This is a genomic window from Mesonia algae (assembly GCF_003253545.1).
Taxonomy (GTDB): domain Bacteria; phylum Bacteroidota; class Bacteroidia; order Flavobacteriales; family Flavobacteriaceae; genus Mesonia; species Mesonia algae.
This window is the reverse complement of sequence record NZ_QKYV01000001.1, coordinates 499,260-556,930: the sequence shown is the minus strand read 5'-3', so window position 1 is coordinate 556,930 and position 57,671 is coordinate 499,260. Positions and strand designations below refer to the sequence as shown.

Genomic DNA, 57,671 nt, shown 5'->3' with positions numbered 1-57,671 from the left:
CTTATTTTTATATTTTTCAGATAATAAACTTACATAAAAAGAATCAAACCAAAGTGGATGAATTGATTTTTGAACAAAATTATATTTAGTAAATAAACTTTTAATTCCTTGTTTTGAAAAATGCCATAAATGTCTTGGTACATCATAGGCTGCCCAATACTCCTTATAGTATTTTGCATCGTAGCTTTCAAAATTAGGAACAGCAATTACTAAAACTCCGTTTGGCTTTAATAAATGATGAAACTGTTCAATTTGTTCTTTTAGATTTGGAATATGTTCTAATACATGCCAAAGTGTAATGACATCAAACTTTTCATTATTGAAACTTGATAGATCTCTTAATAAATTTAGATTTTTGCTTTTGGCTAAGTTTCTTGCTTTTTCGTTTGGTTCTACTCCACTTACCTTCCAATTATGCTTAGAAATATATTGTAAAAAATCTCCTGTCCCTGCACCAATATCTAAGATTGTTTTTTCTTCTGTAGCAAATGAATTGATCAATTTTAGCTTCTGCGCAAGCATCATTTTTTTTACAGATTGATACGCTTTATCAAATAGACTTTTTGAAGAATCTGTATGCGAAATATAATCTTCACTTTTATAATATGAAGGAAGTTCTTCTAAAGAAGGTTGCGGATGAGTTATTAAAATATCCTTTTCCGCATTCCAAACTAATTGAAACTCTTGTTGAGAAACAGTATAATCTTTACAAGATAGATAAACCTCAGTCGTTTTTTCCATGGATTAATTTAGATAATTTTTATAACGAAGAAGTTTATTAATAATAGCTTTACTTTTCATAGAAGGAGGTGATAAAACATCTTTACCATTATCATCGGTTACTTGAACGTGAAGATAATTGTAATACGTGGTATCTGGATGAGGGTCTTCGTTTTTCCTATTCAAATTTTCATCATCGCTTTTTAAAGATTCTTTTATTATAAACCCAAGCAAATTAACCATGACATCTTTATCTCTACTACTGTAAATAAAAACGTTTAAATTCTCATCAGGAAAAAGCTGATCTGTCGTAAAATATTGAGGCATGTAAGAGGTCTTAATTTTGAAAAAAGACTTAGATTTTTTTTCAAAATTTGTTCTATTTCCTGTGTATTCAAAAACAAATATCGAACTATTTTCGTTTTTTATTTGGTCTAATTCATAAACTTCTATATCTCTTGCTTTATGAATATAAAAACAAGATTGAAACAAAAATGAAATTAAAATTAAAACGAAAATTTTTCTCATCAATTGAAATGTTCCACGTGGAACATTTAAAATTTATCTTCCTAAATACACCAATAAAACTGAAATATCTGCCGGACTTACTCCACTTACACGAGAAGCTTGTGAAACCGTAGTAGGCTGTATTTTATTTAATTTTTCCCTAGCTTCTAAAGACATCGATTGGATAGGAGAATAATCAAAATTTGCAGGAATTTTTAAATTTTCTAAACGTTGAAGTTTATCAGCGTTATTTTTTTCCTTATCAATATAACCCGAATATTTAACTTGTATTTCAGCTTGTTCTAAAACCTCTTCATCTAATTGATGCTTTTGCACGTAATTTTCTACAGCAACAAATTTTCTAACATCTTGCATAGCTATATTAGGTCTTGCAAAAAGTTTAAACATTTTGCCGCTTTGTTTTACTGAAGCAGAATTGTTTTCTTCTAAAACAGGGTTTGCTTCTTCGGGAGAAACGCTTGTTTCTTTAAAGAAGTTCACGAAATTTTGTGAGGCCTCTTTTTTCTCATGCATTCTTTTTAATCTTTTCTCTGAGGCTAAACCAATATTATAGCTTTTCTCCGTTAAACGGAAATCTGCATTATCTTGTCTTAACAACGTACGATACTCTGCACGAGAGGTAAACATTCTATATGGCTCTTCTGTACCTTTTGTAATTAGATCGTCTATAAGAACCCCTATATATGCTTCATCTCTTTTTAATATAAATTCTTCTCTTTCTTGAACTTTTAAAGCGGCGTTTATTCCTGCCATTAACCCTTGAGAAGCCGCTTCTTCATAACCAGTAGTTCCGTTAATTTGACCCGCAAAATAAAGCCCTTTAACCAATTTGGTTTCTAAGGTATGTTTGAGCTGTGTTGGTGGAAAATAATCATATTCTATCGCATAGCCAGGTCTAAAGAATTTAACGTTTTCAAAACCTGCTACAGATTTTAGAGCTTTGTATTGAACATCTTCTGGTAAACTAGTAGAAAAACCATTAACATAATATTCTACGGTATTCCATCCTTCTGGCTCTACAAACAATTGATGACGATCTTTATCTGCAAATCGGTTAATTTTATCTTCTATACTCGGACAATATCTTGGCCCGACACTTTCAATTCTACCATTAAACATTGGAGAACGGTCAAAGCCTTCACGTAAAAGATCATGCACTTGAGTAGAAGTGTATGTCATATGACAAGAACGTTGATTCTTTAAAGGCTGTGTGATATCTAAATAAGAAAATTTAGCCGGTACTTCATCTCCTGGTTGTTCAATCATTTTAGAGAAATCTAAAGAACGACCATCAACTCTTGGAGGTGTACCCGTTTTCATTCTACCAGATTCAAAACCTAGTTCAACAAGATCTGCAGTAATTCCTGTTGCAGCTCTTTCACCTGCTCTACCTCCACCAAAATTTTTATCCCCAATGTGAATTAATCCGTTAAGGAAAGTTCCATTAGTAAGAATTACAGATTTGGCTTTAATTTCAATTCCTAAAGAAGTTTTCACCCCCTTAATTTCTTCACCTTCTATAATTAATCCTGAAACCATTTCTTGATAAAAATCAAGATTTTTAGTTTTTTCCAGCATCAACCTCCAGTCTTCTGCAAAACGCATTCGATCACTCTGCACTCTAGGACTCCACATAGCAGGTCCCTTACTTTTATTAAGCATTTTGAATTGTATAGCACTGGTATCGCTAACGATACCGCTATAACCTCCTAATGCATCAATTTCGCGAACGATTTGTCCTTTTGCGATACCTCCCATTGCAGGATTACAAGACATTTGTGCAATATTTTGAAGGCTCATAGTAATCAATAAAGTCTTACTACCCATATTTGCAGCAGAAGCAGCTGCTTCACTACCGGCGTGACCACCACCAACAACTATTACGTCATATTCATCTAAAAACATAAAATCACCTTCTATTGTTCCACGTGGAACATTTTCATTTTTTCATTTTCTTTCTCTGTCATTAGCGCTTGTTCTTCGTCGGTTTTATCATTAAAACCACAAAGATGTAAAACACCATGACACATTACCCGTCGAAGTTCAGTTTCAAAACTTACATCAAAATCTTGAGCATTATCTCTCACTCTTTCAGTAGATATATAAATATCACTATTTACCTGTTTACCCATATTGTAATTGAATGTTATAATATCGGTTAACGTATCGTGATTTAAAAAATCATTATTTAAGTTAAGCAAATAATCATCATCACAAAAAATATAATTAATCTCACCTTCAGAATGACCTTCTGAATTTATAATAGAAGAAATCCACTCTTCATAGGTGGATTTATTCTCTAAAGTAAAATCATTTTCACTAAAAAATTGAATCATTATTCTTGTGTAAAATATTCTTTAACTATCTCCTGATAATTTTTTTGCAAAGGTAAGGCTTGTCTATTTAATATTTCAGTAGTATTAAAATAATCTTTAGCCTTTGTTTTTAAACGGTTAGCTTCATTAGAATATTTTTTTTCATTGCTTTGAGAAGTTCTCTTTTGTTCTTCTCCTTGTTGTATTAAAGCTTTTTCCATTTCTAATAGGCGGTGCTCAATATTCTTCATTTTACTACCAGTATTTTGGGTAACACCTTTGGTTAGCAATTCATCTTCTATCTGTTCCATCGCACGGGACAATTGCTGAGCTTTTTTTCCTAAACCTTGTTGTTGGATAATATCATTTAATTGCATCCTCAAAGATTGTTGCTCTTTAAATATTTCAAAAAGCTCTTTACTCATTTTTTCTGAATCACCATCTCCTCCACTCTCTCCATTATTACCTTGACTACCAGGTTTACCTTCCCCAGACTTTTGTCCCTTATCACCATCTTTTCCTTCTTGGCCATCCCCAGGTTTTTTACCGTTTGGTGAATCACCCTTCTTTTGTCCCTCTCTAGGTTTTTTTCCTTTTTCTCCAGCTTTCTCTCCTAGCTCTCCTTGTTTCTTAATAATATCTTTTAATTGAAAACCTGATCCTTGTCCTTCTCCTTCTTTACCCTTTCCGCTAGAACCTTGTCCTTTTCCTTTTGCATTCATTTGCATCTGCATTTGGTCTAAACTTTCATTCAGCATATTGGCTAAATCATTTGCACCCTTAAAAACGTATTGTTGACTGGCGACTCCTCTTAATAATTGATTTTCTGCAAAACGTTCTAAGGATTTATCAATATTAAAATTAATATCTGTAATTACTGATGTTATATTTTCAGATATCATAGGGTTTCTAGAAGCCAAAGCAAACAAACTATCATCTACGTGCTTAAAGTTTTCTTTTAAGCTTTGCTGTTGTTTGAGATTTTGTACATAACGCGGACTATTATCATTTAGCCTTTCAAATTGGAGCATAAGATCTTCTTGTTCGAAAGAAAAAGTGATTAGGTTATCTAAAATCTGACGTAACATTTCGGCGTCTTCTTGCATTTGATCAGCTCCTGATTGAGCCATCATAGATTGCATTTTTTTTGACATCTGCTGCATCTTTTCAGCGGCAGACTGTTGCTTTTGTTGTGCAGATTTTTTTTGTGGTGATGAAGAAGAATTCTCTTCACTCTCATTATTTTCTAAGTCTTCTTTCGCTCCTTTCTGATCTTTTTTTATGGCATCTTCTTGAGATTCTTCCCTTGGCATATCCATAGGCTCTTTAAGCTGCTCATTTTCCTTTTCAAGCTCATCCATTTCTTTTTGAATATCTTCAAAATCTTTGTTCAATTCTTCTTGAGCTTTAGCGGTATTTTCTTCTTCCTGCAAACTTAATTTCTCTTGTTCTTTGGCTAATTCTTCTAAATCTGACGCTATCTTCTCTGCTTTTTGTTCTACATAATAACGTTTCGTTAACTCCAACAATTGCTCTAAAGATTTTTGCTGAGTTGTATTTCGTTTAGATAATTCTTCCATTTGCTTGTGCAAATTTTCTTTATCTAACTTTTCTTGATATTTTTCTAACTCTTCCAACAGCTTATTGTCCTTTTCAATTTCTTGCTGACTTTTTTCTATGCGTTGTTCGAGTTCCTTTTTAAATGGATCGTTGGTTTTTAATTCTTGTAGATTTTGCTTCATCTTTTCGGTGTAAGATTTCATCAACTCATCTTGTCGACGTTGTCTTTCCGTAAAGTTTTTTAGCTTTTCTTTGTCTTGATAATTCAGTTGTTTCTTCTCACGTTGAGATTGGTCTAACTGTTTTATTTGTTCATTACTCTCTTTCATTTCTTTAAGAGATTCACTCATACCTTCAATTGCATTTTCTTGATTGTTTAAGTTTTTTTCTTTTTCTTCTTTATCGGTAAGTAACTGATAACCAAAAACTTCACTTTTTTTAGATTTATAGTTATGAACTGCATCATTATCAGTTACTTGAAAATAAAACTCATAAGGAATACCTTTTTCCAATTCTAAATCATTAGGAAATTGATAGTAAAATTCGGCGTAATCTTTTCCGTTAAACGGAAGTTTTTTTGTTTCTATATTTTCACGATCACGAATAGGATAATACACAATTTGTAAATTGGTAATGGCATGATCATCGGTTATTGTTCCCTTAAAATAATGAATATCGATGTTAGTAGAATCTTCCTTCTTCTTTACTTCTATGGTTGGGAATTCATCTTTAATCACCTTTAATGAATAGTACAATTTTTCGTAATCTTTTAATGCTTTATTACTAGTCACTACCGCGTAATCTAGAGAATTGTAAATACTTTTTTTTAATGAAAATTCGTTTTTTTGTTTAGTAAACTTATACAAACTATCGGCTAAATTTAGTTGAACCTCATCGGTAGCATTGGTCATTAATTGCCATCTCACTTTTGTTCCTTCAGGAATAGTTGCATTTCCAGTTCCCTCGATTACTTCATCAGTTTGATTGATGTACGAAGGATAATCTAAATACATTTTAAAATCTACAAGCGTTGGGACTTGAGTAACCTCAATTTCATAAGGTCGAGAGGTAACTTTATTAGAACTCAAATAAAATTGAGTATTCTTTTTAATCCGTGTAAACGTATATTCAAAAACGCCATGAGTTATTTGTTTTAATATAAATTCTTTATCGTTGATATGAATTTTCGCCGTTTCCGGAATTAGTTTTCCTTCCGTAGAGATTTTTAGCGTCACTTCATCATTCTCCTTTACTTGAAGTTTACTTTCATCTATCTTAAAATAAAATGGCGCTGGTGGTTCATATTCTGTTTCATAATTTACCACTCGCGCATAACTATCTGTAAATAATTGTTCGTTCCCAGAAATATAAATAGCCAAGAAAATGGCTAATGGAATTACGGCATACTTTAAATAACTTAAGTTGTGCTTAAAGTTAATTGCCGTAGAAAAAGGAACAGGTTGTAATTCTTTAGATTTTTGCTCAATACTTGCCAATAAAAGATCTGAGTCTTGAGCTTGTTTCCCTTTTTGTAATTGCAATACATTTAAAAGCTTATCATCTACTTGGGGAAAATGTTTCCCAATCATATAAGATGCTTCTTCGTGACTTATTCCTCCTGAAAGTTTAAAAAGTTTGGTAATAGGAATGATAATAAATTTTACAAATAGACCAACTTCTACCCCAACGAAAATCCAAAATAGAATACTTCTCCCCAGAGAACTAAACCATAAAAAATATTCTAAAAAAACAATGATGAGAAAGTATAAGAAACCGATCGCAAAAAATAAAATGGCACCTTTTAAAAGTTCATTGATATAAAACTTTTTAATAAAACCTTCTAGCTTGTGATGTATTTCTTGGTAATTGCTCATAAAGTTGCTCCTCTTCTTCTCTAACCTATAAAAGTACATAATTTACTCGATAATTGAGATTTAAATATTTAAACGCTTATATCATATATTAAATAGTCATTATCCCAATGTTAGATTAGTAACTAACACAAATGCTTAAATACGATCTATACTCTATTCGTTTACTTCTTAAGAACATGGTATATTTGCCAAAAAATAATTTCATGGCACAAAAAATAAGAGTACGATTTGCTCCTAGTCCTACAGGACCTTTACATATTGGTGGTGTTAGAACTGCCCTTTTCAACTATTTATTTGCAAAAAAACATGATGGTGATTTTGTCTTACGTATAGAAGATACAGATCAAACTCGTTATGTAGAAGGCGCAGAAGATTATATTAAAGAAGCTTTAAACTGGTGCAATATTCCTTACGATGAAGGACCAGGAAAAGAGAAAGACTGCGGACCTTATCGCCAAAGTGAACGTAAAGATTTGTATCACCAATATGCTCAACAGCTTATAGATAATGGACACGCTTACTATGCGTTTGATACTGCAGAAGAGTTAGGCGCACATAGAAAAGATCACGAAGCCAATGGAAAAACATTTATTTACAATTGGCACAATAGATTAAAACTAAATAATTCTCTTTCGCTTAGCGCGGAAGAAGTTCAGCAAAAGATTGATGCAGGAGAAGCCTACGTAATTCGTTTTAAATCACCTCAAGATGAAAGCTTACACATGTATGATGAAATTAGAGGTGACATTCAAATAGATACGAATGTTTTAGACGATAAGGTGCTTTTTAAAAGTGACGGCATGCCTACGTATCACTTAGCGAATATTGTAGATGACCATTTGATGGAAATATCTCACGTAATTCGTGGAGAAGAATGGTTGCCTTCTATGCCTTTACACGTATTATTATATAAAGCATTTGGTTGGGAAGCTCCAAAATTTGCTCATCTACCCTTAATTTTAAAACCTACCGGAAAAGGAAAATTAAGTAAGCGTGATGGCGATAAATTAGGGTTCCCTGTATTTCCATTACAATGGAAAGATCCTAAGACAGGAGAGATCGCTTCAGGGTATAGAGAAGATGGTTATTTGCCAGAAACGGTAGTTAATATGCTTGCATTTTTAGGTTGGAATGAAGGAGAAGGTTCAGAAAAAGAAATGTATTCTTTAGCAGAATTGGTAGATGCTTTTAGTTTGGGACACGTGTCAAAATCGGGCGCTAAATTTGATCCAGAGAAAACTAAATGGTTTCAACATCAATATTTACAATTAGAAAATAATGATGCTCTAGCTACTGAATATAATGAAATTCTTAAAGAAAAAGGGTTTGCACCTTCTCAAGAATATGTAAAAGAAGTGGTAGCTACCATTAAAGAAAGAGCAACATTTATAAGCGATTTTTGGGATTTGAGTAGTTTTTATTTTGAAGCTCCAGCAGAATTAGATGCTAAAGGCTTTAAAAAAGCTTGGAAAGACGATACATCTAGTATTATGAGGCAGGTGATTGAAGAGATTCAAAAAATTGAAGATTTTTCTCAAGAAAATACTCAGGATCAAATAAAATCGTGGATTACTTCACAAGAAATAGGGTTTGGTAAGGTCATGCAACCTTTAAGACTTTCTATCGTAGGTGCGATGAAAGGACCAGATTTATTTCATATTATTTCTTCTATAGGAAAAGAAGAAACTATTAAAAGAATGGAGTCTGCTATAGCACAAGCATAAAATTTCTACAATATTCCTTTCGTGAATGGAGTTATCATTTAAAAATCTCGTCATGAAAGGAATATTTTTTTATCTCTTATTATTTGTTTCTGCTTCAAGCTTTTCGCAGTCCTCCTCTAAAGCGCAACAACTGTCTAATTCCGCTTTAGCGCTTACAAAACAAAACGTTACTTACGATCCTAGTTATTTTTCTATAAATTATCCTAACGGAGATGTACCTTCAAATAAAGGAGTTTGCACCGATGTAGTGATAAGAACCTACCGAAAATTGGACATTGATTTACAAGAGTTGGTTCATCACGATATGAAAGCTCATTTTGATAAGTATCCAAATTTTTGGGGACTCAAAACTACCGATACCAACATAGATCACAGAAGAGTACCCAATTTAATGGTGTTTTTCAAACGAAAGGGAACAGAAAAACCTATTACACAAAACCCTAATGACTATTTACCTGGAGATATTGTCTGTTGGAGTTTGGGAGGCGGTAAGACACATATTGGGATGGTCACACATAAGAAATCTATCGATGGTAAAAGATATAAAATTGTGCATAACATTGGTGCGGGCCAAGTATTAGAAGATTGCCTTTTCAACTTTAAAATAATTGGTCACTATAGCTATTAAAAATAGATCGTTAAACCAGCTTCTAACATACTTATATTTCCTTTAAATTCTTCTTCATTATTTTCTAAAGTTTCATCATTTAAAGGTTTAAAAAAATTATTAACTCCGTATTGATAGCGAGCAAATACTCTAAAATGTTCAAAACCAGCTGTAGCACCAGCGATTACATTAAAATTGATGGTAGAAACTTCTTCAATGTCTTTTATTTGTAAGGTGTTGTAACCATCTATAATATAATTTTCATTTCTATCATCATAATTCAATTTACTGTTTAATTGAAGTGCTGGTCCTAATTCTAAACTCAAATGTTTGTGGATTAAAACCAAACTTCCTAAAAGTTTTACTTGTACGGCAAGCATACTCATATCTACTTCGCTTGTATTGGATAGAATGGTCTCTCTCGCATCTATCCCAAATTTTTGACTATAGAAATCAATTCCGTAAACCATATCAAAACTATTCATAATTCCTCCTCTTACAGAAAAACCTCCTGTAAAACCAGTTTGTGGAGTTGTATTAAAATTGTCGGTAAGAATATTAAAAGAACTTACGCCACCATGAATTCCTATATAATTGTATTGAGATCGGTATTGAGCTTGGGCAGAAAAACCGAATAAAAGTATAACAAATAAAGAAAAAAACTTAAAAAATTGAATCATTAGAGGAAAGTTAAAAATTTAACAATTATATTTAAATGCTAATTTAATTCAAATTTATTTATGGGACCATTTTTATTGGGTTTTGCCATCTTTTTTGGTTTAATCATCATCATTACCGGAATATTTACGGTAAAACAACAAACTGCTGCTGTGGTTGAACGCTTTGGGAGATTCTTAAGTATTAGAAATTCAGGTTTACAATTTAAGATACCGATCATTGATAAAATTGCTGGGAGAGTTAACTTAAAAATTCAGCAATTAGATGTTATTGTAGAAACTAAAACTAAAGATGATGTTTTCGTTCACTTGAAAATATCTGTACAATTTCAAGTAATTCGAGATAAGGTTTATGACGCATTCTACAAGCTTGAAAATCCGCAAAATCAGATTACTTCTTATGTTTTTGATGTTGTACGTGCAGAGGTGCCTAAAATGAAGTTAGATGATGTTTTTGAGCGTAAAGATGATATTGCTATCGCTGTAAAAGAAGAACTTAATGATGCCATGATGGATTATGGATATGATATTATCAAAACATTAGTTACTGATATTGATCCTGATGTAAAAGTAAAAGAAGCTATGAACCGTATTAACGCTTCTGAAAGAGAAAAAGTAGCGGCGGAGTATGAGGCAGAAGCAGACCGAATTAAAATTGTAGCTAAAGCTAGAGCAGAAGCGGAAAGTAAACGTTTACAAGGACAAGGTATTGCAGACCAGCGTAGAGAAATTGCTCGTGGTTTAGAAGAATCTGTAGATGTACTTAACAATGTAGGAATTAATTCACAAGAAGCATCGGCACTGATCGTTGTGACTCAACATTATGATACTTTGCAGTCTATTGGTAGTGAAACTGATACCAATTTAATTTTATTACCAAACTCTCCACAAGCGGGTAGTGATATGTTAAACAATATGATTGCTTCATTTACCGCTTCCAATCAAATTGGAGAAAAGATGAAAGAACAAAATAAAGCTAAAGGAATTGTAAACAAGAAGAATAAAGATAACCGAAACTCTAATGATAATAATGATTTAGAATTTTAGACGAACTTTGAATTTTAAAACAAAAAATCCTGAGTTTTCACTCAGGATTTTTTTGTCACATTATATTCTGTTATCTTCTAGATCCTATAATTTTACTTACAATTTTAAGTATAAATGCTTTTTTTGCTATTGATGTAGCTAACCCAGTAATGATGGAAACTGGAGATAAATCTTCCTTAATTTCTTCTGCATTGATCTTTAATTTCTCCTTATTAATCTGACTTTGAAGTTTTAAAATCTTCAAATCATGATTTATTTCATCGTAAGAACTATAAACTTTCATATACTAACTTTTGTGGAGTTCACTTTCTAAAGGTTCGTCTACTACATCTTTTAAGGTGCTTTCATTAAATACAATCTTAGAAGCTTTTTCTAAAATCAATTTATTAAAAAGGTTCTTTCCGTAAAGTAGTAGTAAAATAAATATCAAAAAATATACACCACCTACGATAAAGAAACCATAACTAAGCTGTCCTATACTTTCTCCAATAAGTATTGAAAAACCTACAGAAATGAAGCCTAAAAAGAGAAGAAAAACACTTCCTATAATTAAAAGCCTAATAATAATTGATGATCCTCTAGTTACTTTTTTAAAGGCGTCTAATTTATAATATTCAAGCGTACTGTTTATATACGCTTGAATATTATCGCTAAGTTCATCAATATGGTTAGTTAGGTTATTAATGGACATATTTTAAGAAGTTGCATTTTTCGCTTTATTTTTCAACTCATCTACCTTAGACTCTGCATGAAATTTAGCATTTTTTGCTCTTAGTTCTTCCAATTTATGTTCCATCGCAGACAAAATATCATCGGCTTTATAACTCGCAGATGATAAAGTTTCATCCAACTTAGACTCAAAACTATATTTAGCTTTTTTTGCAGATTCCGTTAAGTGTTTACTCGTTTCGTTAACCTGCTTATCTAATTTAGTTTTCGCTTTTTTAGCTTCTTTATTTAATTTCTTTCTTGTGTTTTCTCCTTTATCTGGAGCGTATAAAAGTCCAACTCCTGCTCCAATCGCTGCTCCTGTTATTAAAGCTAAAAGTGTGTTTCCTGTATTTGCCATTTTCTATAAGTTTGATTAGTTAATTTATACTACCAAATATACGTGGCATCACAATATATTGCTGTTAATAACCGGTTAATAAATAAAGTAACAGTCTTAAATTATTCTTAATGAGACTTTTTACTCCAAGAATCACGTAAAGTTACCGTACGATTAAATACAGGTTTTTCTACACTTGTAGATTGATCTGCACAAAAATAACCGATACGTTGAAACTGAAAATGTTGTAACGCAGTAGCATTTTTTAAACTAGGTTCTACATAACCAGTAATAGTTTCTAAAGAATTAGGATTTACAAATTCTAAGAAGTCTTTTTCTTTATCTGCATCTGGTGATTCTACTGTAAATAAACGATCATACAGTCTTACTTCTGCTTTCACCGCGTGAGGGATAGAAACCCAATGTAAAGTACCTTTTACTTTACGCTTAGATTCTTCTGTACCGCTACCACTTTTACTTTTAGGATCGTATGTACAGTGTACTTCTACGATATTACCATCATCATCTTTTACGACAGACTCGCCTTTAATAATATATGCATTCTTTAAGCGTACCTCTTTTCCTAAAGTTAAGCGGAAAAACTTACGATTCGCTTCTTCTTTAAAGTCTTCTTGTTCTATATAAATTTCTCTAGAAAGAGGAATTTCTCTACTTCCTGCAGTTTCATCTTCGGGGTTATTTTCTGCATCTAACCACTCTTCTTTTCCTTCTTCGTAGTTTGTAATTATAACTTTTAAAGGATTTAAAACCCCCATTACTCGAATAGCTGTCTTATTTAAATCTTCTCGAGCACAAAACTCAAGGTGAGACATATCAATTACATTTTCGCGTTTTCCTACACCAATAGAATCTGCAAATTTTCTAATTGAATTTGCGGTGTAACCTCTTCGGCGTAAACCAGAAATAGTAGGCATTCTAGGATCATCCCACGACTCTACTACTTTCTTTTCTACCAATTGAGCCAATTTACGTTTACTTACTACCGTATGGCTTAAATTGCGTCGTGCAAACTCTCTTTGTTTAGGTTGAAATTCTTGAGGCTGACTCACTTTATTTACAAACCAATTGTATAATTCTCTATGCGGTAAAAATTCTAATGTACAAAAAGAATGTGATATGCTTTCAATGAAATCACTCTCCCCGTGTGCCCAATCATACATAGGATAGATTTTCCAATCGTTATGGGTACGGTGGTGAGGTTTATGTAATGTTCTATACATAATAGGATCTCGCATAAGCATATTTCCCGAAGCCATATCAATTTTAGCTCTTAGCACGTGCTTACCTTCTTCTGTTTCTCCATTTTTCATGGCTTCAAAAAGAGATAAATTTTCTTCTATAGATCTTTCACGATAAGGACTAGCTACACCTGCTTGTGTTGGAGTTCCTTTTTGTTCTGCTATTTTAGCCGAAGCTTGACTATCTACATATGCATCTCCATTTTTAATCATTTCTACAGCCCAATCATACAGCTGCTGAAAATAATCTGAAGCGTAGCATTCTTTCTCCCATTTAAAACCTAGCCACTCTACATCTCGTTTAATCGCATCTACAAATTCTTGTTCTTCTTTAATGGGGTTCGTATCATCAAAACGCAAATTAACTGGCGCATTGTAACGTAAACCTAAGCCAAAATTTAAATTGATAGACGAGGCGTGACCAATGTGTAAATAACCATTAGGTTCTGGAGGAAATCGAAATTTTAACTCCTCTTTTTTATATCCATTTTGAAGATCTTCTTCAATAATTTGCTCTATAAAATTCAATGATTTTTTTTCTTCTGTCATAACTAAAATTCAATATGCGCAAAGTTATCAAAAATTACCTCACAAGCCTTTATAGTTTAAATAGGAATTGTAATTTTAATAAAAAATATAGGTTATGAATGAAATAACTAAAATCATTCTTTTCTCTGGACTTTCTGGTATTACAGTTTTCCTTGGCGGAATTTTAGCAAAAATCTTTTTATCTAAATTTGAAAACTATTCCTACAAAATAGAAATTAATCATTTTATTACCGCTTTTGGAGGCGGAATTATTCTTTCTGCTTTAGCATTGGTATTAGTACCTAAAGGAATGGAAGAACTTTCTCTTTTTCCTATGGTAATTTTGTTTTTATTAGGTTCTAGCACTTTTTTATTTTTAGACAGATACTTATCAAAAAAAGGTGGAAAAGTAAGTCAATTACTTGCCATGCTTATGGATTTTGTTCCTGAAGCTATTGCGCTAGGAGCTATTTTTGCTACCGATACACAAACAGGAACTTTACTCGCCGTTTTTATAGGATTACAAAATTTACCAGAATCTTTTAACTCTTACCAAGATTTAATAAAAAGTGGTTTTGAAAGTAAAAAATCACTAATTATACTATTACTATTAAGTTTTTCTGGAATTGTGGGAGCTTTAATTGGTTATTATTTTTTACAAGACCAGCCACAAGTAACCTCAGGATTAATGCTTTTTGCTAGTGGCGGAATTTTATATCTTATATTTGAAGACATTGCTCCATCTGCCAAATTAGAACATAAATGGCTGCCTGCATTTGGTGCCAACATTGGTTTTTTAATAGGAATTGTAGGAGAAAAATTAATAGGTTCCTAAAAACAAGTACCTTTGCCGTAATTATTTTAAAATAAAATGGGAAAAATAAAACTTCAAAACATACGTGTATTTACTAACCATGGATGCCTTGATGAAGAGGGAAAAATAGGAAGTGAATACAGTGTTAATTTAACTATACAAGCCAGTTTAAAAGCTTCCGCGGAAAGCGATCAACTAGAAGATACTGTTGATTATGTGTATCTTAATAAAGTGGTGAAAGAAGAAATGGCCATACGTTCTAAACTTTTAGAACATGTTGCCCAGCGTATATTAGATCGTATATTTAGGGATGACAATTTAATTACTTTTGCCGAAGTAGAAGTGTCTAAAATTAATCCTCCTTTAGGCGGAGATGTAGAAAAAGTAACGATTATTTTATCTAAAGAAAGATAATTTGTTTCTTTTTCATAAAAATGATTACATTTGCAGTCCTTATACAAATAAGGTGTCGTGGCCGAGTGGCTAGGCAGTGGTCTGCAACACCATCTACAGCGGTTCGAATCCGCTCGACACCTCAAAAAAAAGCCCTTGAAATTTCAAGGGCTTTTTTTATAGATTTACTAGATTATTTTTTAGCAATTTTATATCTGAAATAATTTCTTCTGAAAAATTTTTATCTGTATTTTCCATATATCGTAAACACTTATAATTAAACAATTTAAATTCATTATTTAAATATGGATATCGTAAAGCGATATAGTATTTTTTAGGAGAAATGTCATTTAATTTAAAAAATCCATTAAATAAATTGTCACTATTATCTCGAGAAGTATACTTACCCAATATTTCTAATATTGGTTTTGTTTTCTTATTATCAATTAATAAATCATGTACATTTTTATATAATGTTTCAATATTATGATTTTTTCCAAATTCGATACCGTACAATTTGAGAATACCTTTTAGCATTAATTCTATTCCGTGATAAAAATTAAATAGAATTGGTTCAATTATTCTAATATCACTCCATTTTGTTGCCTCGTCAAAATCTATATTATCCTCTAGGCGAGATATAATATTAGTTTTATTGCCACTTAAAATTAATTCGTTCAAACAATTAGATACTAAATTAAAATATCTATGGGATAGAGCAATTAAAGGAGATTTAATCATTTCTAAGAATTTTCTGGCATTATTTCTTCTACTTTATTTTCTAATTTATCTAATTCATTAGGAAATAGACCTCTACTAATTAAAATAACTCCAAAGACAATAATAAGTACACTTATTGCTTTCTTAAAAACGTAAATTCTTTTAGGAGTAAGTTTATGATTAAGCTTTTTTGCTAAAAGAATTTTAAAAATATCTATCACAAAATAGGTGATAAGCACGCTACTAAAAAATACCAATAACCTATCGGCATCCATATCTAATTGCGGACCAAATACGATGATTAATCCTAGCCAAAAACCCAATACACCAATATTTACAAAGTTGAGTAAAAAGCCTTTAACCATTAAGCCTAAAACATCACTCTTTTTTAGTTTTCTCACTTCTGCATCATCGGGATGCGGTATAGCTTTCTTTTCTTTGACGTAAGTAATCGTACCATAAGTAGCTAGAACAGCTCCTCCAAAAATAAATAGCGCAGGATCGTCTTTTATACTTTGTAATAATTTACTGGTACTAAAATAAGCGATAGAAAGAAAAACAATATCGGCTAAAAGAACACCTATATCAAATGATATAGCAGCTCTAAAGCCTTTAATAGCCGCTGTTTCTAATAAAACAAAGAATACAGGACCTAATAGGAATGCTAAAAAAAAACCTAGAGGAATCGCTGCAAATATATCCTGAAGCATAAAAATTTATTCTATAAACAAAGATAGCAAATAGAAATCACTAAGATCGTTTTTTAATTTTTCCGCCTAAACTGGTCTTTTTATCCAATTTCTTAGGGTCTCCATACACGTCTACACTTCCCCCAGCAGTTACTTTTGCTTTACAATAATCGGTTACAAAAACCTCTGCATTTCCGCCTGCCTTAATATTGGCTTCGGTATTTTTAGACTTCATTTCTTGACCTTCATATTGGCCTCCAGTTCTTATTTCTACTAATTGAGAATCTACCGTCCCATTGGTTTCGATAACACCGCCAGTAACAGCTTTCACTTCTAATTCTTTTACATTTGCTGTGGCATAAATTCTCCCTCCTTCTTGTGCTCTTAGAATTAACCTATTATCATTAAACTCTTTTAATTCCGCGAAAGCGCCTTCATTTACATCTACGGTATGAATAGATTTGTAATAGACTTTTACCTGCGTATCGTTCTCACTCCAAATGTTACTTAACGACAGTTTAATATGAAGAACACCCTCATTAACTTCGGCTTTAATTTCGTCTTTATCGAAACCCGTAGCGATAATTTTATTTTCTGAAGAAGCGATTAAAACAGCTTCTATTTTATCAAAAATTTTAATTTCTTGAAAATCTTTGCCAATTAATATTTCTTCTTGTGCTTTTACGCTTAACGCGGAAATCGCTACCATTACGAATACTAAAATATTTTTCATCTTTTTGTCTTTTTGCGTTAGGGATGGAAACGGCAACCTTTTTTAAATTTCGATAAGTAATTGATAATAAGAACAGAACCTATTATTAAATAAGTTCTATTCTATCTAATCATCATAAAAAGTTATAGTGTACAACCGGCAGCTTTGCTAAAAGCTGAACGCCCTAATTACATTTCTACTTCTGCTTTGCTTCCAACCAAATTAAAATCTAATTGTCGTTTTACCAAATCGGCATTTTTTACAGTCACATAAACCTCATCTCCTAGTTGGTAGGTTTTTCCTGTATTACGACCTTCTATAGCATAGTTTTCTTTGTCAAAATCGAAATGGTCTTCTTTAATATCTCTTAATTTCACCATTCCTTCGCATTTATTTTGTTCTATTTCAACATAAATACCCCATTCGGTTACGCCAGAAATTACACCCAAAAATTGTTCGTTTTCATGATCTTTCATGAATTTTACTTGCATGTATTTAATAGAATCTCGTTCTGCACTTGTAGCAAAATTTTCCATATCGCTACAGTGAGCAGATTTTTCTTCATACGCTTCTTGATCTGCCGAAGGTTTTTCTTCTAAATAACGCTGCAATAAACGATGAACCATCACATCTGGATAACGTCTAATAGGCGATGTAAAGTGCGAATAATAATCGAACGCTAACCCGTAATGACCTATATTTTGAGTACTGTAATAGGCTTTACTCATGGTACGAATCGTAAGCGTATCTACCAGGTTTTGTTCTTTTTTGCCTTCTACGTTCTTTAATAAACTATTTAAAGAGCTAGAAATAGACTTTTTATCTTTTAGATTAAGCTTATGGCCAAATTTACCTACAAGGGTTTCTAAAGCAGCTAATTTATCGTCGTTGGGCTCATCATGACATCTATAGACAAATGTTTTCTTCGGATTTTGTTTCCCGATAAATTCCGATACTTTTTTATTGGCCAACAACATAAATTCTTCAATCAACTTATTGGCATCTTTGGCAGTTTTAAAGTAAACTCCAATAGGGTCGTTTTGTTCGTCTAGATTAAATTTTACTTCTACCTTATCAAAAGAGATTGCGCCATTTTTCATTCTTAAAGATCGCATCTTTTTAGCAAGACTGTCTAAAGTTAAAATAGCATCTACAATAGGCTGTTTGGTAGTGTAAGCAGCATCTTGTATAGAAATATTTGCCGGAATATCCCCCGACTGAGTTTCTATAATATGTTGTGCTTCTTCATAAGCAAAACGAGCATCACTATAGGTTACCGTTCTTCCAAACCACTGGTCTACCACATTCGCTTTTTTGTCAATTTCAAAAACTGCAGAAAAAGTATATTTCTCTTCGTGCGGTCTTAAAGAACATGCATTGTTTGATAAAACTTCTGGTAACATAGGTACTACCCTATCTACCAAATATATTGAAGTTGCACGATCGTAAGCTTCATCGTCTAAGATGGTCCCAGGTTGTAGATAATGAGAAACATCGGCAATGTGAATACCCACTTCATAATTTCCATTGTCTAAAGGTTGGAAGCTTAAGGCATCGTCAAAATCTTTTGCATCTTTAGGATCTATAGTAAACGTTAAAGTCTCCCGCATATCCCGACGCTTTTTAATTTCAATTTCCTGAATTGAAGTATCGATTTTATTTGCGAAATCTTCTATTTCTTTAGGGAATTCTCTCGGTAAGCCATTTTCTGCCAAAATAGACTGCATCTCGGTTTCGTGACTTCCTGCTTCCCCAAGAACTTCAATAATTTTACCAATAGGAGAATCTGCTTTTTCTGGCCAATCTTTCAATTCGACCAAAACTACCATTCCGTTTTGGGCTTTATCCATCTCATCTTTAGGAATAAAGATATCGGTATACATTTTTGGGTTTTGCATTTCTACAAATCCAAAATTTTCATTTAATTGAAGTTTTCCTACAAATTGAGTTTTACTACGTTTTATAATTTCTACAACTTCTCCTTCATTTTTTCTATTTCTTCTCCTGCGGTAAACATAAATTTTTACAATATCACCGTCTAAAGCTTTATTTAAACTTTTATGTGGAATGTAAACATCTTCTTCTAATTCATCTACAATTACATATCCGTCTTTTCGAGTGGTCATATCGAGTTTACCTTCAAAATAATCGGTACTACCGTTAATTTGAAATTTCCCTCTATCAACTTCGCTAATTTGTTTTTTTATAGCTAATTCTGCTAAAGCTTTTATAATTTGATTTCTGCTATTTGCATCATCAACATCCAGTTTTGCAGCAATTTGCTTATAGTTAAATACTTGAGAACTATTTTTTCTCAATATGGTAAGTATACTTTTGGAGAGGTTATTAATTTTTTTACCTCCCGCTTTCTTTTTTCTTTTTGTCATTTAATCGTTTATCTGGTCTAAAATTACAGTTATTAATTTAGTTGAAAGAAATATCTGTTTAATGTTTTGTTAAGAATCTATTTACAACAAGACTTAAAATTTAATTTACGATTATTTAAATGTTATATGTTAAAATAAACTTAAAATTTTTATATCTTTATATGATCTAATCAACAAGCTATTATTTAGCATCTTATATTATGTATAATTCTAAAAAATTACTTCTTTTTTTTATAGTGATTTTTATATTAGGCTTCTTCTTTATAGCCTTATACATAAATATTGCCTTAGACACAAACCCTACCAATAGTCACCAAGTGGAGACTACTTCTACCTACAGATAATTTTTAGCTACTTTTTTTAATTTAAAATCTTTCAATTTTTTTTTGAATATAAAAGTATTTTAAAAATCTAAATCAAGATTAAACTACTAAGTATATTTAAAAGTAATTTATCTTAGATGTTATGAACATTATATATAATTATCTTTTTTCTTTTATAAATTTTAAAAAATAAATAATGATTATAATAGCGTGTTTATAGCGGTAGAAAAATACTTCTATTAATTAGGTTTTATCTGTTTTTAAATCTTCTAAACAGGCTTCTTAATTAATTGTTAATTATAACTCCTTGAAATCTATTGAATTATTTTTAGTTATTAACAATGGTTAACAAGGAAGTTAATACTGAATAGTTAATTTAAAGTTTAAAATTTTCTTGTTGATAAGTGTGTTTTTAATGCTGATAAGTTTTTTTAAAATAATAACAAGTTAACTAGGATTATTGATCACCTACGCTGTATGGAAAAATAAATTTTAAAAGCAAATTATACTTGTAAAAAGTAACCTACACTTATTCACAATTTATAGTTAATAGTAGAGGGTTCACCTTCAAGCTTATAAGTTTCTCAATTAACATCTCTAAAAATCGAATGGTTTTATCCTTTATTTTACCTTTGTAACAACTAAAAATTATAAGCTCATGACAATTTCTATAGGTAACGATCACGCAGGTACAATATATAAGAATGAAATTATTTCTTATTTAGAAAGTAAGCAAATCCAGGTTATTAACCATGGTACAAATACTAATGATAGTGTAGATTATCCAGATTTTGTGCATCCTGTAGCAAATGATGTAGAAAATGGTAAAGTAGATTTTGGTATTATTATTTGTGGGAGCGGTAATGGTGCTTCAATGACCGCTAATAAACATCAAAAAGTGAGATGTGCTTTGTGTTGGACTGCCGAAATTACACAGCTTGCTAGAGAACATAACAATGCCAATATTTTAAGTATTCCGGCAAGATTTACATCTGTTCATCAAGCTTTAGATATGGTAAAAATATTCTTAGAAACTGAATTTGAAGGTGGAAGACATGAAAGAAGAGTAGAAAAAATAGCTTGTAGCTAATTATTTTGAGTACGCATAACCATCAACACTCCCACGCTCCTGTAAAAGGGAGAAATTTAATGATATCCATTCTTTTGAATATCGTTATAACTGCTGCGCAAGTTGTAGGTGGGCTCATAAGTGGTAGTTTATCTCTACTTTCAGATGCGCTTCATAATTTTAGTGATGTCCTTTCTTTAATCATCAGTTTTATAGCCAATAAACTATCTTCTAAAGAAGCATCTGTGAGTAAAACATTTGGCTACAAAAGAGCCGAAATTATTGCAGCTTTCATCAATGCAGCATCTTTAATAGTAATTGCTGTTTTGTTAATTAAAGAAGCAGTACACCGTTTTTTAAATCCGCAAACTATAGATTCTACCTTAGTAATTTGGTTAGCAGTTTTAGCTATTATAGGAAACGGATTTAGTGTTTTACTCATGAAAGCTGATAGTAAAACCAATATGAATATGCGTTCTGCATACCTACATTTATTTACCGATATGTTAGCATCTGTAGCGGTTTTGATAGGTGGTTTGTTAATGAAATACTATCAACTTTATTGGGTAGATAGCGTATTAACTGCAGGAATTGCAATTTACCTCATTGTTGTAGGTTATGACCTTTTAAAATCTTCATTTAATGTATTAATGCTTTTTACACCCCACGATATTGTCATTAAAGATATTGTAGAAACGGTATGTAAAATTAAAGAAGTAAAAAATATACATCATATACATATATGGCAGCTTAATGAATTAGAAGTTCACTTAGAAGCTCATGTAGAATTTTATGAAAATATTTCCTTATCGGAATTTGATGAGGTGCTCACAAAAATTGAGAAAGTGGCGAATGATGAATTTAATATTAATCATATAAATATTCAGCCAGAATTTAATAGAAAAGATCCAAAAGATATTATTGTTCAAGATTAAGCTATGGAAAAATCACAATTAGAAATAAAAGTTAAGCATTTTGAAGAATTAACACTTCATGAGGTATACGACATTTTGCAATTACGAGCTGAAGTTTTTGTAGTAGAACAAGATTGTGTGTACCAGGATATTGATGGAAAAGATGAAAAAGCTTTACATATTATAGGATATTACAATGAAAAAATAGTGGCTTATACCCGTTGTTTTGCTCCCAATATATACTTTGAAGAAGCTGCCATAGGAAGAGTGGTTGTAAATGAATCTCACCGAAAATTTGGTTTTGGTCATGATATTTTAGAGGCTTCCGTTAAGGCAATAGAAGATCACTATCAAACTAAAACTATTAAACTATCTGCGCAACAGTATCTTACAAAGTTTTATGAATCTCATCAATTTGTTCAAATAGGTGATGGTTATTTAGAAGATGGAATTCCTCATATAGGCATGATTAAGAAAGAGAAAGCTTAAACTATTTTTTGTAATCGTTTGTACAACATGTTTTTTATGAATAATTTTGCAGCCAATTATGAATTACACTACTTGTACATATATATTTAAAATTACGCCGCCATAACAGCCGTAATTATCTTTCCAATTCTCTTTAAATTTTAAAGAAACATACCATTTTTTACTAAAATTTTTTCCGTTAAACGGAAGAAAACTAATTTATTTATAAATGAAAAAAGTATTCAACCTTTTTGACTTCAAGCAAAAAGTAGATTATAAAATTGAAATATTAGCAGGTCTTACCGTGGCAATGACCATGATTCCTGAATCACTTTCATTTGCTATTCTTGCAGGATTTCCACCTTTAGTAGGATTATATGCAGCTTTTATTATGGGATTGATCACAGCAGTATTTGGCGGTAGACCAGGAATGGTTTCTGGAGGTGCTGGAGCTACGGTAGTGGTTTTAATTGCTCTCATGAATTCCCATGGTTTAGATTACGTATTTGCTGCCGTTGCAATGGCAGGAATCATTCAAATTATGGTGGGTCTGTTTAAATTGGGAAAATTTATACGCTTAGTTCCTCAACCCGTCATGTTTGGTTTTGTAAACGGTTTAGCTGTCATCATTTTTATGTCTCAACTAGAACAGTTTAAGACGGTTTTTAATGGCGAAGTAGAATGGTTAACAGGCACTCCCCTTTTGATTATGGGTGTTTTGGTAGCGTTAACGATCGCAATTATTGTAATCTTACCTAAGTTTACCAAAGCTATTCCTGCATCTTTAGTCGCAATTTTAGTAGTATTTGCTGTTGTTTTAATTTTTAATATAGACACCAAACAGGTAGTTGATATTGCTTCCGTTAGCGGAAGCTTACCTCCTTTTAATATTCCAAACGTTCCTTTTACGTTAGAAACTTTACAAATTATTCTTCCTTACGGTTTAATTATGGCCGCAGTAGGACTTACAGAAGGTTTACTTACACTTAATTTAGTAGACGAAATTACAGGAACAAAAGGAAATAGTAATAAAGAATGTCTAGCTCAAGGAACTGCAAACATTGCCAATGGTTTCTTTTTTGGAATGGGTGGTTGCCCGATGATTGCACAAACCTTGGTTAATTTATCGTCTGGTTCTAGAGCTCGATTATCTGGAATTATAGCAGCCTTAACTATTTTAACCATTATTTTAGTAGGTGCGCCCGTTATAGAATTATTACCCATGGCAGCTCTTGTAGGAGTTATGATTATGGTTGCATTTGGTACATTTGAATGGGCAAGTTTTAAAGCCTTTACGAGAATGCCAAAGCACGATATTTTTGTGATGCTTGTTGTTACTTTAATCACCGTATTCCTACATAATTTGGCTCTTGCTGTATTAATTGGAGTAATTATTTCTGCTTTAGTTTTTGCTTGGGAAAGTGCTAAGCGAATTAGAGCGAGAAAAAGAATTGATGAAAACGGAGTAAAACATTATGAGTTATATGGTCCTTTATTTTTTGGTTCTACAACGGCTTTTACAGATAAATTTGATGTAGAAAACGATCCTGAAGAGGTAGTTATTGATTTTGCAGACAGTAAAATAACCGATATGAGTGCTATAGATGCTGTTAATAAAATTACAGATCGTTATTTAAAACAAGGAAAAAAAGTACATTTAAAACATTTAAGTGCTGATTGTAGAAGATTATTACATAACGCTGAAACTATTATTGATGTCAACATTATTGAAGATCCAAGCTACAAGGTAGTCGGAAAATAATTAGATTTCCTAAAAATCAATTAAACCTCGAGATGCTTTCTCGGGGTTTTTTTATTTAAGCCAACGCTTACCAAATTTGATTAATTTATCTTGGTCTATCCCTCGAAAAAATCCAAACATAATTAGTCCGTAAATGAACTGAGTTTTAAAATTTCCATTCTCATCATACGTTCTGGTACTTACCAAAACATCTTTTTGAATCACCTTATAATCGGCCTTTTGACTAGCTCTTTTAATAAAATCATATTCTTCCATTAATTTAAGCGATTCATCATAACCGTTTAATTCTTGAAAAAATTCTTTAGTAATCCAAAGGGTTTGTCCGCCTCCTCTAAACATCATTCCTTTATAACGAGAAAAATAACTATTGATTCTCAAAAACCAATTTTTGGTATCAAATAATGATCTAAAACAACCAAAGGGAATGTTTTTATCTTGATGGGTTTTAATATCTTCATGAAAACTTGAAGGCGGTATACTATCGGCATGAACAAAATAGAGTATATTTTCTACAGCAGCTTTTGCCCCAGCATTCATTTGTTTTGCTCTACTTTTTGGAGAATCAATCACTTTAGCTCCTAACTCTTTTGCTATTAGTTTACTGTTATCATTACTACCCCCATCAACAACAATTACTTCTTTTGCTTCACTATTCACTAAAAGTGGGAGTAATTTTTTTAGATGATTTTCTTCATTTACAACGGGAATAATAATACTAACCATACTATGACTTAAAGATTGTAGCTAAGGTGATTTAAATTGTTATTTTCTGTAATTATCTAAATCTAATTCCCAGTTATAATCTAAAAACTCCACATCGGGATCCTTGTCAGTAGGAATTAATTGATAGTTTTTAAGAATTTGAATAACACCATCTTTTCCTCCAAAATCTCCTCTAAACCAGCTCATTAAAGCAGGAACGTGTACTTCTTCTTCATTTTTCTTATACTCTACCTCTTTCTTTAGATATTTTTTAGAAGAATCTTCTAGTTCTTTATCTAAAGCATTTACCGTATAATAAAAAACTGGAGGACAGCTTTTTGCTCCACAATTTAATGCGAAGTGAATACGCCAATCAATCTCTTCTACTCTAAAATCTTTTTCAAAACTAGACGGAAAAGGATCTTTTACATAGCCTAACGATGCCTTAATTCTAGAATTTCTTAATAAACCATGTTCTAAAATATCTAAACTCACTTCTTCCCCTACAATGACAAAACGCTTTTCTTTGAAAAAAGCAGATCTATCTTTATATAAATCGGGATTATCTTTTAAAAGGTATTGTACATAAGTGTTATAAGTATTTAACCAAAACGCTTTTTTCTGTGCATCTGTTTTTAAAGTGTTTTTAAGCACTTCGGGAGAAAGTTCAGCTAACTGTTTTGCATATTTATCTGCATTACCTCCACTTTTTACTGCATCATAGAAATTCTTAGAAATCTCGAAAGGTTTTATCTGTTGTTGTTCTAAGCTAAGTTCAATGGTTTCATTATTACTGGTTCCACATGCAATTAATAACATCGAAAAAAATAAAGCAACGACAGTACAAATGCTTTTGTATAAATTCATTTTTAGTTTCATATCAATTTTTTTAAGTTCTTAAAATTCTTATAAGTGCTATAGAACTTTGTCGTTAGGATGCTTATAGACTTACGAAAAAAGATACCTACAAGTTTTTGATAAGAAGTATTTTTATTTACCACCAAACAATAAAAAAACGTTCATAACCACCATTTTGTATTTTTCTCCAAACATAAGCTGCCTTATTGTGTTTGAAAAGGTAGTCAATTTCTGTAAGGATTCCCTTAAAATCCATCCAATCTTTTAGATGTGCAGGATCAATGGGCCAATCTTTTTTTTGCGGAGAAAAATATTTATCTTGACCATACTCTGCTTCCGTAAATTCGTTTAAGTGCATCCAATAACCAATAATTGCATTAGGATTTATAAGATGATAAGTAGATTGGTTATCATTTTTTGGAACGAATAAATTGGCTTTAAAACACACTTTTTGTTTTAGCTGCCGCGGATTTAATTGAATTCTAGATAAAACTTTTTCACTCTCTGGACGGTATAATAAAGGAAATTGATGCTCTTTTAATCGGTTGATCTTTCTTAAGAAGCTATCTTTTCTGTTAGGACCAATCCAACATTTTAATTCATCATCCTTTGAGATAGAAGGATCGAACAAGTAAAATTTATAGACTAGTTCTACGTGAAGTACTTCCTTAAGTTCTCTATCTCTTAAGAAAAAATCGAATTCTCCTAAGGTTTTTTTCTCGTGAATCACCTGGAGATTTTGTGCCGCCATCTCATACCGAGAAGTATTTTTAATCGTAAAATTAAAAAATACCTCTGCTCTTTTACCCAATACTAATTGCGGAGATATTTCTTCCGAAAAGGGAATTGAGTTATTTTTTGGTAAAGTAAAGACGTCTAAATTAAATCTATTTTTTTCTGACTTAAAAATAGATGCAGTAGATAAAAATCCTTGATATGCGAGCTCGTTATTAATCCTTATTAGTTTAAAATCTTTTTATAAGTAGATGCATTATTTAAGATCTCTTTTGCTTTTTTAATTTCTGGATTATGAGCTAGATAATAAGTATATAATCCTTCTTCGTAATGATAACGTTTTATAATTTCATCACTTAATAAACGCTCTATTTCGTGTTTCTTAGCTTCAATTTGTTTTTGCTTGGCAATTTCAATTTCAGCTAACATATTTTGCTGTGTTTTTGCGATAGCCTTTTCGTAACCTTCCTTTTTAGAAACTAACATTAATTCTTTCAACTCTTTTTCGGTTTCGGTTTCATAGGTGAAGTCAGCTTGCTTTAAAAATTGCTTAAATGCACCAAAATCTTTATCCGTGAAAACGAAATTATCTAAACTAATTTCAGGCTGATTGTAGTAATATTGAGTTGCATAATTAAAGATAATTTGCTCTTCAATTAAAGCGTTGGTTACCGCACTATATTCTGATGTTTCTAAGGTAACATCGGGTAAAATACCACCACCATCATATACTTTTCTTCCGTTTCGGGTCGTAAATTCGTTATAATCCTCCACTTTAGTTTTAGTGGCATTTCCTTCTTCATCTCTATTCCAATAATCTAAAGCTTGTATACAACGACCACTAGGGGTGTAATATCTAGAAATGGTAATTTTTAACTGCGTGCCGTAAGACAACTGTTTAGGACGTTGTACTAAACCTTTACCAAAACTTCTTGCACCAATTACAACAGCTCTGTCTAAATCTTGTAAACTTCCCGAGACAATTTCACTAGCAGAAGCACTTTTCCCGTTGATTAAAACTGCCAAAGGAATCTCTGTATCCATAGGATCTTTTTGGGTTTTATAGACCTGATTGTATTTTTCTATAGAAGATTTTGTGGTGGTAATAATCTCTCCCTTTGGAACAAAAATATTGGTCACATTAACTGCTTCGGTAAGTAATCCTCCAGGATTTCCTCTTAAATCTAATATTATTTTTTCAGCGCCTTGTTCTTTTAAGTTTTTAAGTGCTGTGGCCACTTCCGCGGAAGCTTTACGGTTAAATTTAGAAAGTACGATATAACCAATTTTATCTGGCGTTAATTCGTAAAAAGGAACCGCTTTAATTTCTACCGCTTCTCTGTTAAGTGTAGTTTGTTGTGATTTTCCTTGACGGATGTATTTTAAGGTTACTTTACTATTTGGAGCGCCTTTTAATAACTCTCCTGCATCTTCGTTAAAATCTTTAAGTGCAACATCACCAATTTGAATAATCTCATCTCCTGGCTTTAAACCTGCTTTATCTGCAGGGTAACCTTTATAGACTTCCAAGAGTTTAATCTTATTTTTTTGGGTAAATACATTGGCTCCAATCCCGGTATACTGTCCAAAATTTTGAATCTTAGCTTGTTCTACTTCTTGTTGATTCCAGTAATTGGTATAGGGATCTAAATCGGCCAACATAGCAGTAATAGCAGTATCCATTAAATCTGCTGGATTGGTTTCATCTACGTAGTTCATATTCAATTCTTTGAAAAGCGTAGTGAAAATTTCTATTTGCTTAGCGATCTCAAAAAAATCTGATTTATAACTAGCGCTTGCAGTGGTGATTAAAATACCAATAGCAAGTATGGGAACAAGAATGCGTTTTTTCATAAGGCGTCGTCTGTCAATTCTTTCTCTATAAATTTATGGATTAATTTTCTCATAGCGATTTCAATTTCGTTATAATCCAATTCTTTTCGTCCCGTATAAATAAACATCATACTAAATTTATTTACATGAGGAGGAAGTAAATTCTTTTGTTTGCGGTAGTTTTCTCTTAGCAAACGTTTGATTCTATTACGGGTTACTGCCAATTTAAAATTACGTTTGGGTACAGAAACGCCTACTTTATCTTGAGATTCTTCTCCTTGAATAGCATGATATATAAGCTTAAGCGGAAAACTTTTTACAGATTTTCCTTCTTCAAAAAGCTGACCAATAAGAATCTTGCTTTTAAGTTTTTCTTCTTTTGGGAAGGTTTGTTTCATGTGGTAAAGATAAGCAATGTAAAAAACAAAAACCCTTGAGTGAACAAGGGTTTTAAAATCTTGAAAAAAGAGGTTTTTAGTTTTCAAATACGTTATTGTCTCTCTTTATATCTGCCATTTTTTGTGACGGGTCTATTTCTATTTTAGAAATTTGATCTTTTGCTAACATTAATGTCATTTCATAATTAGGATTTGCCCAAGACCAAGTTTCTCCTAATTCTCCAGTATTTGGTTTTTGCCAATACATCATTTGTAGAGGAATATAGAAATCTTGTGTTTTGCCATTGGTAAAAGTAACTCTAAGTTCTATTGGCATAGGCATTTGCCCATTACGTTTTAGAGTAACAACAGTATTTTGATTTTTAGCTTCTACATTTTCTATACTGTAATCTATAGTATTGGTAGTTTGCGTCCAATCGGTTAAATACCAGTCGAGCTGCGCTCCACTTACCTTTTCGGCTACACGTTTAAAATCATTAGGCGTTGGGTGTTTGAATTTCCACTCCTTGTAATATTGCTTCAAAGTTTTTGAAACATTTTCTTTTCCAATTAGGTATTCTAATTGTCCCAAGAATACAGCACCTTTAGAATACGCTGCTAAACCATAAGCTTGGTTAAGATGGTAACGATCTGCGTGCGTACTTTGTGGTTGTTCTGCACCAGAATTTGCCAAGTAAGTGTATCCGCGGTAAGCGCCACTTAACGGATTTTCTTTTCCTTCTGAAAGGACTTCATTTTGAGCTAAAGTAGAAATATAAGTGGTAAAACCTTCATCCATCCACTCGTGTTTAGATTCGTTGGTAGCTAAAATATGCTGAAACCAAGCGTGTGCCATTTCGTGTGCGGTTACACCCACTAGGCTTCCAAAAGAGCGATTACCAGTAATTAAAGTACACATAGCGTACTCCATCCCTCCATCTCCTCCTTGAATAACTGAATATTGATCGTAAGGATATTCTCCTATGTGTTCGTTGAAATACAGCAAAAGATCTTCGGTTTTAGATTGAAGATTTTTCCAGTTTTCAGTAAAATTATTTTCTTTTTCGTAAGCTGGTTTATCTTTATATAAGAAATGTAAAACAGTTCCGTCTTTAGCGACTCTACTATCGTGAACAAATTCAGGATCTGCAGCCCAAGTAAAATCGTGTACTTGAGGCGCGTTAAAATGCCAAGTTAACTTTTTGCCTTTGCGTTTTACTTTGGTTCCTTCTTTTTCATAACCGTAACCAATTTCTTGTGGGTTTTGCAAGTAACCTGTTCCACCAAGGATATAATCTTTATCAATAGTGATTTTTACATCAAAATCTCCCCAAACTCCTTGAAATTCTCTTCCTATATAAGGATCTGCGTGCCAACCTTCAAAATCATATTCGGCTAATTTAGGATACCATTGAGTCATAGATAAAGCCACACCTTCGGCATTATTTCTTCCTGAACGACGTATTTGCACGGGAACTTGACCGTTAAATTTCATATTAAATTTAGTCTTTTCTCCAGGTAAAAGAGGTTGTGCTAAATTTACTTGAAGAACAGTTCCTACAACTTTGTAGTCTAATTCTTTATTATTTTGTTTTAACGTTTCAACTTTTAAAAATCCTATTTCCTTATCGGAAAGTTTACTAATGCGGTCTCCTACTCTACCATCTGGATCTTTAATGGTTCTCGATCTTACATCCATATCACTTCCTGGTTGGAAAGCATTAAAAAAGAGATGGTAAAATACTTGATTGAGTGTATCTGGAGAGTTATTGGTGTATTCTAATTCTTGAGTACCTGTGTAGGTGTAATCTTTTACATTTACATCTACTTCCATCTTATAATCGACATGTTGCTGCCAATAAGAAGTAGTGTTTTGTGCTAAACTGGTTATAGCTGTACAGATACAAAGTCCAATAAAAAGCCATTGAGATTTCATATTTATCATAAGGTTTTAGGTTTTAAATAAAAAAGGTGTTCTAATTCCGTAAAGTTAACATTAATTGAAAACTTAAAGAATAGAACACCTTTTAAAGTGAATGTTAATACTTATTATTTAGACATTTTATCTGCTAAAATTAAAGCATTGTAAAGATTTACCATTCTTCCAGAAACTGAAAGTTCGTTAAATGCTCTTACATCTTTAGCATCACCTCCTACAACAACATCTGAAGAAGAAGCTAAACCACTTTGCATAATCACATTTTTAACTTGTGCAGCTGTAAGTTTAGGATAATAAGATCTTATTAAAGCTGCAACTCCTGCTACTGCTGGAGAAGCCATAGAAGTACCTTGTAAAAACTCGTACTCGTTTAATGGAGTTGTAGACCAAATTTTAGTACCTGGAGCAAATACATCTACGTTGGTTTTACCATAATTAGAAAAGTTAGCTACTAATTTAGATCCGTATTCATAGTTAGATGCACCAACAGTTAAAAAGTTATCGGCATATTCTGCTACGTTTTCTGGGTCTTGATCATTAGGAAAGATATTAGTTACATCCATATCTAAAGCATCATTACCTGCTGCATTAACAATTAATACATCATTATCTGCTGCATATTTTATAGCGTCTCTCACCCATTCTGGATTTTGAGAAAAATATTTACCAAAGCTTGTGTTCAAAACTTTCGCACCGTTATCTACTGCATAACGAATAGCTAAAGCGATATCTTTATCGTACTCATCACCATCTGGCACAGCTCTTACCGCCATGATTTTTACGTTTTTGGCTACACCGTTAATCCCGATTCCGTTGTTTCTTTCTGCAGCGATAATTCCTGCTACGTGAGTACCATGTTTAGCATCTTCTTTTTTAGGATCTGGACCATCAACATCCCCATTACCATAATTGGTATCTGTAATATCGTATGGGTCATCACCAATTACATCACGACCATTAAGATCTAAATTGTAATGAGTATCTAAACCACCAGAGAAATAATCTATTCCTCCTTTTAATTGCTCTTTTGCTTTATCTAAATCTCCAATTTGAGACATGATATTTACTAAAAATCCTTTAGCCTGCTCAAGTTCTGGAGTGTCTGGATTTAATCGAGCTAATTCTTTTTGATTAAAATCTTCTTTTCCTAGTTTTTCACTTACCGCTTTCTCTGAATCTTCTAAAGTTTGAAGTAATTGAGTATAGTAATTTTTGTTTTGAGTAGTCTCATTAAATTTTTTCTCAAATTCTTGCTGTGCTCTTTGGTACATATCGTACTCAGCTTTGTTTTCAGCACTAATTTCAGTTGGAGTTTTTCCTTCGTATTTAGGTTGTAATCTTTTTACAATACGTACAAATTCTAAGTTTTCCGCTACAGCGTCTCCTAAGAAATTCCACCCGTGAATATCATCTATGTAACCGTTTTTATCATCGTCAATTCCATTTCCTGGAATTTCATCTTCGTTTACCCAAATGATATTTTTTAAATCTTCGTGTTCAATATCTACACCGCTATCAATAACTCCTACAATTACGGTTTTACCTTCATAATCTTTAAGGATTTCATCGTAAGCTTTTTGTACGCTCATTCCAGGAATGGTGTCTGTCACTAAATCAGATCCTCCCCATCCTTTCATTTGGGTATCTGTTAAAGTAACATTTTTAAGCGGTTGTTGGTCTATATTATCTATAGGTGTAGAAGTAATTACTGGACTAGTAGTACCACAACTAGCAGCAATCATAGCTACAGTTGCTGCAGCAAAAGTTGATTTTAAAAATGGTGTTCTCATGAATATAATTATGAATTAAATATTTGATTAAAAGTATAGGATTGATCGAGTCTCACTCCTTTTTCGGTATTTTTAAGTGTAATGATTTCATTGTGGGCATCGTGCTCCAAAAATAGGTAAAATCCTTCTTCGGCAGCTTTTTCTAGAAAACCTTTTTTCTCGGTTAACGTAATTAAAGGTCTGGTGTCATATCCCATTACATAAGGCAAAGGAACGTGACCAGCTGTTGGAAGCAAATCTGCCATAAAAACGATAGTTTTTCCTTGGTACTGTATATGAGGGATCATTTGTTTTTCAGTATGACCGTCTACAAATAAAGCTCCAAACCCTAAATGCTCATAAAAATGAGATCCTTTTTCGCGATCTAAAAAGTGTAATTGACCGCTTTCTTCCATAGGAAGTAAATTTTCTCTTAGAAAAGAGGCTTTTTCTCTGGCATTAGGTTGTGTAGCCCATTCCCAATGTTCTTGATTGGTCCAAAATTTAGCTCTTTTAAAAGCAGGTTCAAACCCTGTTCGATCTTTATTCCATTGTATGCTTCCTCCACAGTGATCAAAATGAAGATGAGTTAAGAAAACATCGGTAATATCATCACGATGAAATCCTTTTTCTTGTAATGATTTATCTAAAGAATGATTTCCCCAGCGGTGGTAATGCTTAAAGAATTTTTCATCTTGTTTATCCCCAAGACCGTTATCTATAAGTATAAGCTTATCACCGTCTTCAATAAGTAAACATCGAGCAGCAATATCTATCATATTATTAGCGTCTGCAGGATTGGTTCTTGTCCATAAAGTTTTAGGAACAACACCAAACATAGCTCCACCATCTAACTTAAAATTACCAGCTTCAATTGGGTGTAAGGTCATATAAAAAGTTTTGTTTATATTGTATGCGCCGCAAAATAGCAAAAAACAAGGTTTTAAGCTCTATTTTTGCAATGGATTTAACATTCCTTTCACTAGGAAAATAAAACAATAAAAGATAAAAAAACTATTTTCGTTGATTCAATACGATTACTTTTAACTCATTAACCCTTATGTTAGAACTTGCTGGAATTATTATCTTAGGAATATTAGCTCAATGGAGTGCTTGGAAATTTAAAATTCCAGCTATTTTACCCTTAATTTTAATCGGTTTGGCAGTGGGTCCCATTGCGACACTTTTTACTGCTGATGGAGGTAAACTTATTGAACCTATTTGGAATGGAGAATCGGGACTTTTTCCTGGAGAAAGTTTATTTTACTTTGTTTCTTTAGCTATTAGTATTATACTTTTTGAAGGAGGACTTACGCTAAGAAAAGGAGAAATACTCAATGTGGGTCCGGTTATTGTAAAACTCATTACCGTTGCTGTAATTGTTACTTTTATAGGTGCAGGAATTGCCGCACATTTAATTTTTGATTTATCCTGGCAAATTTCATTCTTATTTGCTGCCTTAATAATCGTGACAGGTCCTACCGTAATTACACCTATCTTAAGAAACATTCCGTTAAAGAAAGATGTATCTGCTATCTTAAAATGGGAAGGGATTTTAATAGATCCTATAGGCGCTTTATTTGCGGTATTGGTATTTGAATTTATAAGTGCTGGAGAAGGGAGAGAATTTACCCAAACGGCTTTGATTGAATTTGGAAAAATTGTGCTTTTCGGATTTACTTTCGGATTTACTTTTGCACACGCCTTAGCTTTTTCAATAAAGAAAAACGTAATTCCTCATTACTTATTAAACGTATTCACTTTAGCAACTGTTCTTGGAGTATTTGTACTCTCTGATGCTTTTGCACACGAAAGTGGTTTATTGGCGGTAGTGGTAATGGGAATGGTATTAGGGAATACTAACCTACCCAATATAAAAGAACTACTCTACTTTAAAGAATCATTAAGTGTCCTATTAATTTCTATCTTATTTATTTTATTGGCTGCCAATATTAATATTGATGATCTATTATTAATATATAATTGGAATGCACTTATTCTATTTGCTATAGTTGTATTTTTAGTTAGGCCCATTGGAGTTTTCTTAAGTAGTATCAATTCTTCATTAAAAGTTAATGAGAAACTATTTATTAGCTGGGTAGGACCACGTGGTATTGTAGCTGCAGGTATTGCTTCTCTTTTCGGATTAAAATTAGCAAGTCAAGGTGTTGAAGGAGCCGAATATATTACTCCGTTAGTATTTATGATCGTATTGGGTACAGTATTATTAAACGCTACCACAGCGCGACTTTTTGCACAATTGGTAGGAGTTTTCCTAAAGAACTCTGAAGGTATTTTAATTATTGGAGCTTCTTCTATTTCTAGATTAATTGGAGCTTATCTCAAAAAGAATAATCGTCACGTAGTTTTAGTAGATAACAATAGAACTAACATTCAAAAGGCAAAAGATTTAGGAATAGAAGCTATTGAGGGAAGTGTTTTTTCTGATGAATTAGGAAATAATATAGAACTAAATGATGTTGGGTATTTAATGGCTATGACTGGTAATACCGAAATAAACAAAACTGCCATCAGTAAATTTCAAAAACATTTTGGAGAGAATGGTTCTTTTAGAGTCGTATCTGCAGATGAAATGAATGATCCAGAAAATAATCCTAACGATGGCTTATTTTCTCATACTGATGATTTTATAAAGTTAACAGAAGTCGCTCGAAAATATCCTAAAATTCAAGAAATAAAAATCAACTCTAAAGATCACTATGAAGGGCTTATAGAAATTTCTAAAAGTGATAGTGAAATTATACCTCTATTTGTTAAAAACTTAGAAGGAGACTTAAGTATTTTACCTTCCAATAGTAAAGAAGTTGAAATTGAAGAAGGTTTTCAATTGGTGTATCTAGGGAAAACTTTTGATCCTGAGAATCAAACTCATAAAACGGACTTAGAAGAGACAGTTACTGAAGACTAAATTAGGTTGTTATAATTCTATCGTTTAACATATAATTTTTCTTAAATAAAATTAAAAAATATGTTCTTTAATTGAAGTAATCCTATTATATTGGTGCAAATATTAACAAAAACCTAAAATCTTATGAAAAAAATTATGTTAATGGCTTTTGCCGCTGGTTTATTTGCATTTACTTCTTGCTCTAGTGATGATGATGGAGGATCTTCGTCTGATTGTCACACTTGTACGATATCATTAGGAGCATTGGATAATGTTACTGAATATTGTGATAACGGTGATGGAACTGTAACGGCTACTGATGAAGATGGTAATGAAACAACTCTCGATCTAGAGGGCAATTCTTATAGCGACTTTATTTCAGCTCAAGAGCAATTAGGAGATTGTGAAAACTCTTAATAAATAAAATATAACAAAAAACCCTCTGAGATTTTCAGAGGGTTTTTTGTTTTTAATCATTAAGCTTTAATACAGCCATAAACGCTTCTTGCGGTATTTCTACATTACCCACTTGGCGCATACGTTTTTTACCTTTCTTTTGTTTCTCCAAAAGCTTACGTTTACGAGAAATATCACCACCATAACATTTTGCAGTAACATCTTTACGTAGAGCTTTTACGGTTTCTCGAGCTATAATTTTTGCTCCGATTGCCGCTTGTATTGGAATATCAAATTGCTGTCGCGGAATTAACTCTTTTAATTTCTCGCACATTTTCTTACCAATATCATAAGCATTATCAACGTGTAATAAGGCAGATAAAGCATCAACATTACTTGCATTAAGAAGAACATCTACTTTTACCAATTTAGATTGTCTTAAACCAATAGGAGTATAATCAAAAGAGGCATAACCTTTAGAAACAGTTTTTAAACGATCATAGAAATCAAAAACAATCTCAGCTAAAGGCATATCAAAAGAAAGTTCAACTCTCTCTGTCGTTAAGTAAGTTTGAGCGGTAATCTCCCCTCTTTTTTCTATACATAAAGACATTACTGGGCCAACAAAGTCAGCTTTTGTAATAATGGTCGCTTTTATAAAAGGTTCCTCTACTCGATCTAATTTAGAAGGTTCGGGTAAATCTGATGGATTGTTTACCAAAACTATCTCATCTGGATTTTTATTGGTAAAAGCGTGGTAAGATACGTTAGGTACAGTAGTAATTACCGTCATATCAAATTCTCGCTCTAATCTTTCCTGAATAATTTCTAAGTGCAACATTCCTAGAAAACCACATCTAAACCCGAATCCTAATGCCGCCGAACTCTCTGGTGTAAATACTAACGAAGCATCATTTAATTGCAGTTTTTCCATAGAAGAACGCAATTCTTCATAATCTTCTGTATCTACAGGGTAAATCCCTGCAAAAACCATTGGTTTTACATCTTCAAAACCTGCAACAGCCTCGGTAGTTGGATTTTTAGCATCGGTAATGGTATCTCCTACCTTTACTTCTCTAGCATCTTTAATCCCTGTTATTAAGTAACCTACATCTCCGGTTTTAATTTCTTTTTGAGGAAATTGTTTCAAGCGTAACGTTCCTACTTCATCAGCAAAATAATTTTTATCTGTAGCTACAAACTTTATATTTTGTCCTTTTTTAATACTTCCGTTAATTACTCTAAAGTAGGTTTCTACTCCACGAAAAGGATTGTAAACCGAATCAAAGATTAAAGCTCTTAAAGGAGCGTCTACTTTTCCTGTAGGTGCTGGAACACGTTCGATAATTGCAGTTAAAATTTCTTCAATTCCTATACCCGTTTTTGCACTTGCCGGAATCACTTCCGAGGCATCGCAACCTAAAAGATCTACGATATCATCGGTTACTTCTTCGGGATTTGCACTAGGTAAATCTACTTTATTAAGGACAGGTATAATTTCTAAATCATTTTCTAAAGCCAAATAAAGGTTAGAAATGGTTTGTGCTTGTATACTTTGAGCGGCATCAACTACCAATAGCGCACCTTCGCAGGCAGCAATAGAACGAGAAACTTCGTAAGAGAAATCTACGTGTCCTGGAGTATCAATGAGGTTTAAAACAAATTCTTCTCCATTGTGTTGATAATTCATTTGTATGGCGTGACTTTTAATGGTAATACCACGTTCACGTTCTAAATCCATACTATCTAATAACTGCTCTTGTTTTTCACGGTCGGTTACAGATCCTGTAAAATCTAATAATCTATCGGCTAAGGTACTCTTACCGTGATCAATATGTGCGATTATACAAAAATTCCTTATATGCTTCATAACATCTTCTTAGTTCTTACACGCTCATTTCAAAATTCCTTGCTTCGATTTGCTGTAAGATATTTTTGCAAATATAGTTTTTTGAAAAACAATACAAGTGGCTAAGAATCACTAAGAATATATTATCTTGGCATTTTGATAAAGAAAATGATTATTTATTTTGCAAATAATTTTTAAATATTTATTAATACTCCTAACTTTTTCCCCTTTTATCACTTTTGCACAATATGAAATTAGTGGAAAAATAGTAGATAATGCTAATGAGCCTATTAGCTACAGTAACATTTCTTTGAATGCTACTATAGATTCTATTTTTGTAAAAGGAACCATTACTGAAGAAAACGGAAGCTTTTTAATTGATCAAATTAATGCTGGAGAATATTATCTAAAGGTGAGTTTTGTAGGTTATCAAACCAAAATTATTCCTGTAATAATAGATAGCGATGAGCAAATAAACCCTATTCAATTAGAAGAAGAAATAGCTCAACTTAGTGATATAAAAATTTACTCTAAAAGACCCAGAATTATAAAAGAGGTAGATCGAATTATTTTTGACGTAGAAAATACAAGTCTTTCTAGCGGAAATAGTTGGGATATTTTAAACAAAACTCCCGGAGTCATTAATATAAATGGCGATTTAAAAATTAGAAATACTTCGGCTACGGTTTATATAAATGATAAAAAAGTATATTTAACTTCTAGTGAGTTAAAACAATTTTTAGATGGTCTTTCGGCAGAAAATATTAAGCAAATAGAAGTCATAAGAAATCCGCCGGCTAAATACGATGCAGGAAACGGACCCATATTAAATATCGTTACTACAAAAAATCATACTCCAGGTTACAAAGCAAGCCTTAACGGAAATTATACTCAAGCAATCTTTCCTAAATATAACTTAGGAACGAGTCACTTCTATAAAAATGAAAAACTCAATTTGTTTGCTAATTATAGCTTTACAAAAGCCAAACATTTTAAAGAAGATGAAAGCTATATCAATTTTTTAAATAATAAAGAAGTATTTCAATATTGGGATACAGATTTTAATAAAACTACACAGGAGCAACAGCACAATATTAATCTTGTATTAGATTATCAATTTAATGAGAAAAATAAAATTAGCCTTAACGGAACAAGCTCGTTAACCCCTAAAAAGGATTTAGATAATAGTGGAATAACAAGAATTTTTGACAATAATAAAGTATTAGATTCTACTTTTACAACCAACAGTCAGTTACAAAATGACCTTTTTAATGCTGCAGTAGACCTCACTTTTTCACATAATTTTGAGAAAGAAAACACCCAATTAAGTTTTAATGCTCATGCTACTTATTTTGAACAAAATAATGATCAGCAACTGTTCACTCAATATTTTAATAAAGAAAATTTACTTTTAACTGAAAACAGTTTTTCATCAGAAGGGTATCAAAAAATAAATATCTATGCGGGTCAAGCCGATTTTGAAACAGTATTTGACACCTATGAGTTTTTAGCAGGAGCAAAATATGCTTTCGTAAACTCCACGAGTAGTTTATTCTTTTTTGACGTACATACCCTTGCAGAGACTTTTCATAATAATAATAATTTAGCCGATAAGTTTACTTATAATGAAGCAATAAGCGCTGTTTATACTTCAATAAGTAAAGATTGGAGTAAATGGAAGGCAAAAGCTGGGTTGCGAATTGAAAACACTTACAGAGAAGGAAACTCAGTTGCTTTAAACCAAGAAACAAATAGAAATTATACCAATTTTTTTCCCTCTTTATTTATTTCATATCAAGCAACAGAAAATCATAACTTTAGTTTTGATTACGGAAGAAAAATTGCTCGGCCTAGTTATACCAGCTTAAATCCTTTTAGATATTATATTAATGAGAATAGCTATCAGGCAGGGAATCCTAATTTAAACGCAGCTTTAAGTAATAGTTTTAATCTTAACTATACTTATAAAGACGCATACTCTTTTGATTTTTATTTCCGTGATAACGGAGAAAATGTCGCTCAATTAGTTTTTCAAAATAATGAAAATCAATTTTTACGAAGTGTTCAAGCTAATATGTTAGAAAGTAAATCTTACGGGATTGATTTTTTACATGGTCGCTCATTAAAAAATTGGTGGTATGCTCAAGTTGTTTTTTCAGGTTTTCATGAAGAAGAAACGTTTGTTGCGCTTGAAAGTAATAATGCTGAGGTAACCAATGATATTAATGGTTTTTACCTGTCTTTGTATAACGGACTTACGCTTTCTAAAGATGGAACATTTACAGGAGATGTTACTTTTTTATACATTTCTTCTCTACTTCAAGGATCATATCAATTAGACGATATGCTTAACCTTTCTTTAGGGGTGCGTAAAACCATTTGGAACAATCGCGCAGAACTCTCTCTACACCTAGCCGATGCTTTTAATAGTTATGCTACGCAGCTAAATTCAACTTACCTTAATCAAGATAATGGCTTTTTTGCTCAACCAGAAAATAGGTATATCCGTATAGGTTTTAAATACAACTTTGGGAATTTTAGACTCAAAGACAATCAACGTACTATTAATAATCAAGAACGTGAACGCTTGTAAAAATTGATCAACACAGAAATATGATGTCATATAATTTTTTAAAAGTAGCACTTTGTAATTCTTTTTGGTTTTTTCATCTAAACTTAAATGCACAGACTTCTTTTAAAATAACTTACGGAATTTCTGAAATAAGATTACGTCGCCCTATAGATAGCTTAAATGAGAGCTCCAAGCACTTTATCAAAAAAATTGCTGACCGTTCAAAAGATGTAAATTATACACTTTTTAGCAATAAAGAAAATTCGTATTTTGAAGCTGAGGAAACCTTAATAATAGAAAGTGATTCACGAATGGAATCGCTTTACTACAAAGCGGTGAAACAATTTACATCTTTTAATACAAAAGTACACTCTAATCATAAAGTTAGAGAAATTGTTTTTGTTAAAAATCTGGTAAGTCAAAATTTTACGGTAAAAAGAGATTATTATGACTTTAATTGGATGATAAAGCAAGACAGTAAAAAGATTTTGGGCTTTGATGCTAGAAAAGCTGTAGGCAAATATTATTATCCTGTAACAAATGAAGAGTTAGAAGTAGAAGCTTGGTTTATTCCATCTATTTCATTGCAGTCAGGGCCAGATATTTTTATGGGTTTACCTGGTTTAATAGCAGAAGTTCATTTAAAAGGAGCTGTTGTGACAGCTAAAAATATTGAACAATGCGACGATCTAAAAATAGAAAGAATAGATGACTCTAAAGCAATGACGCAAAAAGAATATGAAGACCTGATTTCGAGATTGAACAAAAAATTTATTGATAATTAGAGTTTTAAATTTTTGGTAATTTCAAGAATCTAAAAAACGATTAAACCACATCAAAAACCGTTAAAATGTAATTTTTCCTTTGTTAAACCGTTTTTTTTTTGATATTCGGATATTATTAATCATAAAACCTTTATGATTATGAAAAAATTACTAACAGTTGCTGTATTGTTTACAGCGTTTTCGTTCACCAGTTTAGATGCCAATGCCAAGAAGTTGCCAGACACAAATAATAATTGTGCAGAATTTGCTTGGAATGCAGCTTCAGATTTTTGTGCTGAGCGTGAAGGAGGATGCTCTGATTATCAATACTGGGCAATGACAGATACAGCTTATAGAATATGTACAGGATTATAACTTAAATCTTAATTTAACATATTTCAAAAAATGAGATATTTGATTTTATTCCTTTTCAGCTTAGTTGTTAAATTCTCTTTTGCTCAAACTACTTTTAATGCAACTTATCATGTCAAATTTGATAAAGAAAAGTTGCAAAATTTATATAAAGATAAAAGCAATAGGGATGCAATGAAGTATAATATGTTAATCAAAACAATGATTAATAATGCTGAAAGTTTAGATTATACAATTTTGTTTAATTCAACCAATGCTGTATTTGAACCTAAAGAATCTCTTACAGTAAACAAAAATGAGGGATTAAGTTTTGGATTGGGTATTCTGTCGACAATTAATGCAGAGGCCAAAATTTTTACTTCAGGAGAATGTAATGAATTTTATAAAAAAATTGAAGCTGGAGGCGTTGAAGCTTTGGTTTTATACCCGTTTAATAATTTTAATTGGAAATTAACAAATCAAAGTAAAGTCGTCAATGGGCTAACTGTTTTTAAAGCTAATGGAACATTAAATAAGAATAATACATTAATTTCACTTGAAGCTTGGTATTGTAAAGATTTACCCTATAATTATGGACCTGTAATGTTTAATGGTTTGCCAGGCTTAATAACAGAAATTATTGCAGAGGAGAAATCTAAAAAGGGTTTAAAATACACTTTTTTATTAAAATCTATTGAAGAAGTAAATAAATCTGTACAAAAAGCTCCAAAGGAAACAAATAAAGTAATTTCTGAGGAGGAATTAAATGAAATTTTTGCTAAAATGAACTCTAATTTTAATCCAAATTAAGAAAATTTATTTAAATAAATTATTTTTAACCCTGTTATTTTTAACAGGGTTTTCTTCATTATTCGCACAACAAGTTCAATTAAAAGGGACGGTTATAGACAGTACCCAAAACCCTATACCTTACACCAACCTTATTGCTTCCCCTTTAGCAGAAAACCAAGACATTACCTTTGCCATTACCGATAACCAAGGGCGCTATAAACTCAATTTGGAGCAAGGTGTTAAGTATCAAATAGAGATTACCCATATGGGGTTTTCTAAACAAACAGACACACTGCAACTTGCCACCAACCAAGAAAAAAACTACACTTTAGAAAAAAGTACAGAGAGCCTAGAGCAAGTCATCATTAAACAAGAAATGGCGGTGATCGTAAAAGAAGATACCATTACTTACCGTACAGACCAGTTTAAAACTGGAGAAGAACGAAAATTAAGAGAAGTTTTAAAAAAACTGCCTGGCGTAGAAGTAGATCGAGAAGGTAATGTCACTGTAAATGGGAAAAAGGTGACCAAACTCATGGTAGAGGGAAAAACCTTTTTTACAGGAGATACCAAACTGGCAGTAAACAACATTCCTGCAGATGCGGTAGATGAAGTAGAAGCTTTAGACAACTACAGTGAAGTAAGTTTTTTAAAAGGTTTAAGCGATAGCGACCAAATGGCACTTAACATAAAACTTAAAGATGGTAAAAAAGAGTTTGTTTTTGGCGACATAGAAGTTGGTGGCGGCATTAAAGAGCGCTTTTTATTTCATCCTACCTTATTTTACTACAGCCCAAAAACGGCTGTCAATGTGATAGGAGATGTTAATAACATAGGTAAAAAGTCGTTTACCATGCAAGACTACATTAATTTTGAAGGTGGTTATGCGGCTATGATGGACGGTTCTACTTCTTTTGGAAGTATTTATAACAGCGATTTTGCACAATTTCTTAATCAAGAGGATTTTACCTACCAAAAAAATGATTTTGGTGCAGGAAGCATTTCTCAGCAATTAAGCAATGCGTTGCGTTTAGAGGCTTTTTCTATTGTAAATAAAGGAAAAACCGATACGCGTACAACCAATAACATCACATACCTTACCGATGCTGCTGTAGATGAAAATAGAGAAACACAAACCCACAATAAGGTGTTTTTCACCTTAAATAAACTCAAACTGCGCTATCAACCTAATAGCGATAACGATTTGGCTTACGAGGCTTTTATTAAAACCTCTAATGGTGATGCTTCTCAAAATCTCAACTCTTTTACAGCAGAAGATACTACACTTACGCAAATTAATGAGCAGCCAAAAAATGTTTCGGTAAATCAAGAAGTGCGTTACAACAAGCAGTTTTCTTATGAGCATACGTCAACTTTAATCGCTAACTATACCTATAGCGACCAGCAAAATGATAATAATTGGTTGTTTAACCAACCAGTATTCAGTAATTTAATTCCATTTCAAGAAGAAGGAGATTTTTTTAATTTATTGCAAAACAACGCTACCAAAAAGCACCAAGCTACCTTAGACCTTAAACATTATTGGGTGCTTAATAATTTTAACCATATTTATCCAAGAGTGGGTTTAACTTATCTTAATCAAAGTTTTGCGAGTGTAGATAGGCAACAATTACAAGACGGTCGTTTTAACAGTTTCCAAGCCAACGGATTTAATAATGATACCCGTTTTCGGTTAACCGATATGTATGCAGGTTTTCAATATAAAGTAAAAGCAGGCGATTTTATTTTTAAACCTGGGGTGATGTATCATTCTTATGTTTGGAATGTGAACCAGTTTACTGATGAAATTGCCAATAAGCAAAAAAGTGCTTGGTTACCCGAATTAAATATAGAATATGAGCTTTCTTCCGCAGAAAAAATAGAATTAGACTATGGTTTAAAAACAAGTTTTTCTAATGTACAGCAATATGCTAATCGTTTACGCTTAGTAAGTTTTAATCAATTATATCGCGGTAATGAAAATCTAGAAAACCAATTGTATCATTCGGCTTCATTGCGTTATCATCAATTTAATATGTATAAAGGTATTTTTCTCAATGCTAATCTAAGTTATACCAAACGAGAAAAATCGATTAGAAATATTACCCAAATAGAAGGAATAGACCAAGTGAATACATCTATTTATACCAGCTTACCAGAAAATAATTATTCTTTTATGGGGTCTTTTGCTAAGCAAATCTCTAAATATAAATTTACGCTTCGCGGAAATTTAAGTCTAGCCGATTATAGTAGATTGGTAAACGATGAGGTTAATGACTACCAATCTAATAATTACGGTTACACGCTAAAAGCAGAAACGCGGTTTAAAAATTGGCCTAATTTAGAAATAGGTTGGGAACAACGATTAAGTAGTTTTAAATCTAATCGTTTAGAAAATAAGTTTACGCAAATTAACCCGTATGCCGTTTTAGATTGGGATTTTTTAAATGATTTTATCTTTTCGGCAGATTATACCTACAATTATTATGAAAATTTAAATACCAATCAAATTAACCGTTTTGATATAGGTAATCTTTCTTTATATTATAATAAAGAAGACAGTCCGTGGGGTTTTGAGATTGATGTAGATAACTTATTTGACGTTCATTACAAAAACGAAAACTCTTTTAATCAATTTTTGGTAAGTGACACCAATATTTTTATTCAGCCTAGAACAATTTTATTTAAACTATCTTATAAACTCTAAAAAATTCTTGCGGAGGCAGGAATCTTAAAGCGTGCTGCTCTTACGTTTGCTTTTTCAGCCTAGCTTACCGAAATAGTTTTTTTGGGAAAATATTTCAATAGAAAAATCACTTTACGGAATTGATTTCATGATACTTGAATGATTCGACTACCAAGCATGAGATTCTTAGTCGAATCTAGAATGACAAGATTTAAACTTAAGATTTACATCTTATTTACTAATTTTGCAGTCTAAACAAAAAGCATTCAATTTTGGCAAAAATAGGAGATATAGAGGTAGGAGAGTTCCCATTACTTTTGGCACCTATGGAAGATGTAAGCGATCCTCCATTTAGAGCCTTATGTAAAGAACAGGGAGCAGATGTCGTATATACAGAGTTTATTTCTTCAGAAGGATTAATTCGTGATGCGGCAAAAAGTGTCATGAAACTCGATATTTATGAGAAAGAACGCCCTGTAGGAATTCAAATTTTTGGAGCCAATCTAGAATCGATGTTAGAATCGGTAGAGATTGTAGAAAAATCGGGTCCAGATATTATAGATATCAATTTTGGTTGTCCCGTTAAAAAAGTAGTTTCTAAAGGAGCTGGCGCCGGAATTTTAAAAGACATAGATTTGATGGTTTCCTTAACGGAAGCGATGGTAAAACATACCAATTTGCCTATTACTGTAAAAACCCGTTTAGGTTGGGATCACGACTCCATAAAAATTGTCGAAGTAGCCGAACGTCTACAAGATGTTGGTTGCAAAGCCATTTCTATTCACGGAAGAACACGTGCACAAATGTATAAAGGCGAAGCCGATTGGAAACCCATAGCCGACGTAAAAAACAATCCTCGAATGCACATTCCTGTTTTTGGTAACGGAGATGTAGATACGCCCGAAAAAGCGGTTAAAATGCGAGATGAGTTTGGTTTAGACGGAGCCATGATTGGGCGAGCAAGTATTGGTTATCCTTGGTTTTTTAGAGAAGTAAAACACTTTTTTGAAACTGGAGAACATTTAGATCCTCCAACCATGGCAGAGCGTTTAGAAGCTGCAAGAAGACACCTACAAATGGCTATAGATTGGAAAGGAGATAAGTTAGGCGTTTTTGAAACTCGTCGTCACTACACCAATTACTTTAAAGGAATTCCGCATTTTAAAGAACACCGAATGAAGATGGTTACCAGTGATGAGGCCGAAGATGTGTTTAAAGCTTTTGATGAAGCCGAAAAAGAGTTTGGAGATTTCCAATTCATCTAAATCTAAGTCAAAACTTTAGTAATTCTCGTGGTACCAATATAGGTGGCTGTTATTCCTAATACCATAATGGTAGCAAAGACCACTAGAATATTTTCAGCTTTTAGAGCTACAGGATAAGGTAAGGTAGGCGTAATCATAATAAGGTCAAATTGTAATTGTAATAAAATAATAACAATCCCAAGCATTAATCCTAAAGCCCCACCAACAAGGGTTAATAATGTTCCTTGTAACAAAAATATGCGTTTAATTCCTTTGGCAGAAGCACCTAAATGATGAAGCGTTCGTATGTTGTGTTGTTTATCTAAAATGGCCATAACAATAGCTCCGCCCACATTAAAAAGTGCTATAATAAGAACTAAAGTAAAAATAAGATATACCGCTAAATTTTCAGTATTCAACATTTTGTATAACTTATCATTTAACTGAATTCTGTTTTTGATGATAACCTTTTCACCAAGAATAGAAATGAGTTGTTCTTTAACATCGTCTTCAGCGGCATTGGGATTTAACTTTATTTCTAAAGCAGAAAATTCATTCTCTTTTAACTGAAGTAATTCTTCCGCAAAGAAATAAGGCGTAAATATATACTTAGAATTGAGGTCTTCATTAATACTATAAACTCCAGTCACTAAAGCAGATTTAGTTGAAAAAGCATCACTTACTTGTGAGATTTGTCCTTTCCCTGGTTTAGGAACCATAATTTTTAAAGCATCACCATAACCGCCAATTCCTAAAGATAATTTTCTAGAAATGGCACTCCCAATCACCACTTGATTTTCTTGTGGATGAACCCAAACACCTCCAATCAAAGAACTATCTACAGGGTTTACATTTAGATATTCTTTATCTATAGATTTGATATTTGCTGGGGTATGCTTATTATCAAAACTTAATAAAACTCGTTCTTCAATAATTTTAGAAAATGCTTGAACTCCCTGTAAAGCTTTAATTTGTTCTAATTTGTTTTGATCTACTATAATTGTTTTTCCGCTTGACGGAAGAACTTTTAAATCGGGATCAAATTCATTAGAAAATGAGACGCTAAACTCTTTTAAACCTGCAAACCCAGAGAGTACAATAAAGAGCGCCAACGCTCCGGCAAAAACACCTATCCCCGCAATGATGGTAATAATATTAATAGCACTATTTTTACTTTTAGTGGCTAAGTACCGCTTTGCGATGTAATAGGAGAAATTCAAATTAAGATTTTTTTCTTTTATCTAAAAGGTTTGGATTTTCGATAGGATTTTCTTTTCCTTTTACGGCTTCATCAATTTTCTCGATATAATCTAAAGAATCATCTAAAAATAAGTCCAAATCAGGCATTTTTCTTAATTGATTTTTAGTTTTTAAAGCTACTTGATGTTTTAAAAGATGCTTAATTTCTCTTAATTCTTCTAAAAGAGCTGCTCCTTGAGAACTAGGGAAAATACTTAAGTATGCCTTAGCGATAGATAAATCTGTCGTTACTTTTACTTTCGAAACCGAAATAATAATATTGGTTTTCCCAGCATTTCTAAGCTCTTGCTGTATAACATCGGCTAAATCTTTTTGTAAGACTCCGCCTATTTTTTTTTGTCTGTTTGTTTCTTCCATATGGCAAAAATAGCCTTTTTAAAAGTTATAGTATTTTTGTAAAACAAAATTTTAATAAAAATGGATAAAATTGAACATATTGGGATTGCCGTTAATAACATTGAAGAAGCAAATATTACTTACGAGAAGTTACTGGGAGCAGCTCCATACAAACAAGAAAAAGTTGAAAGTGAAGGTGTAAAAACCTCATTCTTTAAAACCGGCGAAAGTAAAATTGAACTTTTAGGTGCTACAAATGAAAATAGTCCTATCGCTAAATTCTTAAAGAAAAAAGGAGAAGGTATTCATCACATTGCATTTGCAGTAGAAGATATTAAAAAAAAGATAGAAGAATTGAAAACCGAAGGTTTTGTCGTGCTAAATGAAACTCCTAAAAGAGGGGCAGATAATAAGTTAGTAGCTTTTTTACACCCAAAATCTTCGCACGGAGTTTTGGTAGAATTATGCCAAGAAATAAAAAAGTAAGATTTTTATTGGGAGATATCATAGATATGACTATTTTTGCCTCCTGATTTCGGTCCCATAGCTCAGCTGGTTAGAGCACCTGACTCATAATCAGGGGGTCCATGGTTCGAGCCCATGTGGGACCACAAGGTTAAATATTTTAAAAATCCCCTTAATGTTTTATAATGTTATAGGGGATTTTATATATTTAATGATCATTTAATGTAGTAGATTTCTTTAAATGTTAAAGTTTTTACTATTTTAGCTTTCGATATGAAGAAGAAGTATTTGAAAACTACAATTTTGACTCTTGCAATGACGTTTATGTCTATGCAGGCTTTTTCTTTTCAAGTTATTGGGCCACCTCCACCAGATCCACCAGATTCGCCATCAGGAACTATCGGTACCCCTCCACCTGGATTACCTATAGACGGTTTTTTAACTTATTTACTTATAGCAGGAAGTGTTTTTGGAATTAGCAAACTTAGAAAAAAAGAAGATTAGCTTCTTAAATTTAAAAGTCTTTGCACATATTTTCCAATCACATCAAACTCTAAGTTTACAGTTGCTCCTTCTTTAAGATATTTAAATGTAGTATGTTCATATGTATAAGGAATAATAGCTACGCTAAAACTATTTCTTTTACTATTTATTACAGTTAGACTAACACCATTTACAGTAATAGAACCTTTTTCTATAGTAACATTATTTAAAGTAGAGTCGTAGGAAAAAGTGAAAATGTGACTTCCATTTTGCTCTTGTATTTGAGTACAAGTTGCCGTTTGATCGACATGACCTTGAACAATATGTCCGTCTAATCTAGCATTCATCATCATTCCTCTTTCTAAATTCACCATATCTCCTATGCTAAGGGAAGACAAATTTGTTTTATCTAGTGTTTCCCTGATTGCTGTTACGGTATAATTTTTATTCTCTATAGAGGTAACCGTCAAACAAACCCCGTTGTGAGCAACACTTTGGTCAATTTTTAATTCTTCCGCAAAGGAAGACTCAACTGTGAAATGTATGTTATCATCTTCTTGAGTTAAGTTAATAATTTTCCCAAGCACTTCTACTATTCCTGTAAACATAGTTATTAATAATTAGTTACCTTTGTTTGAGCAAAAATAGATATTATTTTGATGAAAAAAGCACATAAGGTAAGAGTTGGAATAAGTATAGGTGATTTAAACGGAATTGGCAGTGAAGTTATTTTAAAAACTTTTGCCGACCAACGTATGTTAGATTTTTGTACTCCAGTGATTTTTGCAAATAATAAATTGCTTTCTTTTTATAAAAAGCATTTTAAAATGAATATTAATTTTCAAGGAGTAGACGACGCGCAGAAAATTATTGACGGTAAGTTTAATGTGGTCAATATCTGGAAAGATAATTTGAAAATTAATTTTGGAGAAGAAGATAAATTTTTAGGAAAGTTTACACTTCAATCTTTAGAAGCTGCTACACAAGCTTTAAAAAAAGGAGATATCGATACTTTGGTTACTGCCCCTATTAACAAAAATGTTATCCAGTCAGATAAATTTAATTTTCCTGGTCACACCGATTATTTAGCTAAGCATTTAGGGGGAGGAGAAAGTCTAATGTTCATGATTTCTCAAAATTTAAAAGTGGGATTACTTACAGATCATGTGGCTGTAAAAGAAGTTTCAGAAGTCATTACACCTTCTCTCATAGAAAAGAAAGTAAATATGATTTCTAATTCGCTTAAAGCGGATTTTAAAGTAAGAAAACCAAAAATAGCTATTCTAGGAATTAATCCACATAGTGGAGATAATGGAGTCATAGGCAAAGAAGATGAAGAGGTTTTAAAACCTACCATCAAGAAATTACAAGATAAAGGTAACTTAGTATATGGACCTTATGCTGCAGATAGTTTCTTTGGAACAAAAAATTATCAGAATTTTGATGCAGTCGTAGCTGCATATCACGATCAAGGATTAATTCCCTTTAAAACTCTGTCTTTTGGTAACGGAGTTAACTTTACTGCAGGCTTAGAAAAAGTGAGAACCTCTCCAGACCACGGGACTGCTTATGAAATTGCAGGAAAAGGAGAGGCAGATTATACCTCATTCAAAGAAGCGGTATTTGCTTCTATAGAGATATTTAAGAGTCGCAAAGAGTATGAAAAGCTTACCAAAAACCCACTAAAAAAACAGAATAAAAAATTATAAACATTTTTTTGTTAATAAAGATAGTTAATTCATTATATTTTATATATTTGCACGCCTGAAATTGACGATGTGATGAAGAAATTAAAAGAGTTTACCATCCCATTTGTGGGATTAAAGATAGGAAGGCATCATTACGATTATCATATAGATAATACGTTCTTTGAATTTTTTGAGTACGAAGATTTTAATGATATCGATGTAAAAGTAGATTTGACTTTTGAGAAAAAGTCAACTATGCTAGAGCTCGATTTTCACGTTCACGGCAACATTAATATTAACTGTGATGTTACTAATGAGCCATATGATCAACCGGTAGAGAATAACATTTCTTTAGTGGTAAAATTTGGAGAAGAATTAAATGATGAAAATGAAGAGTTGCTTATTTTGCCTCACGGGGAATACGAAATAAAAGTGCAGCAATATATCTACGAAGCCATTGTTTTGGGAGTTCCTATAAAAAGGATTCACCCAGGTGTAGAAGATGGAACATTAGACTCAGACATACTTGATAAACTAGAAGAATTACAGCCTAAGATTGGGCAAGAAAAAGAAGAAGAAGTAAATGAGGTAGACCCTCGCTGGAATAAATTAAAAAACCTATTAAACGATAAAAATTAATACTTAGCTATGGCACATCCTAAGAGAAAAATATCTAAGACCAGAAGAGATAAAAGAAGAACGCATTATAAGGCGAAAGCACCACAAATAGCTACAGATCCTACTACAGGAGAAGCGCACTTATATCACAGAGCTCACTGGCACGAAGGAAAACTTTATTATAGAGGTCAAATCCTTATTGATAATACTGAAGAAGTTGAAGCTTAGAGATTAAGCTCATAGAAATTATAAAAAACTCTCGCTCAAAAGGCGAGGGTTTTTGTTTTTTTAAGACCTTTTGGCTTATAAAACTATAAATGTTTGAGTTAATAAGTTGAATAAGTGGCAAAAACATATTACTTTGCACCTCAGTTTTAGAATTTAAAAAATTTCTAAAATCATTAATGTAGGGAAACCTACTTTTGTGAAATAAAATCCATTTTATGAACAAAATTAAAGCAGCAATAACAGCTGTAGGATCTTATGTGCCCGATGACATTTTAACTAATAAAATGTTAGAAGAAATGGTAGAAACCAATGATGAATGGATTACTACTAGAACAGGTATAAAAGAAAGAAGAATACTAAAAGATCCTAATAAAGGAACCTCTTATTTAGGTATACAAGCCGCAAAAAACCTTATAGAAAAAAATAATATCGATCCTTTAGAGATCGATTTATTAATTTTTGCAACCACCACCCCAGACCTTCCTGTTGCCTCAACAGGAGCCTATACCGCTTCTCAGTTAGGTGCAACCAACGCTTTTTCATACGATTTACAAGCTGCTTGCTCTAGTTTTCTTTACGGAATGTCTACTGCAGCAAGCTATATAGAATCAGGTAGATATAAAAAAGTTTTAGTTATAGGCGCAGATAAAATGTCTTCTATAATTGATTATACCGATAGAGCTACATGTATCATCTTTGGTGATGGAGCTGGAGCTGCACTTTTTGAACCTAATGAAGAAGGGTTTGGATTGCAAGATGAATTTTTAAGAAGTGATGGTGTAGGAAGAAATTTTTTAAAAATTGATGCAGGAGGTTCACTCTTACCAGCAAGTCAAGAAACAGTTGCCAATAGACAACATTACGTACAGCAAGATGGTAAAACCGTATTTAAGTATGCAGTTTCCAATATGGCTGGAGTAAGTGAAAAAATAATGGAGCGCAACAACTTAAAAGAAGAAGATGTAAATTGGTTGATAGCACATCAAGCTAACAAACGTATTATAGACGCTACAGCAAAGAGAATGGGATTAAGCGAAGAAAAAGTGCTTATGAATATTCAGCGTTATGGAAACACCACATCAGCAACACTACCTTTATTATTAAGTGATTACGAGAAACAATTTAAAAAAGGAGATAATTTAGTATTTGCTTCCTTTGGAGGCGGATTTACGTGGGGATCCATTTATTTAAAATGGGCATATAACTCATAAATCGAAAACCTCGGTGCGCGCACTGGGCAGATAAATATAAAAACTATTTTAAATTTTCGGGACAAACCTCGAGAGATTAGACCCTTACTGAGGGATTAAAAATGACAAATACCTTATAATTATGGAATTAAAGGAAATTCAAAATTTAATAAAATTTGTAGCTAAATCTGGAGCTAGCGAAGTAAAATTAGAAATGGATGATATCAAAATCACCATTAAAACTAGTTCAGACGAAAAAGAAACAACCATCGTTCAGCAAATCCCAATGGGAGGAATGCAGCCACAAATGCAAGGTCATCAACAAATGCAGCAACCAGCAGCTCCAACTCAAGAAGCTCCTGCAGCAACTCAAGATGCACCAGCTGCCGATGATGATTCTAAGTATATTACAGTAAAATCTCCAATTATCGGAACTTTTTACCGTAAACCATCTCCAGACAAACCTGCATTTATTGAGGTGGGAGATTCAATAAAAGAAGGAGACGTGCTTTGTGTAATTGAAGCAATGAAACTTTTCAACGAGATAGAAAGTGAAGTAAGCGGTAAGATTGTAAAAGTCTTAGTAGATGATTCTTCTCCAGTAGAATTCGATCAACCATTATTTTTGGTAGACCCTTCTTAATTTAACAATTAAGAGTAAAATTTTATTCTTAATAAATTTAAACACAACACCATGTTTAAAAAGATATTAATTGCCAATAGAGGTGAAATTGCACTACGTGTAATTAGAACCTGTAAAGAAATGGGAATCCAAACTGTGGCAGTATACTCAAAAGCAGATGCCGATAGTTTACACGTGCGTTTTGCAGATGAAGCTGTATGTATAGGTCCAGCACCAAGTAGTGATTCTTATTTAAAAATATCAAATATTATCGCTGCCGCGGAAATTACCAATGCAGACGCTATCCACCCAGGTTACGGTTTCTTGGCAGAGAATTCTAAATTCTCAAAAATTTGTCAAGAACACGATATCAAATTTATAGGAGCATCTCCAGAGATGATCGATAGAATGGGAGACAAAGCTTCGGCAAGAGCTACCATGCAATCAGCAGGAGTTCCTTGTATTCCAGGATCAGACGGACTTTTAGATGATTACGCAGACTGTCTTAAGACTGCCAAAAGTATGGGCTTTCCTGTAATGCTTAAAGCCACAGCAGGTGGTGGAGGTAAAGGAATGCGTGCCGTTTGGAAAGAAGAGCAACTTCAAGACGCTTGGGATTCAGCAAGACAAGAATCAAAAGCAGCATTTGGTAATGATGGTATGTATATGGAAAAGCTTATTGAAGAGCCTCGCCATATCGAGATACAAGTTGTAGGAGATAGCAAAGGAAAAGCTTGCCATCTTTCAGAAAGAGATTGCTCGGTACAACGCCGTCACCAAAAACTTACCGAAGAAACTCCATCGCCATTTATGACCGATGAACTTCGTGAGAAAATGGGTGAAGCTGCTGTAAAAGCTGCTGAATATATCAAATACGAAGGAGCAGGTACCGTAGAATTTTTGGTAGACAAGCACCGCAACTTCTACTTTATGGAAATGAATACTCGTATTCAAGTGGAGCACCCTATTACAGAGCAAGTAATCGATTACGATCTTATTAGAGAGCAAATCTTAGTTGCGGCAGGAGTGCCAATTTCAGGAAAGAACTACTTCCCAAAATTACACTCTGTAGAATGTCGAATTAATGCTGAAGATCCATATAATGGGTTTAGACCTTCTCCAGGTAAAATTACTAATTTACACGCGCCAGGAGGTCACGGAGTAAGAATTGACACCCACGTATATAGTGGTTATTCAATCCCTCCTAACTACGATTCTATGATCGCGAAGTTAATTACAACAGCGCAAACTAGAGAAGAAGCTATCAATAAAATGAAGCGTGCTTTAGATGAATTTGTCATTGAAGGAGTGAAAACAACTATTCCATTTCACCGTCAATTAATGGATCATCCAGATTATTTAGCAGGTAATTACACCACTAAATTTATGGAAGATTTTGTGATGGATGATAAATATAAAGACGAAGAATAATACTATAAACCCTCAAGTTAGCTTGAGGGTTTTCTTTTTTATGGCGTTACCTAAAGGTCGGGCTATTCGCTATATCTTTTTAGGTGTTCCACGCAAAAAAGGATGCCGCTTCTATCCCTAACGCAAAAAACTTCCTTACTTTAGATAAAAAAAAGGAATGAATTTCTCCTATTGGGAAAAAACTACGTGGTTTAAACATATAGACTTCACCATTGTAGGCAGCGGTATTACGGGTTTAAATTGTGCTTTGCAATTAAGAAAAAACCATCCAAAAGCAAAAATTCTCATTTTAGAACGTGATCTTTTACCTAACGGTGCTAGTACCAAAAATGCCGGCTTTGCTTGTTTTGGAAGCGCATCAGAATTGTTAGACGATCTAAAAATCCATACTAAAGAAGAAATGCTCGCTTTAGTAAATAGAAGGGTAGAAGGCCTTCAAATTTTAAGAGAAACCATTGGCGATAAAGCTCTACAATTTAAAACCCACGGCGGTTACGAACTCTTTACGAAAGAAAATAAAACCTTATTTAAATCCTGTGAGTCTCAATTAAAAACATTGAATGAGTTGTTATTTCCTATTTTTAAAGAGGAAGTATTTAGTGTAGTAGATAATAATTTTGGCTTTAAGAAAATTCAGCAGCAGCTTATATTTAACAAGTCTGAAGGACAACTGGATACCGGTAAAATGATGCAAGCATTAATGCACAAAGCTCATCATGCAAACATCCAAATTTTAAACGGAGTAGAGGTCTTAAAGTACGAAGAGAATCAAAATTCCGTTAAGGTAATTACAAATAATTTTGAATTAGAAACTCAAAAACTATGCATTGCTACCAATGGCTTTGCAAAGAAATTAAACATAGATGAAGTTAAACCTGCTAGGGCACAGGTTTTAATTACGAAACCGATTAAAAACCTTCACATACAAGGAACTTTTCATTTAGAAGAAGGCTATTATTATTTTAGAAATATCGACAACCGTATTTTGTTAGGTGGAGGTAGAAACTTAAATTTTAAAGCCGAAGAAACCATGCAAATGACACTTACAGCATTAATTCAGCGAAAGCTAGAAGAATTGTTGAAAGAAGTAATTTTACCTCAAACGTCCTTTGAAATCGATCAGCGTTGGAGCGGAATAATGGGTGTGGGTAATCAAAAAAAACCTATCCTAGAAAAGTTATCTCCAAAGGTTTTCTGCGGGGTTCGACTTGGCGGAATGGGCGTTGCAATAGGTAGTTTAGTGGGAAAAGAATTAGCTAACTTGTCTTCATAGCATATGAAAAGATTTTTACGATTTATAGGGAAACTTATTTTATGGTTTTTTGGACTCACTATTTTATGGGTGGTAGTTTACAAATGGGTTCCTGTTCCTATAACGCCTTTAATGGTGATAAGATACATAGAAGCTCCTTCAGAAAATAGAAACTTTTGGAAACACGATTGGGAACCTCTAGAAAATATTTCGGTTAATTTACAAAAAGCGGTGATTAGCAGTGAAGATCAAAATTTTATAAAGCATAATGGTTTTGATATAAAAGCCATAGAAGAAGCTATAGAAAATAATAAAAAGGGAAAACGTTTGCGTGGTGCCAGTACGATAAGCCAACAAACTGCTAAAAATGTTTTTTTATGGCCTGGCAGAAATTGGGTGAGAAAAGGTTTAGAAGTGTATTTTACCTTTTTAATTGAAACTATTTGGAGTAAAGAGCGCATTTTAGAAGTATACCTTAATAGTATAGAAATGGGAAATGGTGTTTATGGAGCCGAAGCGGCTTCTATCTATTGGTTTAAAAAATCTGCGAATCAATTAACGGTATCACAAGCGGCAGCGATTGCAGCGATTTTACCTAATCCGCTAAGTTATAAAGCGAATCCGCCATCGGGATATATTCAATCTAGAAAAGCTTGGATCACAAAACAAATGGGTTATTACGGTCCGTTAAAATTTAATGTAGAAGAAAAGAAAAAGTGAAAGTGAGAGAAGAACTTTTAAGATCTTGTTATGGGTATGTAAACGAACGGATACTGCGTTTAGAGGCATCGGTTCGAGATTTAGAGCACGATTTAGGTAACGAAACTAAAAGTAGCGCAGGTGATAAATATGAGACTTCTAGAGAAATGATCAATGCAGAAATTTCTCAATTAGAACGGCAACTAAAAGAGTTTAAAAAACTGAAAGGAATTTTAAGTTTGCCGCAGCTTCAAAAAGCATCTACAGCAATTCAGTTGGGGAGTATTGTAATCACAAATACTGCTAATTATTTTGTAGCGATTCCTGTAGGAGAAGTCAATATCAATAAAGAGAAATTTTATGCCATAGGAATTAATTCGCCGATGGCTCAACTTTTAAACGGAAAGCAAAAAGGTGATGTTTTTACTTTCCGTGAAAAAGAAGTCAAAATTTTAGACGTGTATTAACGTAATTTATTTTCTACTAAATATTCTGCAATTTGTATAGCATTGGTCGCTGCACCTTTTCTTAAGTTATCGGCAACTATCCATAGCTGCAATGCTTTAGCATGAGAATGATCTTTTCTTACTCTACCTACAAAAACATCATTTTTTCCTTCAGCATAAATCGGCATAGGGTAAGTGTTTACACTAGGATTATCCTGTAAGGTAATGCCTGGAGTTTCGCTTAAAAGCTTTTTAACATCAGTAATTTCAAAGTCATTTTCAAACTCGATATTCACCGATTCGCTGTGACCGCCTACTACTGGAATTCTTACCGCTGTAGCGGAAACTAAAACGGAATTATCGTTAAGAATTTTTTTAGTTTCGTGGGTGAGTTTCATCTCTTCCTTGGTATAATCATTTTCTAAGAAAACATCACAATGAGGGATAGCATTGCGGTGAATAGGGTAAGGGTAAGCCATTTCTCCCTGTTCACCTTTATATTCATTTTCTAACTGTTGTACAGCTTTAACTCCGGTTCCTGTAATAGATTGGTAAGTAGAAACAATAACACGCTTAATTTTGTACTTATCGTGCAATGGTTTTAAAGTTAACACCAACTGTATCGTAGAGCAATTAGGGTTGGCTATAATTTTATCTTCTTGACTTAAACTGCTAGCGTTAATTTCTGGAACTACTAATTTTTTAGTAGGATCCATTCGCCATGCAGATGAATTATCAATTACGGTAATTCCTGCTTCAGCAAATTTTGGAGCCCATTCTTTTGAAGTATCTCCACCTGCAGAAAACAATGCAATATCTGGTTGTAAATCTACAGCAGTTTGAAGGTTAACTACTTTATATTTCTTTCCTTTAAAATCTATTTCTTTTCCTACAGATTTTTCTGAGGCAACAGGAATTAATTCCGTTAACGGAAAATTTCTTTCTGCTAAAACTTTGAGCATTACTTTCCCCACCATTCCGGTGGCTCCAACTACAGCTATTTTCATGGGTTGAGTTTAAGTTTTATAAACCTTTAAAAT

Annotated in this window: 55 protein-coding genes and 2 tRNA genes (1 of these 57 only partly in view); 30 read left to right on the top strand and 27 right to left on the bottom strand. The window is 32.6% G+C overall.

Annotated features, from left to right (window positions below):
- The 5 genes in view from LX95_RS02605 to LX95_RS02585 are tightly spaced (at most 33 nt apart) and all read right to left on the bottom strand, a layout consistent with a single transcriptional unit that may run on beyond the window.
- Positions 1-741, bottom strand: the 5' portion of a protein-coding gene (locus tag LX95_RS02605) for a class I SAM-dependent methyltransferase (RefSeq protein WP_111539855.1). Its footprint begins 108 nt before the window's first position; the window shows 741 of its 849 coding nt (coding positions 1-741); the start codon lies at positions 739-741; the stop codon falls past the left edge of the window.
- A 3-nt stretch (positions 742-744) separates the two neighbouring features.
- Positions 745-1,248, bottom strand: a complete 504-nt coding sequence (locus tag LX95_RS02600) for a hypothetical protein (protein ID WP_111539854.1) — start codon at positions 1,246-1,248, stop codon at positions 745-747.
- Between the two features lie 33 nt (positions 1,249-1,281).
- Positions 1,282-3,153 carry a tRNA uridine-5-carboxymethylaminomethyl(34) synthesis enzyme MnmG gene (gene mnmG, locus LX95_RS02595; RefSeq protein WP_111539853.1) on the bottom strand — a complete coding sequence of 624 codons (1,872 nt, stop codon included), beginning with the start codon at positions 3,151-3,153 and terminating at the stop codon, positions 1,282-1,284.
- 11 nt (positions 3,154-3,164) lie between these two features.
- Positions 3,165-3,584, bottom strand: a complete 420-nt coding sequence (gene ybeY / locus LX95_RS02590; protein WP_111539852.1) for an rRNA maturation RNase YbeY — start codon at positions 3,582-3,584, stop codon at positions 3,165-3,167.
- Complete coding sequence (locus LX95_RS02585; RefSeq protein ID WP_111539851.1) at positions 3,584-6,997, bottom strand: coiled-coil domain-containing protein; 3,414 nt, start codon at positions 6,995-6,997, stop codon at positions 3,584-3,586. The genes ybeY and LX95_RS02585 overlap by 1 nt, the downstream gene beginning before the upstream one ends.
- A 203-nt stretch (positions 6,998-7,200) precedes the next feature.
- On the opposite strand from LX95_RS02585, the gene gltX reads away from it, so the two are divergent.
- Together gltX and LX95_RS02575 are read left to right on the top strand one after the other, a co-directional pair.
- Positions 7,201-8,721, top strand: coding sequence for a glutamate--tRNA ligase (gene gltX, locus LX95_RS02580; protein ID WP_111539850.1), 1,521 nt, complete (start codon positions 7,201-7,203; stop codon positions 8,719-8,721).
- 52 nt (positions 8,722-8,773) lie between these two features.
- A complete protein-coding gene (locus LX95_RS02575; protein WP_111539849.1) occupies positions 8,774-9,349 on the top strand; it encodes a DUF1287 domain-containing protein in 576 nt (191 codons plus the stop codon).
- Here the strand turns inward: LX95_RS02575 and LX95_RS02570 are convergent.
- Positions 9,346-10,008, bottom strand: a complete 663-nt coding sequence (locus LX95_RS02570) for an outer membrane beta-barrel protein (protein WP_111539848.1) — start codon at positions 10,006-10,008, stop codon at positions 9,346-9,348. The genes LX95_RS02575 and LX95_RS02570 overlap by 4 nt on opposite strands.
- A 60-nt stretch (positions 10,009-10,068) precedes the next feature.
- On the opposite strand from LX95_RS02570, the gene LX95_RS02565 reads away from it, so the two are divergent.
- Positions 10,069-11,052: an SPFH domain-containing protein gene (locus LX95_RS02565; RefSeq protein ID WP_111539847.1), complete on the top strand. Its 984-nt coding sequence runs from the start codon at positions 10,069-10,071 to the stop codon at positions 11,050-11,052.
- Between the two features lie 70 nt (positions 11,053-11,122).
- On the opposite strand, the gene LX95_RS02560 is transcribed toward LX95_RS02565, so the two are convergent.
- The 4 genes from LX95_RS02560 to LX95_RS02545 all read right to left on the bottom strand — a co-directional run bounded on the left by LX95_RS02560 (position 11,123) and on the right by LX95_RS02545 (position 13,908).
- Positions 11,123-11,335 (bottom strand): DUF6327 family protein, encoded by a 213-nt coding sequence (locus tag LX95_RS02560; protein WP_111539846.1) that lies wholly within the window; start codon positions 11,333-11,335, stop codon positions 11,123-11,125.
- A gap of 3 nt (positions 11,336-11,338) precedes the next feature.
- Positions 11,339-11,743 (bottom strand): phage holin family protein, encoded by a 405-nt coding sequence (locus tag LX95_RS02555; RefSeq protein WP_111539845.1) that lies wholly within the window; start codon positions 11,741-11,743, stop codon positions 11,339-11,341.
- Between the two features lie 3 nt (positions 11,744-11,746).
- A complete protein-coding gene (locus LX95_RS02550) occupies positions 11,747-12,121 on the bottom strand; it encodes a YtxH domain-containing protein (protein WP_111539844.1) in 375 nt (124 codons plus the stop codon).
- Positions 12,122-12,228: 107 nt separating this feature from the next.
- The gene (locus LX95_RS02545; protein WP_111539843.1) at positions 12,229-13,908 is read right to left on the bottom strand and encodes a glutamine--tRNA ligase/YqeY domain fusion protein; all 1,680 of its coding nucleotides are present in this window, start codon (positions 13,906-13,908) and stop codon (positions 12,229-12,231) included.
- A 94-nt stretch (positions 13,909-14,002) separates the two neighbouring features.
- Here LX95_RS02545 and LX95_RS02540 point away from each other — a divergent pair, with 94 nt between their 5' ends.
- From LX95_RS02540 to LX95_RS02530, 3 genes are all read left to right on the top strand, one after another.
- Positions 14,003-14,722, top strand: coding sequence for a ZIP family metal transporter (locus tag LX95_RS02540; RefSeq protein ID WP_111539842.1), 720 nt, complete (start codon positions 14,003-14,005; stop codon positions 14,720-14,722).
- 36 nt (positions 14,723-14,758) lie between these two features.
- Entirely contained in the window at positions 14,759-15,115 is a 357-nt protein-coding gene (gene folB, locus LX95_RS02535; RefSeq protein WP_111539841.1) for a dihydroneopterin aldolase, read from the top strand.
- Between the two features lie 51 nt (positions 15,116-15,166).
- Positions 15,167-15,237: transfer RNA gene (locus LX95_RS02530), tRNA-Cys, on the top strand.
- 34 nt (positions 15,238-15,271) lie between these two features.
- Here LX95_RS02530 and LX95_RS02525 read toward each other — a convergent pair.
- From LX95_RS02525 to rnr, 4 genes are all read right to left on the bottom strand, one after another.
- Positions 15,272-15,835, bottom strand: coding sequence for a HEPN domain-containing protein (locus LX95_RS02525; protein WP_111539840.1), 564 nt, complete (start codon positions 15,833-15,835; stop codon positions 15,272-15,274).
- 2 nt (positions 15,836-15,837) lie between these two features.
- Positions 15,838-16,524 (bottom strand): LysE family translocator, encoded by a 687-nt coding sequence (locus LX95_RS02520; RefSeq protein ID WP_111539839.1) that lies wholly within the window; start codon positions 16,522-16,524, stop codon positions 15,838-15,840.
- A 40-nt stretch (positions 16,525-16,564) separates the two neighbouring features.
- Positions 16,565-17,236 carry a head GIN domain-containing protein gene (locus tag LX95_RS02515; RefSeq protein ID WP_111539838.1) on the bottom strand — a complete coding sequence of 224 codons (672 nt, stop codon included), beginning with the start codon at positions 17,234-17,236 and terminating at the stop codon, positions 16,565-16,567.
- Between the two features lie 167 nt (positions 17,237-17,403).
- A complete protein-coding gene (gene rnr, locus LX95_RS02510; RefSeq protein WP_111539837.1) occupies positions 17,404-19,602 on the bottom strand; it encodes a ribonuclease R in 2,199 nt (732 codons plus the stop codon).
- 981 nt (positions 19,603-20,583) lie between these two features.
- Here rnr and rpiB point away from each other — a divergent pair.
- The 4 genes from rpiB (at position 20,584) to LX95_RS02490 (ending at position 24,138) form a co-directional block, all read left to right on the top strand.
- On the top strand, positions 20,584-21,015 hold the full coding sequence (gene rpiB / locus LX95_RS02505) for a ribose 5-phosphate isomerase B (protein WP_111539836.1): 432 nt from the start codon (positions 20,584-20,586) through the stop codon (positions 21,013-21,015).
- A gap of 59 nt (positions 21,016-21,074) precedes the next feature.
- Complete coding sequence (locus LX95_RS02500) at positions 21,075-21,929, top strand: cation diffusion facilitator family transporter (RefSeq protein WP_111539835.1); 855 nt, start codon at positions 21,075-21,077, stop codon at positions 21,927-21,929.
- A gap of 3 nt (positions 21,930-21,932) precedes the next feature.
- On the top strand, positions 21,933-22,397 hold the full coding sequence (locus LX95_RS02495; protein ID WP_111539834.1) for a GNAT family N-acetyltransferase: 465 nt from the start codon (positions 21,933-21,935) through the stop codon (positions 22,395-22,397).
- Between the two features lie 208 nt (positions 22,398-22,605).
- Complete coding sequence (locus tag LX95_RS02490; RefSeq protein ID WP_111539833.1) at positions 22,606-24,138, top strand: SulP family inorganic anion transporter; 1,533 nt, start codon at positions 22,606-22,608, stop codon at positions 24,136-24,138.
- 51 nt (positions 24,139-24,189) lie between these two features.
- Here LX95_RS02490 and LX95_RS02485 read toward each other — a convergent pair whose 3' ends face one another.
- From LX95_RS02485 to LX95_RS02450, 8 genes are all read right to left on the bottom strand, one after another.
- Positions 24,190-24,861 carry a TIGR04283 family arsenosugar biosynthesis glycosyltransferase gene (locus tag LX95_RS02485; RefSeq protein WP_111539832.1) on the bottom strand — a complete coding sequence of 224 codons (672 nt, stop codon included), beginning with the start codon at positions 24,859-24,861 and terminating at the stop codon, positions 24,190-24,192.
- A 39-nt stretch (positions 24,862-24,900) separates the two neighbouring features.
- The gene (locus LX95_RS02480; RefSeq protein WP_111539831.1) at positions 24,901-25,719 is read right to left on the bottom strand and encodes a DUF547 domain-containing protein; all 819 of its coding nucleotides are present in this window, start codon (positions 25,717-25,719) and stop codon (positions 24,901-24,903) included.
- A gap of 115 nt (positions 25,720-25,834) precedes the next feature.
- A complete protein-coding gene (locus LX95_RS02475; RefSeq protein WP_262509654.1) occupies positions 25,835-26,527 on the bottom strand; it encodes a DUF1853 family protein in 693 nt (230 codons plus the stop codon).
- A gap of 131 nt (positions 26,528-26,658) precedes the next feature.
- A complete protein-coding gene (locus LX95_RS02470) occupies positions 26,659-28,287 on the bottom strand; it encodes a S41 family peptidase (RefSeq protein ID WP_111539829.1) in 1,629 nt (542 codons plus the stop codon).
- Positions 28,284-28,664, bottom strand: a complete 381-nt coding sequence (rnpA, locus tag LX95_RS02465) for a ribonuclease P protein component (RefSeq protein ID WP_111539991.1) — start codon at positions 28,662-28,664, stop codon at positions 28,284-28,286. The genes LX95_RS02470 and rnpA overlap by 4 nt, the downstream gene beginning before the upstream one ends.
- A gap of 76 nt (positions 28,665-28,740) precedes the next feature.
- On the bottom strand, positions 28,741-30,579 hold the full coding sequence (locus LX95_RS02460; RefSeq protein ID WP_111539828.1) for a M1 family metallopeptidase: 1,839 nt from the start codon (positions 30,577-30,579) through the stop codon (positions 28,741-28,743).
- 113 nt (positions 30,580-30,692) lie between these two features.
- Positions 30,693-32,372 (bottom strand): S8 family serine peptidase, encoded by a 1,680-nt coding sequence (locus LX95_RS02455; protein WP_111539827.1) that lies wholly within the window; start codon positions 32,370-32,372, stop codon positions 30,693-30,695.
- A gap of 8 nt (positions 32,373-32,380) precedes the next feature.
- Positions 32,381-33,241: an MBL fold metallo-hydrolase gene (locus LX95_RS02450; RefSeq protein WP_111539826.1), complete on the bottom strand. Its 861-nt coding sequence runs from the start codon at positions 33,239-33,241 to the stop codon at positions 32,381-32,383.
- A gap of 170 nt (positions 33,242-33,411) precedes the next feature.
- Here LX95_RS02450 and LX95_RS02445 point away from each other — a divergent pair, with 170 nt between their 5' ends.
- Entirely contained in the window at positions 33,412-35,280 is a 1,869-nt protein-coding gene (locus tag LX95_RS02445) for a cation:proton antiporter (protein WP_111539825.1), read from the top strand.
- Positions 35,281-35,403: 123 nt separating this feature from the next.
- Positions 35,404-35,676: a hypothetical protein gene (locus LX95_RS02440; RefSeq protein ID WP_111539824.1), complete on the top strand. Its 273-nt coding sequence runs from the start codon at positions 35,404-35,406 to the stop codon at positions 35,674-35,676.
- A 52-nt stretch (positions 35,677-35,728) separates the two neighbouring features.
- On the opposite strand, the gene lepA is transcribed toward LX95_RS02440, so the two are convergent.
- Positions 35,729-37,525, bottom strand: a complete 1,797-nt coding sequence (lepA, locus tag LX95_RS02435; protein WP_111539823.1) for a translation elongation factor 4 — start codon at positions 37,523-37,525, stop codon at positions 35,729-35,731.
- Between the two features lie 160 nt (positions 37,526-37,685).
- Between lepA and LX95_RS02430 the strand changes: the two genes are divergently transcribed.
- From LX95_RS02430 to dusB, 6 genes are all read left to right on the top strand, one after another.
- Positions 37,686-40,097: an outer membrane beta-barrel family protein gene (locus LX95_RS02430; protein ID WP_111539822.1), complete on the top strand. Its 2,412-nt coding sequence runs from the start codon at positions 37,686-37,688 to the stop codon at positions 40,095-40,097.
- 20 nt (positions 40,098-40,117) lie between these two features.
- Positions 40,118-40,861 (top strand): GLPGLI family protein, encoded by a 744-nt coding sequence (locus LX95_RS02425; RefSeq protein WP_111539821.1) that lies wholly within the window; start codon positions 40,118-40,120, stop codon positions 40,859-40,861.
- 138 nt (positions 40,862-40,999) lie between these two features.
- Positions 41,000-41,215 carry a hypothetical protein gene (locus LX95_RS02420; RefSeq protein ID WP_111539820.1) on the top strand — a complete coding sequence of 72 codons (216 nt, stop codon included), beginning with the start codon at positions 41,000-41,002 and terminating at the stop codon, positions 41,213-41,215.
- Positions 41,216-41,245: 30 nt separating this feature from the next.
- On the top strand, positions 41,246-42,001 hold the full coding sequence (locus tag LX95_RS02415; RefSeq protein WP_111539819.1) for a GLPGLI family protein: 756 nt from the start codon (positions 41,246-41,248) through the stop codon (positions 41,999-42,001).
- A complete protein-coding gene (locus LX95_RS02410; RefSeq protein WP_394340387.1) occupies positions 41,985-44,690 on the top strand; it encodes a carboxypeptidase-like regulatory domain-containing protein in 2,706 nt (901 codons plus the stop codon). The genes LX95_RS02415 and LX95_RS02410 overlap by 17 nt, the downstream gene beginning before the upstream one ends.
- 251 nt (positions 44,691-44,941) lie before the next feature.
- On the top strand, positions 44,942-45,934 hold the full coding sequence (gene dusB, locus LX95_RS02405; RefSeq protein WP_111539817.1) for a tRNA dihydrouridine synthase DusB: 993 nt from the start codon (positions 44,942-44,944) through the stop codon (positions 45,932-45,934).
- A gap of 2 nt (positions 45,935-45,936) precedes the next feature.
- On the opposite strand, the gene LX95_RS02400 is transcribed toward dusB, so the two are convergent.
- Positions 45,937-47,133, bottom strand: coding sequence for an ABC transporter permease (locus LX95_RS02400; RefSeq protein ID WP_111539816.1), 1,197 nt, complete (start codon positions 47,131-47,133; stop codon positions 45,937-45,939).
- A 1-nt stretch (position 47,134) separates the two neighbouring features.
- Positions 47,135-47,530 (bottom strand): 30S ribosome-binding factor RbfA, encoded by a 396-nt coding sequence (gene rbfA, locus LX95_RS02395; RefSeq protein ID WP_111539815.1) that lies wholly within the window; start codon positions 47,528-47,530, stop codon positions 47,135-47,137.
- 60 nt (positions 47,531-47,590) lie between these two features.
- Here rbfA and mce point away from each other — a divergent pair, with 60 nt between their 5' ends.
- The 3 genes from mce to LX95_RS02380 all read left to right on the top strand — a co-directional run bounded on the left by mce (position 47,591) and on the right by LX95_RS02380 (position 48,478).
- Positions 47,591-47,995, top strand: coding sequence for a methylmalonyl-CoA epimerase (mce, locus tag LX95_RS02390; protein WP_111539814.1), 405 nt, complete (start codon positions 47,591-47,593; stop codon positions 47,993-47,995).
- A 51-nt stretch (positions 47,996-48,046) separates the two neighbouring features.
- Positions 48,047-48,120, top strand: a tRNA-Ile gene (locus LX95_RS02385).
- Positions 48,121-48,262: 142 nt separating this feature from the next.
- A complete protein-coding gene (locus LX95_RS02380; protein ID WP_146240729.1) occupies positions 48,263-48,478 on the top strand; it encodes a PID-CTERM protein-sorting domain-containing protein in 216 nt (71 codons plus the stop codon).
- On the opposite strand, the gene LX95_RS02375 is transcribed toward LX95_RS02380, so the two are convergent.
- Complete coding sequence (locus LX95_RS02375; protein ID WP_111539812.1) at positions 48,475-49,065, bottom strand: riboflavin synthase; 591 nt, start codon at positions 49,063-49,065, stop codon at positions 48,475-48,477. The two genes, LX95_RS02380 and LX95_RS02375, sit on opposite strands and share 4 nt — an antisense overlap.
- 51 nt (positions 49,066-49,116) lie before the next feature.
- On the opposite strand from LX95_RS02375, the gene pdxA reads away from it, so the two are divergent.
- The 9 genes from pdxA (at position 49,117) to LX95_RS02330 (ending at position 56,652) form a co-directional block, all read left to right on the top strand.
- Positions 49,117-50,166, top strand: coding sequence for a 4-hydroxythreonine-4-phosphate dehydrogenase PdxA (gene pdxA / locus LX95_RS02370; protein ID WP_111539811.1), 1,050 nt, complete (start codon positions 49,117-49,119; stop codon positions 50,164-50,166).
- Between the two features lie 72 nt (positions 50,167-50,238).
- On the top strand, positions 50,239-50,784 hold the full coding sequence (locus LX95_RS02365; protein WP_111539810.1) for a YceD family protein: 546 nt from the start codon (positions 50,239-50,241) through the stop codon (positions 50,782-50,784).
- 9 nt (positions 50,785-50,793) lie between these two features.
- Positions 50,794-50,991 carry a 50S ribosomal protein L32 gene (gene rpmF / locus LX95_RS02360; RefSeq protein WP_111539809.1) on the top strand — a complete coding sequence of 66 codons (198 nt, stop codon included), beginning with the start codon at positions 50,794-50,796 and terminating at the stop codon, positions 50,989-50,991.
- A gap of 215 nt (positions 50,992-51,206) precedes the next feature.
- Positions 51,207-52,202, top strand: coding sequence for a beta-ketoacyl-ACP synthase III (locus LX95_RS02355; RefSeq protein WP_111539808.1), 996 nt, complete (start codon positions 51,207-51,209; stop codon positions 52,200-52,202).
- A 121-nt stretch (positions 52,203-52,323) separates the two neighbouring features.
- A complete protein-coding gene (gene accB / locus LX95_RS02350; RefSeq protein ID WP_111539807.1) occupies positions 52,324-52,824 on the top strand; it encodes an acetyl-CoA carboxylase biotin carboxyl carrier protein in 501 nt (166 codons plus the stop codon).
- A 51-nt stretch (positions 52,825-52,875) separates the two neighbouring features.
- Positions 52,876-54,234, top strand: a complete 1,359-nt coding sequence (gene accC, locus LX95_RS02345) for an acetyl-CoA carboxylase biotin carboxylase subunit (RefSeq protein WP_111539806.1) — start codon at positions 52,876-52,878, stop codon at positions 54,232-54,234.
- Positions 54,235-54,391: 157 nt separating this feature from the next.
- Positions 54,392-55,507 (top strand): NAD(P)/FAD-dependent oxidoreductase, encoded by a 1,116-nt coding sequence (locus LX95_RS02340; RefSeq protein WP_111539805.1) that lies wholly within the window; start codon positions 54,392-54,394, stop codon positions 55,505-55,507.
- Between the two features lie 3 nt (positions 55,508-55,510).
- A complete protein-coding gene (gene mtgA, locus LX95_RS02335; protein ID WP_111539804.1) occupies positions 55,511-56,206 on the top strand; it encodes a monofunctional biosynthetic peptidoglycan transglycosylase in 696 nt (231 codons plus the stop codon).
- Positions 56,207-56,208: 2 nt separating this feature from the next.
- Positions 56,209-56,652: a transcription elongation factor gene (locus tag LX95_RS02330; protein WP_111539803.1), complete on the top strand. Its 444-nt coding sequence runs from the start codon at positions 56,209-56,211 to the stop codon at positions 56,650-56,652.
- On the opposite strand, the gene LX95_RS02325 is transcribed toward LX95_RS02330, so the two are convergent.
- Positions 56,649-57,638 (bottom strand): aspartate-semialdehyde dehydrogenase, encoded by a 990-nt coding sequence (locus LX95_RS02325; RefSeq protein WP_111539802.1) that lies wholly within the window; start codon positions 57,636-57,638, stop codon positions 56,649-56,651. The genes LX95_RS02330 and LX95_RS02325 overlap by 4 nt on opposite strands.
- Between the last annotated feature and the right edge of the window lie 33 nt (positions 57,639-57,671).

Excerpts from the sequence above, each read along its gene's own strand:
- LX95_RS02415 (WP_111539819.1), top strand. The coding sequence starts at position 41,246 with ATGAGATATTTGATTTTATTCCTTTTCAGCTTAGTTGTTAAATTCTCT.
- LX95_RS02460 (WP_111539828.1), bottom strand. The coding sequence starts at position 30,579 with ATGAAATCTCAATGGCTTTTTATTGGACTTTGTATCTGTACAGCTATA.
- LX95_RS02555 (WP_111539845.1), bottom strand. The coding sequence starts at position 11,743 with ATGTCCATTAATAACCTAACTAACCATATTGATGAACTTAGCGATAAT.
- LX95_RS02560 (WP_111539846.1), bottom strand. The coding sequence starts at position 11,335 with ATGAAAGTTTATAGTTCTTACGATGAAATAAATCATGATTTGAAGATT.
- LX95_RS02485 (WP_111539832.1), bottom strand. The coding sequence starts at position 24,861 with ATGGTTAGTATTATTATTCCCGTTGTAAATGAAGAAAATCATCTAAAA.
- LX95_RS02445 (WP_111539825.1), top strand. The coding sequence starts at position 33,412 with ATGTTAGAACTTGCTGGAATTATTATCTTAGGAATATTAGCTCAATGG.
- lepA (WP_111539823.1), bottom strand. The coding sequence starts at position 37,525 with ATGAAGCATATAAGGAATTTTTGTATAATCGCACATATTGATCACGGT.
- LX95_RS02420 (WP_111539820.1), top strand. The coding sequence starts at position 41,000 with ATGAAAAAATTACTAACAGTTGCTGTATTGTTTACAGCGTTTTCGTTC.
- gltX (WP_111539850.1), top strand. The coding sequence starts at position 7,201 with ATGGCACAAAAAATAAGAGTACGATTTGCTCCTAGTCCTACAGGACCT.
- LX95_RS02570 (WP_111539848.1), bottom strand. The coding sequence starts at position 10,008 with ATGATTCAATTTTTTAAGTTTTTTTCTTTATTTGTTATACTTTTATTC.
- LX95_RS02550 (WP_111539844.1), bottom strand. The coding sequence starts at position 12,121 with ATGGCAAATACAGGAAACACACTTTTAGCTTTAATAACAGGAGCAGCG.
- rnr (WP_111539837.1), bottom strand. The coding sequence starts at position 19,602 with ATGACAAAAAGAAAAAAGAAAGCGGGAGGTAAAAAAATTAATAACCTC.
- ybeY (WP_111539852.1), bottom strand. The coding sequence starts at position 3,584 with ATGATTCAATTTTTTAGTGAAAATGATTTTACTTTAGAGAATAAATCC.
- LX95_RS02480 (WP_111539831.1), bottom strand. The coding sequence starts at position 25,719 with ATGAAACTAAAAATGAATTTATACAAAAGCATTTGTACTGTCGTTGCT.
- LX95_RS02540 (WP_111539842.1), top strand. The coding sequence starts at position 14,003 with ATGAATGAAATAACTAAAATCATTCTTTTCTCTGGACTTTCTGGTATT.
- LX95_RS02490 (WP_111539833.1), top strand. The coding sequence starts at position 22,606 with ATGAAAAAAGTATTCAACCTTTTTGACTTCAAGCAAAAAGTAGATTAT.
- rpiB (WP_111539836.1), top strand. The coding sequence starts at position 20,584 with ATGACAATTTCTATAGGTAACGATCACGCAGGTACAATATATAAGAAT.
- folB (WP_111539841.1), top strand. The coding sequence starts at position 14,759 with ATGGGAAAAATAAAACTTCAAAACATACGTGTATTTACTAACCATGGA.
- LX95_RS02365 (WP_111539810.1), top strand. The coding sequence starts at position 50,239 with ATGAAGAAATTAAAAGAGTTTACCATCCCATTTGTGGGATTAAAGATA.
- LX95_RS02565 (WP_111539847.1), top strand. The coding sequence starts at position 10,069 with ATGGGACCATTTTTATTGGGTTTTGCCATCTTTTTTGGTTTAATCATC.
- LX95_RS02455 (WP_111539827.1), bottom strand. The coding sequence starts at position 32,372 with ATGAGAACACCATTTTTAAAATCAACTTTTGCTGCAGCAACTGTAGCT.
- LX95_RS02355 (WP_111539808.1), top strand. The coding sequence starts at position 51,207 with ATGAACAAAATTAAAGCAGCAATAACAGCTGTAGGATCTTATGTGCCC.
- LX95_RS02440 (WP_111539824.1), top strand. The coding sequence starts at position 35,404 with ATGAAAAAAATTATGTTAATGGCTTTTGCCGCTGGTTTATTTGCATTT.
- mnmG (WP_111539853.1), bottom strand. The coding sequence starts at position 3,153 with ATGTTTTTAGATGAATATGACGTAATAGTTGTTGGTGGTGGTCACGCC.
- rnpA (WP_111539991.1), bottom strand. The coding sequence starts at position 28,664 with ATGAAACAAACCTTCCCAAAAGAAGAAAAACTTAAAAGCAAGATTCTT.
- LX95_RS02450 (WP_111539826.1), bottom strand. The coding sequence starts at position 33,241 with ATGACCTTACACCCAATTGAAGCTGGTAATTTTAAGTTAGATGGTGGA.
- pdxA (WP_111539811.1), top strand. The coding sequence starts at position 49,117 with ATGAAAAAAGCACATAAGGTAAGAGTTGGAATAAGTATAGGTGATTTA.
- rbfA (WP_111539815.1), bottom strand. The coding sequence starts at position 47,530 with ATGGAAGAAACAAACAGACAAAAAAAAATAGGCGGAGTCTTACAAAAA.
- LX95_RS02495 (WP_111539834.1), top strand. The coding sequence starts at position 21,933 with ATGGAAAAATCACAATTAGAAATAAAAGTTAAGCATTTTGAAGAATTA.
- LX95_RS02525 (WP_111539840.1), bottom strand. The coding sequence starts at position 15,835 with ATGATTAAATCTCCTTTAATTGCTCTATCCCATAGATATTTTAATTTA.
- accC (WP_111539806.1), top strand. The coding sequence starts at position 52,876 with ATGTTTAAAAAGATATTAATTGCCAATAGAGGTGAAATTGCACTACGT.
- rpmF (WP_111539809.1), top strand. The coding sequence starts at position 50,794 with ATGGCACATCCTAAGAGAAAAATATCTAAGACCAGAAGAGATAAAAGA.
- LX95_RS02325 (WP_111539802.1), bottom strand. The coding sequence starts at position 57,638 with ATGAAAATAGCTGTAGTTGGAGCCACCGGAATGGTGGGGAAAGTAATG.
- accB (WP_111539807.1), top strand. The coding sequence starts at position 52,324 with ATGGAATTAAAGGAAATTCAAAATTTAATAAAATTTGTAGCTAAATCT.
- LX95_RS02600 (WP_111539854.1), bottom strand. The coding sequence starts at position 1,248 with ATGAGAAAAATTTTCGTTTTAATTTTAATTTCATTTTTGTTTCAATCT.
- LX95_RS02515 (WP_111539838.1), bottom strand. The coding sequence starts at position 17,236 with ATGAAAAATATTTTAGTATTCGTAATGGTAGCGATTTCCGCGTTAAGC.
- LX95_RS02340 (WP_111539805.1), top strand. The coding sequence starts at position 54,392 with ATGAATTTCTCCTATTGGGAAAAAACTACGTGGTTTAAACATATAGAC.
- mtgA (WP_111539804.1), top strand. The coding sequence starts at position 55,511 with ATGAAAAGATTTTTACGATTTATAGGGAAACTTATTTTATGGTTTTTT.
- LX95_RS02500 (WP_111539835.1), top strand. The coding sequence starts at position 21,075 with ATGATATCCATTCTTTTGAATATCGTTATAACTGCTGCGCAAGTTGTA.
- LX95_RS02375 (WP_111539812.1), bottom strand. The coding sequence starts at position 49,065 with ATGTTTACAGGAATAGTAGAAGTGCTTGGGAAAATTATTAACTTAACT.
- LX95_RS02520 (WP_111539839.1), bottom strand. The coding sequence starts at position 16,524 with ATGCTTCAGGATATATTTGCAGCGATTCCTCTAGGTTTTTTTTTAGCA.
- LX95_RS02470 (WP_111539829.1), bottom strand. The coding sequence starts at position 28,287 with ATGAAAAAACGCATTCTTGTTCCCATACTTGCTATTGGTATTTTAATC.
- LX95_RS02425 (WP_111539821.1), top strand. The coding sequence starts at position 40,118 with ATGATGTCATATAATTTTTTAAAAGTAGCACTTTGTAATTCTTTTTGG.
- LX95_RS02585 (WP_111539851.1), bottom strand. The coding sequence starts at position 6,997 with ATGAGCAATTACCAAGAAATACATCACAAGCTAGAAGGTTTTATTAAA.
- mce (WP_111539814.1), top strand. The coding sequence starts at position 47,591 with ATGGATAAAATTGAACATATTGGGATTGCCGTTAATAACATTGAAGAA.
- LX95_RS02545 (WP_111539843.1), bottom strand. The coding sequence starts at position 13,908 with ATGACAGAAGAAAAAAAATCATTGAATTTTATAGAGCAAATTATTGAA.
- LX95_RS02575 (WP_111539849.1), top strand. The coding sequence starts at position 8,774 with ATGAAAGGAATATTTTTTTATCTCTTATTATTTGTTTCTGCTTCAAGC.